This is a genomic window from Candidatus Chlorohelix sp. (genome assembly GCF_037138995.1).
In the GTDB taxonomy this organism is placed as follows: Bacteria; Chloroflexota; Chloroflexia; order Chloroheliales; family Chloroheliaceae; genus Chlorohelix.
In genome coordinates, this window is the sequence record NZ_JBAXHI010000012.1 from 57,672 (window position 1) to 102,283 (window position 44,612).

The following is a 44,612-nucleotide window of genomic DNA, read 5'->3' on the forward strand; positions in this document are numbered from 1 at the left end:
TGAAGCATATCGGCTATAACACTTTTCCTAAAATTACTCAATGAGAAAATAGAGCAATCCAATTATCTTATGCGATTATTTTCATGTCTTGACAAAATTCAGATTCATTCTAAAATAGGACTCATCAATAAAGCTCATTGGTGGGGTCGGCTCAGGGGATACTATGCTCTAACTGAGTAGAGTTTCTTTTGTCACGACTTTATTTTTCTTACAATTGGTACTCATTGATTGAATAATTAATAGGCTAACATTAATCAGGGAGTGTTTTGTGACAAAGCATAACCCTTATCAAAGAGGAGAAGAAATTTCAAAGATTAACCGAGGATTAAAACGAACCCGCGTTTAAACGGGTGTTTGTCTGGAAATGACCGATTAGAAGGTTTATAAAATTAAAAAATCCCCGCGGCCCGCTAAACCATTGGGGATCTTTACTAGATACGATAGCCCTCATCAGGGAGGACTTCTTTTGTTTTCTGTCGTTTACAGAATAACATAAGAGATTCTCCATGTCAAGGGTTATGGAGGATTTTTTATGCCCAAAAATACGCTTGCACATAATTATAGCCCGAATTTGACTGTTCCAAAAAGAGCAGGACAGTTTGTACAGATACCACTCGAACTGATTAGGGAAACCGAAATCAGCCCTGCTGCCCTGAAACTGTATATGATAATCCTCTCCTACTCCGGTGTGGATAACAACAGTGCCTTCCCTTCCCAATCACGGCTTGCTTCCGATATGAAGCTTACCGAACGACGGGTGAGAACACTTTTAGTCGAGCTTCTGGAAGCCAATCTGGTAGAAATAATTCATCGTGCAGGAACTTCCAATTTGTATATACCACTTTGGAAAGCAGGGAGAGAAGCGGAAGAAAACTTCCGAGGAGAGCGGAAGAATAGTTCCGCCAATCTACATGAACATGATTTAAAACATGTGTGTGAGAAAAATTCCATTTCTGAAACAATTTCAGATACCGATATAGAAGCAGTTTCTACAGATACACCATGTGAAAACACTGAAAATGACAAACAAATATCAACCCTTCTGGTTTCTGCTGGTATCAGTTTTGTAATGGCACAAGAATTAACCCCGATAATTCGCCAGAACAATCGTGATATAAGTTATGTCAAATCGCTAATAGAAACCAGTCAAGAGAAATATATTCACAATCCGATAGGGTTTATCCGCTTTATGATTTTGAGAAATGCTGAGCCAGTCAGCAAGAAGATCAATGCACGCTCAAAACAACCTAAAAACCCAACGGCAGCGACCCAAACTCCTCTCGATTTCTCCAAATATTTGACCGGCAAATATGCTTATTTGACCGCAACAACTTCAGGTGATGACACCATCCCTAAAGAGACGAACGAAGAACAATCGCAAATCTTCTGGCAGAATCTTCGTCGCACTCTTGCTCTTAGTGGTCAATTTCCGCTTTCTATTCTGGATAGTGGAAGGTTAAGATACTGCTCCGAAACTGGGAAATACCTGCCAATCTTTGTAGGTCGGGAAGATTTAAATAAAGCTCAGGTTCAAATTCTCGATAAAGCTCTGGAAAATCTGTTTCTAACAGGTTCTGGATATAACGCAGCAACAAAAAATACTGCATCTGTGTAATGCTAACATTTAGAGAGGTATAGTTAAAAAAAGCTTTTTCAAGCGGCTTTGAGGAGGTTTTTAATTGTAAAAAGTTACCCTAGTTCGATATGCACAAAGGATAATTATAGAGTAAAATAAGCCAATACTAGAATTATTCCGCCATTATGGCGGATATCTTGGCAGAAAGACGGGCTTCGACTATGTTGGATATAGAATCTATTCTGAAGGAAGGCGAAAGCGACATGGTGGAGTTCAAGATAGCTCCTCCCCGCGCGAATGAAATGGCTGACCGCATTTGCGGCTTTGCCAATTCGACTTCAGGAGGTTATCTAATTATAGGAGTACAGGATAAAAGCTGGGAAGTAGTTGGAGTCAAGAATGTCTCCGATACCATTGACCAAATCCTTTATGCTACTCGTCTATGCCATCCTCAAGTACATCTAAATCCATCGCTACCCCAGACTGTACTCATAAATGATAGTCAATTGGTGGTAGCTCACATACCACCTAATGATGGCACATTGTATCAATCTGGAGGTGTTTGTTGGATTAGAAAAGGCACGCATACTACCCCTATGGTGGTATCAGAGATTCAGCGCTATCTTTACCATAGAGGAGTTCTTGACTGGGAAACTCAACCGGTGCGCCGTGCAACTCTTTCTAACCTGAACAGGGATCTTATCGAGCTATATCTGAAACAACGTCCTAGCAGAAGTAGGGGAGTCTTTCGCCCTTCTACTATGGAAGAGATATTGGTTAATCTTGAATGTCTTATGGCAACTAGTGATGAGACTGGAAAAGAAGCGCTACGTCCTACTAACGCTGGACTGTTGCTCTTCGCTGATAATCCGCAGGAATTTCTGTTGCAATCAGAGGTAGTATGCGCTCTTTTTAGAGATAATTCGGGTCTCAAACGCTTTTCTGACAGACGTGTTTTTCAGGGTCCTATCAGCGATCTGATTGACCAAGTTGGGAATTGGTTTGACCGGAATATTGCTGTACCGGCTCGTGTGCAGGGCTTCAACCGTATAGATGAACCGGAATATCCTCTGGAAGTTCTACGAGAGGCAACAGTAAATGCGTTAGTACACCGGGATTACAGCCTCAAAGGTGAGAATGTCCGCATATTTTTCTATTCTGACCGGATAGAGTTTCGTAATCCTGGCTTGCTTATGCCGGGTCTTAACATTGAGGATTTGAGAGAAGGTCGGGCAGGCTCTAAACTGCGAAATCCTGTTATAACTGGTATACTCAGGAATTTACCGGGTAGTTACATGGATCGTATGGGCAGCGGTATCCCATTTATGCTGGAAGAAATGCGAAGGTTGGGGCGCAGACCACCGGAATTTCGAGAGCAGGGTGAGTTTATAGTGACTTTCTATAGGGAAACTAGCGCTCAAACTGAGGAAATCAGAACTTCTTTGAAACAAAAAGAAACCGCTGCTGAAGGTGATTCTATTGTCAGAGGGCTTCAAAGGCAGCGACAAGAATTGGCGCTGAAATATATCCATAAAAACGGTTATATAACCAACGGTCAATATCGGGAACTTGTGGCAGTCTCAGATAGAACAGCCTACCGGGATTTGGAGGCATTAGTAGCGCAGGGTACTCTCAGGACTACTGGTCAGAAAAGATCCAGACGCTACATGGTTTGAGTAGTAAGCGTAAGCGCAGAAGTAAATTGGTTCGTAAAACATGGTTTCTTTGCAGGGTATAGCCCGAATTATGGGTACAGGTAGAAAATAGTCTCCACTTAATAAAAGGAGTTTTATGATTAAGATAGCTTTTGGGTTACAGAAAGGAGGGGTTGGTAAGACTACCAGCACCATTTCTACCGGCTACGCATTGGCGAAACTGGGTAAGCGGGTGCTTCTGGTTGATTCCGACCCACAGGCTAACCTAACCTCTTCCTGTTTGCTTGACCCTCGATCTTTCAAACTTAATATTTATGATCTGTTTAAAAAAGGCTCATTGAAAACGTCAAATGCCATCGTCAAAACCCAATGGGACTTTGATCTAATTCCTTCCAGTATAGTGCTTGCTTCTACTGAGGTTGAACTGGTGTCTGCTTTTCAGAGGGAGCAAGTGCTGGCAGAAAAGTTTCAGGAACTGGAAGGGCTTGGCTATGATTACGTTCTTACTGATAGCCCACCCTCATTGGGTTTGCTTACTGTAAATGTGCTGGCTGCTTCTGACAGGGTTGTAATGCCCGTTCAGTGCCAGTTGCTCTCAATTATGGGTCTGCAAGCTTTTATAGATGTTGTGGAGTTAGTACAGAAAATTAACCGTACTTTGCGGATTAGCGGGGTTTTGCTAACTATGTATGATCCGCGCACCGGTGTTTCACGTGAAGTGGAAAATAATGTACGTGAGATATTGGGAGATCTAGTATTTGATACTCGGATAGGAAATTTCACAGCTCTTTCCAATATACCTAGGCGTGGTCCAATCCAAGTTTGGGAACCAAAACACCCGGCTAGTCAGCAGTATAATGCATTTGCCGAAGAGCTTATAAATCGTTTGGAGCAGGAGAATCATTGAAGTGTCAAAGAAAAATACTACTGGTACAGATTTTTTTGCCAATCTCAGAGCACGCGCTGGAGATATACAGAAACTCACTGATAGCTCTGACTTGAAAGAAACTGAAGAACTTGAAATGCTTCGGCTGGAATTAATCTTGCCAAACCCTGATCAACCTCGTAAGATTCCTGCGCCTCTCGAAGATGAACAACTGGTGGCTGATGTAAGGGAGCGTGGAATCCTGCAACCCATAATAGTAAGACCTTCGCCAGAGCAACCCGGCAAATATTTGCTAGTAGCGGGCAATCGGCGGGTTGGCGCTGCCGGACAAGCCGGTTTGTCTCACATTCCGGCAATAGTCAGAGATTATACTGAAAAAGAGGCTCGTACTGTTGCAGCTATCGAAAATTTGCAACGACAAGATCTCGATCCATTGGATGAAGCCCGCTATTTCAGGTTTTTGGGAGTAGAATATAATCTTTCAAACCGAGATATTGCCAAGCTCGTTAATAAGAGTCCCAGCTATGTCGATCAACGTATGCGAATGCTAGAAACGCGCGTAAAAAATACGCATTTGTTACAGAAAGCACAAACCGAAGTAGAAGAGAAAACCATTTGGAAATATCGCCCTCGTGATTGGCAGAAATTTTATCAAACTTTGGAGGCTCTCGGAAAAGGTTATAGCGTTGCTCCTATCGAGGAAAAAAAGAAGTTGCGTCAGGAAATTAAGGCTCTAAGGGAGCATCTGGACGCTCTGGAAAAAGAAATGAAGGATTAACACTCCAGACTATAATGCTATTTCACTTTCGCTAACGGAATAGCCAGCCTTTCGCACAGATACCGCTGGCTAATTACCTATACCGGGCATAAGATTTGAGGTAATTGTTCATCCCCATTGTTACCAGAGCTTATTTAAATTGCTTATGCTTAGCATGACAAACTTCGTGAGTGGTTACGGTTTAGGAAAATGTCGGTATGGATAGACCCATTTATGCCACCGCTGTACTTTTTCGACCATTATCTGGTGAAAGCCCTTTATTCCAACATTCTTTTTAAAGCTTCAATATCATTTATGTGTACGGATTCTTTATGGAAGTCGATAATACCATCATCGCGTAGCTTGCAGAATTCCCTAGATAAAGTTGGACGTGAAACATTCAAAAAGTCAGCCAGTTCTCCGCGTTTCAGAGGCATAAATGTGTAATTGCCGCTTTTCCTATATAGCTCAAGCAGATACTTACTAATTTTCCCTTTGATGCTTTTAACCACAAAATAATCCACTTTTCGATTTGTAACTGGGTACGATCTGCACGACTTAAAGCAACTGCTTGAGGATACCCAAGGAAAAGGCATCAATAATATATACCCACAGTGAGATGCTACCCTGAACTGAAGAAGTACAGCCATCTGAAGGGCAACTTTGCCACTGGTTGGCAAAACCCACAGAAAGAATTTGTCAGGATACTATCTCCCATTCTTTACACCCAAACTGCATAATGCCGCCCCAAACCTCCTACAGTGACAGGCTATTTACTACTTCAGTAGTTACATATCCCAATATAAACCATTGACGTTCTAAACGTACTGGTAGAAAAGTTTGATCTAAAACCGACTAGTACCCCCCAAGCTGACCTTGCTGCTATATTGGGCTAAGCGCATAGTTGACACCTATGCAACTAACAGCCTGCTAGTCTCTCAGAATATCTAGTTTGATTTCCATTGACATCATCTAAAATTAGGGCTAATATGAAGTTGAGAGAAAGTAATTTTATCTCACCTGTAATGGGGAGTAACCGCCCGCCGGTACGGGCTAGATAGTCGTCAAGACGGAGTATATCTCCCGGCTATCTGGAAGCACCTTTCGTAAGGTACTAACGGTGAGACCATCACGGCTTATTAGCATGTGATGGTTTTTTCTTTTTCAGGTAGTATAACCTGAATTAGAAAGGAGTATAAGTAAATGCCAACTCAAGTAATAACCTCACCTTCAACCTCTTCTGGCAATTCAATTCCTTGGCACACTCTTGAGCAGAAAGATTTACTTGCTCATTTCGAAGTGAATCCTGAAATCGGTTTTTCTCAGGTAAGGGTTGACCAACTTCTGATTGACTATGGCGCTAATGAATTGCTGGATAAGGGGGTTAAACCCCCACTAAAAATTTTCTGGGAACAACTTACGGCTGTAATGGTATTAATCCTGCTGGCAGCCGCCGCGCTTTCCTTATTTCTAAGCAAATTTCTTGAAGCCGGTTCTATCTTAGCAATAGTTATTTTGTTTACCATTTTAGGTTTTGTACAGGAGTATCGTGCTGCAAAAGCTATTGCGGCTCTTAAAAAGCTGGCTGTTCCGGCAGTAAGGGTTTTTCGTGATGGAAAGTTAGTTGAAATAAGCGCAAGGTTTCTTGTGCCGGGCGATATTATTCTTCTTGAAACTGGCAATATTCTTCCTGCCGATTGCAGAATTATAGAAAGCTTTAACCTAAGAATTCAGGAATCCGCCCTTACCGGAGAATCAGAACCGGTAGAAAAAAAAGTCCAGCAGCTTGCAAATGCCGATTTGCCTCTGGCTGATCGCTTCAATATGGGGTACATGGGAACGTTGGTAACTTATGGTCGCGGCAAGGCGCTGGTAGTTGAGACCGGGATGCGTACCGAGCTTGGCAAGATTGCTTCGCTTATCCAGAGCGTCAAAGATGAGTTAACACCCCTTCAACAAAAACTGGATAAAGTTGGTAAACAATTGGCGCTTGGTGGGGTTGTGGTGGCGCTGCTAATTATGGTATTGGGCTTGTTGACCGGAGAAGAGCTTACCAAAATGTTGCTTACTGCAATCGGCGTAGCGGTGGCGGTGATTCCAGAAGGTTTACCGGCGGTTGTAACCATAACACTAGCGCTGGGGGCGCAGCGTATGCTCAAACGTAATGCCCTGATTCGCAAGTTACCTGCCGTTGAGACGCTAGGTTCTGTGACGGTTATTTGCTCGGATAAGACCGGCACACTTACCGAGAACCGGATGGTAGTACAGGTAATTGATGTTGCCGGGCATCGTCTTGAAGCAACAAAGCAAGCTGTCGCTTTACAGCAACCCATTGGGGTAACAATGTTGCTGGAGGCTGTAACCCTGTGTAATGATGCGTATCTCCAGACCGATGAAAATTCGGGAAATCCTGAGATTATCGGCGACCCTACCGAAGGGGCGCTATTATTGGTGGCTTTACATGGGGGGATTTCCAGCGATACATTGCTGGATTCTATGCCTCGAATCGGTGAATTACCCTTTGATTCTAGTCGCAAGCGTATGACTACCGTTCATCATTGTCCCGACAAGCTTTTGCCGGAAGAAGTGTTAAAGGTTTGGAAAAGTAGCCCTCAAAATCGCTACCTTGCTTTTACCAAAGGCGCGTTGGATTATCTGCTGGAGATATCCAGCTATGTATGGCTTGATGCTACGGTCAAGCCGATGGATTTCGATATACGTAGGCGAATACAAATTGCCGGTGATGGGCTATCTGCCAGCGGTATGAGGGTTCTGGGCGTAGCTTACCGTCATATTAATCATACTGATATTAAGGAAGAAGACGAATCCGGGTTAATATTTATCGGGTTAGTTGGAATGATTGACCCTCCACGTGCGGAAGTTCGCGAAGCCGTTACACGCTGTAAAACTGCCGGAATCCTTCCGGTTATGATTACCGGCGACCACCCGCTTACTGCCAGTTATATTGCGCGAGATTTGGGTATTACTACTGAAACCACCGTACTGACAGGCGATGAATTATCCAGAATGAGCGAGCAGCAATTGAATGAGGCAGTTGAGAATGTATCGGTTTTTGCGCGGGTTGCGCCTGAACATAAGCTTAGAATTGTGCAAGCGTTGCGAAATAAAGGGCATATCGTAGCCATGACCGGAGATGGGGTAAATGATGCTCCTGCTTTGAAAAAAGCTGATATTGGCGTAGCAATGGGTATTACCGGAACCGATGTCGCTAAAGAAGCCTCTGATATGGTACTCCGGGATGATAATTTTGCCACAATCGTTGCGGCGGTGGAAGAAGGACGGGTTATCTATGATAATCTGCGCCGCTTTGTAATGTTTTCGGTGGCGGGTAATATCGGCAAAGTGGCAGTAATGATGCTCTGGCCCCTACCGTTTGCGTTATCCGGTTTGAAAGTAGAGACAACGGTGGCATTATTACCTTTGCAACTGCTCTGGCTAAATTTGATGACGGATGGCTTGCTGGGACTGAGCATGGGCATGGAAAAAGCGGAAAAAAATGTTATGAACCGACCCCCTAATTCACCGGATAGCGGTATTTTCAGTGGGGGTATGGGTTTACGGGTGAGTTGGATTGGCGTGGTGATTGGGCTAATCGCTTTGATAGTGGGTGTGGTTTATAATATGCTAGGGCTAAAACAATGGCAGAGTATGATTTTTACTACGCTTGCTTTCTTGCAAATATTTCAGGCTTTGGCTACCCGTTCAAATTACGATTCACTTTTCAGAATCGGAATTTTCAGCAACCGGGTAATGTGCTATATCATTGGTATTATGGCGGTTTTGCAGGTTGCGGCAATTTATACCCCCATATCGCTTTTTCTAGGGCTTAAAGAACTTTCGCCGCTCGATTTCCTGCTTAGTGTTGTATTGAGCGCAATATTACTCATAATAATTGAGTTTGTTAAACTATTCAAACGACGACGCGCTGGAGTAATTCCCGGCTAATAGTCGTCATCGTCATAGTAGGACTGTGCCGGGTTGATTTCACTGATTGCCCCTTCGCGGCGGCATAGGAAAGTTAGCCCGGCATTTTCTTTTCGGTCAACTATAATCTGGTCGTTTTCAATAAATTGACCGTCCAGCATCATCAATGCCAATGGGTCTAGCAATAACCGCTGAATTGCGCGTTTCAATGGACGCGCCCCATATACCGGAGCATAGCCTTGCTCTACCAAATATTCTTTCGCCAGAATGGTTAATTCTATTTCGATATGCTTATCGAGTAACCGCTTGCGTACTGTTATTAACTGCAATTCTACAATCTGACCAATTTGGCGGCGTGTAAGCGATTTGAAGATAATGGTTTCATCTACCCGATTCAGAAATTCGGGGCGGAACTGTCCCTGCAAAGCCTGTGTTACCAGTGAGCGCATTTCCTCAGCCTGCCCCGGTTGCAAATCAATAATATATTGGCTACCGATGTTTGAAGTCATAATAATAACGGTATTCTTGAAATCTACCGTGCGACCTTGCCCATCGGTGAGTCGCCCGTCATCAAGAATCTGGAGTAGCACGTTAAAAACATCAGGGTGCGCCTTTTCAATTTCATCGAGTAACACCACGCTATAGGGTCTGCGTCGTACCGCTTCGGTAATCTGTCCCCCTTCATCGTAACCGACATATCCGGGAGGTGCGCCGATTAGCCGCGAGACGCTGTGCTTTTCCATATACTCGCTCATATCAATGCGTATCATTGCCTTTTCATCATCGAAAAGATATTCGGCAAGGGCGCGGGCGAGTTCGGTTTTACCCACTCCGGTAGGTCCAAGGAAAATAAAGCTGCCTAACGGACGATTGGGGTCTTGCAACCCGGCGCGGGCGCGACGAATTGAATTTGAGATAGCCCGTACTGCTTCGCGCTGTCCTATTACTCGGTCATGCAAGCGTTCTTCCATGTGTACCAGCTTTTGCATCTCGCTTTCCATCAAGCGGCTTACCGGTACTCCCGTCCAACGCGAAACCACTTCGGCAATATCTTCTTCATCCACCTCTTCTTTTAGGAGCATGCCTTGTTTTTGCAATTCTTCCAGCTTTTCTTCCTTGCCTTTAAGCTCATTTTCCAACTGTACTAATTGCCCGTATCTAAGTTGCGCCGCTCGTTCATAATCCGCCCCGCGCTCAGCTTTTTCCGCTTCAAGACGCACGGTTTCCAACTGTTCTTTAAGGCTGCTTACCGCTACAATTTGCCCTTTTTCTTGTTGCCAACGCGCCCGCATGCCTCCGGCGGTTTCTTTCTGATCGGCAAGCTCTCTTTCAATGTTATCGAGACGTTCTTTGCTGGCTGCATCCTTTTCTTTACGCAGAGCTTCCCGCTCGATTTCAAGTTGCGTGATACGGCGTTCTATTTCATCAAGTTCCACCGGCATACTATCAATCTCGATGCGTATTTTAGAGGCGGCTTCGTCCACCAAATCAATTGCCTTGTCGGGCAGGAAACGATCGGTTATGTAGCGATTGCTTAACATAGCTGCCGCCACCAGCGCCGAATCCTTTATTCGTACCTTATGATGAACCTCGTAACGTTCTTTCAAGCCCCGCAAGATGCTTATCGTATCCTCTACGCCCGGTTCGCCTACCAACACTGGCTGAAAGCGCCTTTCCAAAGCAGCATCTTTCTCAATATGCTTACGGTATTCATCCAGCGTAGTTGCCCCAATGCAATGCAATTCACCTCTTGCCAGCATCGGTTTGAGCATATTTCCGGCATCCATTGCGCCTTCGGCTTTTCCTGCGCCTACCACTGTATGCAGTTCATCAATGAACGCAATGATGCGTCCAGCTGCCTCCTGAATTTCTTTTAGCACTGCCTTTAGTCGCTCTTCAAATTCGCCCCGGTATTTTGCACCCGCCAGCATTGAGCTTAAATCAAGGGAAACAATACGTTTGTTTTTCAATCCTTCCGGCACATCACCTCGCACAATTCGCAAAGCCATACCTTCTACAATCGCGGTTTTACCGACTCCCGGTTCTCCGATTAACACCGGATTATTTTTGCTTCGGCGAGATAGCACCTGTATTACACGCCTAATCTCAACATCACGTCCGATAACCGGGTCGAGTTTTCCACGCCGCGCCAATTCGGTAAGATCGCGCCCGTATTTTTCAAGCGATTGGTATTTTCCTTCAGGATTGGCATCTGTCACTCTTTGATTCCCCCTTATCGCTGCCAGCGTTTCATAGATACGCTCACTCGTTACATTAAAAGATTTTAGAATCTGATAGGCGGTGCGCCCTGAATTATAGAAGCCCTTGTCAGATTGTTGATTAACCAAAGCTAAAAGCAAATGTTCGGTGCTGGTGTAGTCATCTTTCATTCTTCTGGCTTCATCAGCCGCTATCTCAAGAACTTTTCTAAGGTGTGCAGATGCGAGAATCTGGCTGTTAGCATTATAAACCTTTGGTAATTGCTCTAAAAGGGCGTTTATTTCATTTGTTAAAGCATTAATATCAACCGCAAGTTGGCGCATTATTTCTGGTACCACTCCCGCCGGTTGTTGCAAAAGCGCCAGCAAAAGATGTTCAGGTTGGATTTCGCTATTGTGGTAGTTTTGCGCTATGCCCTGCGCTTCTATAACCGCATCTTTAGATTTCTGGGTAAATTTATCTGTATCCATTCATAATCTCTTTCTGCATTGCCTTGAATTCAGGTACATTGTAGATGATACTACGGCTGTTTTACCATTGCCAATCCAATAGTAAGGCGGAAGCCAAAATTCGTAGCAATCGCTCTTTGTCAATGTACTGCTCTAGCCAGAAGTTAAAGCAAATTTGTTATAACATATTTATCTGATAAAATATTCCTGCACTAAAGTAACAAATTAAGTTATCGATTATTTGGAGAAAGGATATTTTGATGGAAAGTTGGAATTATGCGCCACCGCTAGATAAGCTGTTGGACATAAGCCTTGACATAGATCAAAAATTTGAAGACTGGGCTGATTACGTTGGTATGCTCAACCTTACTCAAGAACATATCCCAGAACTAATTAGGATGGCAACTGACAAGAAATTACGTTTCAGTGATGCGGAAGATGAAAGCTATGCTGGTCCAGTTCACGCTTGGCGGGCGTTGGGACAGTTAAGAGCGCAGGAAGCGGCACAGCCCTTGACCGCTAATTTTAGCTGGAATAATGACGATTGGGTAACAGAAGAACTCTTCTAAGTTTATGGCTTGCTTGGTGAAGAAGCGCTTCCTGTATTAGTTTCTTATATAAAGGATACTACTCAGGATGCTTTGTATAAAGGTTTGGCTGTTGAAGGGTTGCTTGAAATTACTCGCCAGCACCCTGACGTTGTCTCCACCATTACTGAAAATCTGATTGAGTTGCTGCAACCCTATAAAAATAATGACTCTCTCGTCAACGCCTATCTGATATCTGCTTTGGCTGAGTTAAAAGCGGAAACCTCCTTGTCGCTAATAGAAGCAGCTTTCGATGCTAAATTGGTGGATTTGAGCTATATAGGCAGAGATTATATACAATACAAATTCGGTCTTATATCCGAAGAAGAATATAATGAACGTATAAAGCTGGACAATCCATTTATTCGTGCGCTATTTGGGGAGCAAGCTTTATCTACCGGGCAAATTCAGGCTTCAACCATGCTAAGTGAGAAACCAAAGCAACATAAGGATAAAGCCAAAGTTAAAGCTAAGCGTAAGATTGCTAAGGAGTCGCGTAAAAAGAACCGCCGCAAGTAACTACAGCTTATTTTTAAGCAATGTTTATCAAGGATGTTTCTAAATCTTGAAATAAGCTCGCATTGAAGGTGCGGTTATATTACATTATTTGTAACTACTCAGCTTGTCCGAAAAGGGGTGCAGGGAAAACTTCTAGCCAGAGGTAGGGGTGAGTAGTTACCATTATTTTGATTGACATGACATAGGCATACATATATGATGAGAAAATCAAAGGGTTATGACTCATCAATAATAATTTTTCAATTTCGTTTCACTTGGAGTTTGTAGTAAATGTTAAAAAAATTAACAATGTACGCAAAGGCATTTCGGTATTGCGTACACTTACGATATAGTCTGGCTAACTTTATTTGCTTCTTTTTACCTAAATTCTTTAGTGGCTTAATCAGAGCAAAAACTTATCGAATTGCCGGTTTTGATATTGGAAAAGGTTCTTTTATTATGGGCAACGTTGAATTGCTAAGTGGAAGCCCTGATTTCTACAGGAATCTTAAAGTTGGCTCCAATACTCTGATTAGCACCAATGTAACCATCAATCTGGATGCTAAGGTAGTTATAGAAGATTTCGTTACTTTGAGTCCGTTTGTTCGCATTTACACCGGGAGTCATAATGTAGGTAACTCGGAACATCGTTGCAACAAGCCAGTCAATAAACCGGTTATTATTGGGCGAGGTAGCTGGATTGCCCTAGGAGCAACTATATTGCCCGGTGTTACTATCGGACGAGGTAGCGTTGTTGCTGCCGGTTCTGTGGTTACTAAAGATGTTCCCCCTAATAGCTTTGTAACCGGAGTACCCGCCGAAGTAAAAAGGATTCTTCCAAGTGGTTTACCTGTCCAAATTTAAGCGTTGCTGTGCCAAACTTAGTAATCACTTTGAACATTTCTTCAAATTTTAGCCCGATTCTCCGCCCGGAATTTGACCTTCTAGGCTTAAATATCTTGCAAAAATCTCATCATAAAAGTGAGCTTATTGCCAAGACGACATCAGGCTGCTTTTCGGTAAGCATCCAGTGCAATTTGATAGATTTCGCCTTCGCATTCGTAACTTAATAAACGAGGCGAGGGCAAATCCTGAAAGAGTTTTACTTCCATTATTTCATAAAAATCATGATGGGAGTTCAAATGAATCACTTCAGCATAAAATAAGGCAATTTTCAAAGAACGGTAAATATTCCGCTCTAACCATAACACTTGTACAAATTCAAGGCTGGTGAATTCTGCTCCGGTTTCTTCCACCAGTTCGCGCCCAGCAGCGCTATAAACCGATTCGCCCCATTCTACTCCACCACCGGGAAATTCCCATCCACGCCAGCGGTTGCGGCACAGAACTATTTTATCTCCGAGAAAAGGTACTATTATTACTGCCTGTATATGCTCTCCGGCTTGTTGCGCTTCTTCAGGAGAAGCATAGGGCAAAACTTTTTTAATCTTCATCATTCTTTTTAATTTATTCTCTCGTTTTGCTACCGTATAGAAAAGAAGTTTAGAAAAGAGAGGTGATTGCCAATGCTGGACAAGCACTTTCAATATAGTGCCATAAAAGCCGGAATGCTGCAATTCTTTGAGAAAGCCTCCATAAAGTGTTAATAGAGATGATTAGTGGGGGCTAGTAATTTCTTGATTGCTCCGCTATTGACAATTTTATACTCACACACTATTATATGACTTATCAGTCATAAATTATTCAACGAGATTTATCTCGCCTTGTTGGTTTCAAATCGTTTTGAAGGTCAAGGATGGCAGAAATAAGCACACAAAAAATCGGTACAGGTTCACTTTCTTTGAAGGAACGCCAACGTCAGGAAAGGCTTGAGCTTATTTTGCAAGCCACCGAAACAGCCTTGCTCGAAAAGGGCTATCACGAGATGTCCCTCGATGAAATTGCAGCGCAGGTTGGCATTGCTAAAGCTACCATTTACCTTCATTTTCCTAGCAAAGAAGAACTGGTTATTTCTCTCTTGAAGCGTAAATTAGAAGATTCCTTGCGTGATTTGGAGCAGGTAGCTGCTCAACCGCTATCTGCTAGAGCGCGTATGGAACAAATATTAATTCTCTTTTATAAGGGCAAGAAAAAAGAGCATGGGCAGTTGGTTTTTGCGCTTTTCACGGGAACTAATCTTCGCAAAGAAGTTGTCGAAAAACAACTCTCTTTATGCGATCACATGAATCAAGTTATAAGCCTTATCGGTAAGTTGCTAGATGACGGTAAAAGCTCAGGGGAAATAAACCCGACCATCCCGACCGGGTTGCTTCAATTTGCTTTTATGGCGTTTATAGCACGTCCCGGTATGGAACTTCCTTTCGAGCAGCAATTCCAATCACCGGAAGAATATGCCACTCAGGTATTAGATATATTGTTCAAAGGCATTGGTAATCCCGACCAAATTTTAAACAGAAATTAAATCTGGCGACATCGCCTAATATTGGAGGAAAAATTGACAGCCCTAACAAATTGGGTACTCAAACGAAAATCTGCCACAATTCTAATCACCCTTATAGTTTTACTATTTGGGATTTTCTCTCTCACTCAGCTAAAAAGTGAGCTATTACCTAATATTGATTTACCATATCTAACTATTACTACTGTTTACGCCGGAGCAGCCCCGGCTGATGTGTTAGAGCAGGTCTCCAAACCCATTGAACAGGTAGTAGGTTCGACCCAACATATTAAATCGGTGCGTTCTACTTCTACCGAGAGTTTTTCCATTGTTATTGCCGAATTTGAGTTTGGCACTAATCTAAAGGATATACAGCAGACTTTAAATACCCAGTTCCGTACCCTATCACTACCCACCGACTTGCGCGGGCAAACTCTCCAACCTACTGTCAGTGAATTAAGTTTTGCCAGCCAACCGGTAGTTTATATGGGGGTAGAAGCCTTGAAAGGGCAGACTACCGAGGAACTAGGGTTGATTGCTAGAGGACAGCTTAAACCGGCAATTTCTGGTCTAACTGGCGTGTCGAGCGTACAAATTACCGGAGATGTACTTAAAGAAGTGCGTCTTACGGTAAAAGCTGATCAGCTCAAGCAGCGCGGGCTAACCCAGACCGATATTACTAACGCCCTAAAAGGGTTTAACGTTAGCTTTCCCGCCGGAACCGTAAGCCTAGAGCAGAAGGATGTCTCGATACGCACTACCTTCACCTTTGGCAGTTTAGATGATTTGAAGAATTTGGTTATTGCGCCCGCTGCTACCGCTACAACTGCAACATCTGCGAAGTTAAGTGATGTGGCGGACGTGGCTCTAGTAGATGCACCCAGCAGCAGTATCAGCCGCACCAATGGTAATCCGGGTCTATTGGTTCAGGTTTATAAGACCCAGAACGGCAATACGGTTGATGTGGTAGATGCAGTACAAAAAAAGGTGGATGAGCTTAATCAGAGCTTGAGTGGTAGTGTCAAAGTCAGTACCATTTATGAACAAGCCAGCGCTATTAAACAATCCATTGATGGTCTTGTGCGGGAAGGTTTACTGGGAGCTTTCTTTGCTATCCTTGTAATTTTTCTATTCCTTCGCAATGTGCGAAGCACTTTGGTCACAGCCATTTCTATTCCTACCTCAATCGTGGTGGCTTTGTTACTCTTGTGGACTCAAGCAATCACGCTTAACATTATGACCCTCGGCGCTCTTGCCATTGCGGTCGGTCGTGTGGTGGATGATGCGATTGTGGTGCTGGAAAATATCTTCCGCCATGTACAAGAGCGACCAAACGAACCTATCTCGGTAGCGGTTAAAACTGGTACGCGGGAAGTAACCAACGCTATCACCAGTTCCACCCTCACTACAGTAGCGGTTTTCTTGCCGTTAGGCTTTGTGGGTGGTATTACCGGGCAGTTCTTCCTGCCATTTGCCCTTACCGTGACCTTTGCTCTATTGGCTTCGCTGGTAGTGGCGTTGACAGTTGTCCCCGTTTTTGCCAGTTACTTCATTAATCATAAAGCAGTTGGCACGCATGACGAAAAGCAAGATACTTGGATTCAGAAAATTTATACCCCCGTTTTGCGTTGGTCACTCAAAAACCGCTGGAAAACTTTGTTAATCGCTTTCTTGCTGTTTATCACCGGTAACGTGCTGGTTACTCAGGTTCCGGTAGCGTTTATCGGCAGCAGCGGGGATAAACTGCTTAATGTTACGCTTTCAATGCCGCCCGGTTCTGACCAAGTTTCAACGCTTGCTAAGGTTGAGGAGTTGGAAAAGACGCTAAAAGCGGATAGTCGGGTAGAACTCACTGAATCCATCATTAGCGGCAAAAGTAGCTTTACTCGCGCCCAATCTGCTTTCTCAGGCGGCGGGGGAGATGCCACTTTCTTGTTAAGATTAAACAAGGATGCGAATCTAGATGCCGCTATTAAAGACATCCAGAATAAAATGAATCCCTTGAAACCCCAGAGTGGTAATATTAAAGTGGCTTCTTTGACCAGTTTCAGTAGCGGTTTCTCAATGGTAGTGCAAGGTCCTGACGAGGAGAGTGTTCGCAAAGGCAGCGATCTTGTGCTGAATAAAATCAAGGATATAAGCGAACTCACCAACCTTTCCAGCGATGTTTCGGCAGTAGTTCCCCAGATAGTGGTTAAGCCAAATGTTGCGGCAACATCAGGGCGGGTTAGCACCCAAACGCTGGGATACCTTCTCAGTAGTGCGCTTCAGCCTACCACCGTCACTTCTATCCGTTTTGATAACGGTACCGCAAATAATGTGGTGATATACCCGCCTGACCTAAATGGTCAGACTATTGACCAATGGCTTGAGAGTCTGAAAGCTATTCCGGCAGCCGGTAACTCAACCTTCGGGCAGATTGCTACGTTCACTCGTGTGGAAGCTCCCGTTAAAGCTACTCGTCTGGGTCAAAAACCGACTGCCAGCATTTCAGCCGCGTTAGTGGGCGATAATACTGGTGGTGTAACAAAGGAAGTGCAAAAACGGCTTAGTGACGTGACTTTACCTGCTGGTGTAACCTACACCCTAACCGGGGTGAGCCAGCAACAAGGCGATGCTTTTATCGGTTTGCTTGCTGCGATGGGCGTTGCGATTGCAACGGTTTACATTATTATGGTTATTGCTTTCGGTAGTCTGCTTGAACCTTTCGTTATTTTGTTCAGTTTGCCACTGGCTACCATTGGGGCTTTTACTGCGCTATTTATCACTCACCGCGCTTTGGGTCTCCCTGCAATGATTGGTCTCTTGATGCTAATCGGCATCGTGGTTACAAATGCCATTGTGTTGATTGACAAAGTAAACCAACTTCACCGAGACGGCAAGGAGAAAAATGAGGCACTAATCGAAGCAGGGCGCAATCGAGTACGCCCAATCCTAATGACTGCGGTTGCCACAATTTTAGCTCTTTTGCCACTGGCGTTGGGAATGAGCGAGGGTTCGATTATCGCCGCCGAATTAGGTACTGTAGTAATCGGTGGTCTTGTCACCTCAACCGCATTAACATTAGTGGTAGTCCCGGTAATCTACAGCTTGCTGATAGGTTTGAAAGACCGTCTGACAGGGCGTGGCAAAAAGGGTGAAAATATTGAGGAGGAACAAGAGCAGGTCTGGACAGTTTCTTCGACAATTTAAAGCGGCAAGCGCGAAAGTCTGATTGTTCTTAATTTCTTATAAGGAGTGGGTTTGCTAAAAATTAAGCCCACTCTTTATCTTTGATGGAAACCCTAGGCGTGGTTTTCTCAAGGGGACACTATTACAGGCTTTTGGTAATAAAACAAAGGTCTGGCGAACTCAAATAGCCCAAATTATATTATTTTTAAGTCTTGCTACGGGTAATGTAATTAGCGTTTGGTTGGTGAAGGCAACGGTGTAGAGGTTGGTTTGATATTAGGGGTAATATTATCATCCAGACCGGGTGGTACGGTTGGCTGTATAGGAACAGTGGGGGTTGGTACTAGGAAAGGGGCTTCGGTTGCAGGGGGTTGGACTATCACGTTAAGCGTCGGAAACAAGCTTACAGTAGTAACATTTGCTTTATTCCCAGAACCCACTTGATTAGCCGGATTAGTTAGCAAGATTGTGATAGTTGCGACTATAAGAATTAGAATCACTGCACCGACAGCCAGCACCCATGTGCGAGGGCGATCCACCCATGATATTTTTGTGGGTTGGTGCGAGGGTTCTTTCGGTAAGCTTTCATCCCAATTTAATTCGGACGAATCAAAAGCGTTATGGAGGGCATGTTCAAATGCCTCCAATCCCGGATAATATGGTTCTTGTTCTCTTACAATTTGCGCCAAAGCCTTTGCTTGTGGAAAGAAACCCTGCGAAAATGCTTTTCTTGCCAGTTCATAGAAATAGGCTGCCCCAAAGTTTTTATCCGATTCATCTTCCTGAATTTCTTCTCCGGTCTGCTCTTCACTTTTTAGGCGCAATAAATTATCCAGTTCTTGCTGCCATTTGCTCAGGAAACGCTCGTAATCCGAAATTTTTTGTCGTAATATAGCCCGCTCATCGGTATTAGAGGTTATTACTAATTTTCTCTCCGCTTCACTCACAAGCGTGTAGGTTTCTTCCATGAAACCTTTTAACTTATGAATTTCCCCCAGTATGGATTCACTTGACATAATATTAATTGAAATTCAAATTAACTTGTAAATTCCGTTTTTTGAAACAACTACCCTAAAAGTTAGTCCCCCCTTTATTTCCAAAAGGAGGGATTAGTCAGCGGGCTATTTATCTTTCTAATACGTAGGTGCCGGGTGCCGCACATATGGGCGGGTTACTCTTGCTGCCCATTGGCGGAGGAGATACCTGCTCTCCGGCGCGAGCTTTTAGCCATTCTGCCCAGTCAAACCACCAACTGCCCTGTTGTGGCTGCGCTTTATTGAACCAATCATCTGCTGTTTCTGCGCTTTCTTCGTTAGTCCAATAGCCTCGCATTTTGGAAGGAGTGTTTATGATACCGGCTATATGACCACTTGAACCAACTATAAAACGCTTTTTACCGCCAGCCAGCTTGGTAATACGCCATGCAGATTTCCAAGGCACAATGTGATCTTGTTGCGTACCTACCGCATAAACGTCCTGAGTGATTTTACTCAGGTCAATAGGCACACCTTTAAGCTTGATTCTGCCGGGCTTAACCAGGTTATTCTCAAGGTAGGTATTGTGCAGATAGTAAGAGTGTGCGGCGCGAGCCATGCGGGTTCCATCGGCATTCCAGTACAGCAAATCAAAAGCTGGAGGCTCTTTTCCTAGCATGTAGTTATTGATTACGTTGCTCCAAATCAGGTCGTTAGCCCGCAAAACATTGAACATTGATGCCATCTCTTTGCTGTCCAGATAACCACGTGCCATCATCTGCCCTTCAATGAATGTGACATACTGCTCGTCAATGTAAACCGAAGTATCGCCCACTTCTTCAAAGTCCTGTAGCGTAACAAAGAAGGTGGTGCAATTAACAGTATCATCGCCGATAGCATTTAGATACGGCACGGTCATGGAAAGTAAAGTACCGCCGATACAATAGCCAACAGTATTGATTTTATCTGTTCCGGTTATCTCTTTGATAACATTAATAGCCGTCAATGGTCCCATTTCAAGGTAGCCCTCAAGCCCTATATCTTCCATTTGGGCATCCGGGTTTTTCCAACTGATTACAAATACGGTGAAACCTTTATCTACTAGGAACTTAATCAGGCTGTTTTCGGGCTGCATATCAAGGCAATAATACTTGTTAATCCAAGGCGGTAAAAACAAGACGGGGATGGAATAGACTTTTTCGGTAGTAGGCTTGTACTGAATAATTTCCACCAATCTGCTACGATGGATTACCTGACCGGGGGTAATAGCTAGGTTAACACCCGGTTTGAAGGCATCGGTATCGGTCATTTTAATTTGACCAGTTTTGACATCTCTAAGCAGGTTATTCAAACCATCTACTAGGTTTTTGCCGCCGCTTTTAATCGTTTCATGAATAACTTGGGGATTGGTGAAAAAGAAATTGGTAGGGCTAATTGAATCCAGAAACTGGCGCAAATAAAAGGTAATTCGCCGCTTTTGCTTATCGTCAAGACCCTTCAAGCTTCCTGCGGATTTCAAAAGGGTGGTTGCGCCAAGCAAATAGGTTTGCTTCAAAGCGTCATAAGCGATATTTTGCTGCCAATCCGGTGAGTTAAAACGCTTGTCGCCTTTCTCCGGTTCAACCGCCGGTCCTGTGGGTTGTCCCCACATTTTCATCAATGTTGCTACCATAAGTTGGTTATATTGCTGTAAATAATCGGTATAATTTGCCCATACTTTGGTTGGGTCGCTAAACATACTTGTCCAGAGTTGCTGCATCGAATGCATGATTTCAGCAGGGTCGAGCGGTAATAGCTTACTATAGGGGTTTGCCTCCCATAGCTGATCAATCATTAGCATCCAAGGATCAGGTTGGTTACTTTGTCCATTAAGGTTAGGTATTTTAAAGGTCTGTTCGACCAATTTAGTCCAATCTTGAGGTTGCATTTTTTATGTGTTGCTCCTATAAATATTAGGCGAAAGCGTCCATTCCGGTTATCGCCTGTCCGATAATAAGGGTGTGTATATCGTCAGTACCTTCATAAGTGAAAACAGATTCAAGGTTGTTCATATGTCTGCTAATCGGATACTCCAGCGTTACGCCATTAGCACCCAAAATTGAGCGGGCTTCGCGAGCAGCTTTGATTGCTTCGCGCACGTTATTGCGTTTAGCAATGGAGATTTGCACAGGATGTAAAATGCCTTCATCCTTAAGCCGTCCCAGTTGCAGCGAAAGTAATTGTGCTTTGGTCAGTTCCGTTGCCATAATCGCCAGTTTTTGTTGTACCAATTGGAATCCGGCGATAGGCTTTCCAAACTGAACCCTGGTTTTGGCGTACTCCAATGCGGTTTCGTAACAGGCACGCATCGCCCCCATTGCGCCCCATGCGATACCAAAACGGGCTTCATTCAAGCACGAAAGCGGTCCTTTCATGCCTTTAACGTTGGGTAAAACATTTTCTGCCGGTATGCGGCACTCATCGAAATGCAATTCGGAGGTAACAGAGGCACGTAGCGAGAGCTTATGCTTTATGTCGTTAGCGGTAAAACCGGGAGTGCCTTTTTCCACTATAAAGCCGCGAATCCCTTCAGCGGTTTTAGCCCACACCACCGCTACATCGGCGACACTACCGTTAGTAATCCACATTTTGCTGCCGTTCAAAACATATTGATTTCCATCTAAACGGGCGTTGGTGTGCATACCGGAAGGGTCACTACCGAAATCCGGTTCGGTCAGACCAAAACAGCCGATATATTCGCCGCTTGCCATTTTTGGGAGGTATTTTTGCTTTTGTTCCTCCGAGCCATAGCTGTAAATGGGGAACATCGCCAGCGAACCTTGCACCGATACGAAAGAGCGTATCCCGCTATCGCCCGCTTCTAGTTCTTGACAGGCGATGCCATAGCTCACCGCGTTTAACCCGGCGCAACCGTAACCATCCAAGTGCATTCCTAGCAACCCTAATTCGGCGATTTCAGGTATTAGCTCACGCGGAAATGTGCCGGCTTCGAAATGTTCACCGATTATCGGGTTTACTTTTTGCTGTACAAAGTGCCGCACTGTATCGCGTACCATGCGCTCTTCTTCGCTAAGAAGATGGTCGATATTATATAAATCGGTGGCAGCGGGCATTGGGGTTTTAGGGGTAGTGACTTTGGCAGCCATTTCTATTTTTACTCCTCCTGATACCCGGACAATTTAAGGTTAAATTTTCCTACTTCCTGCAAGAGCTTGCTAAAGAGTTAGCTCGTTAGCTTGCTCATTTCCACAATTATAAGCGCTTCAAGTAACTTTAACAAGTATAGACCCGGAAATATTGCGTTATGGCAATTTGCTGGTCGCCGACCACCCACCATCTATCATCAGAGTGTGTCCGTTTACCATCTGTGCGCCTTCTGATACCAAAAACAGTAATGCTTTGGCTAAGTCAATTGGTTGCCCAACCCTTCCGGTAGGGATTACGCCCTCCCAATGGGCTTCGTAATCAGGGTTATCTTGCAAGTTCCGTTCGTTAAGTGTCGCGCCGATACCCAAAGCGTTTACCGTTATTCCGTAATTCCCAAGCTCAATTCCCAGAGTTTTTGCCATATGAATGAGTCCGGCTTTGGTTATGCCATATGCTGAGAAATTCTGAACTGCTTGTACTCCGGTAACTGAGGTTGAGAAGATTATGCGACCCCCCTTACCTTGTGCAATCATCTGACGGGCGGCAGCCTGCGCCCCAAAATATGAACCTTTCAGATTTAACGCCAGCAGGTTATCCCACATCGTTTCGTTAGTTTCAAGAAAGGGCGCATTGATGGTAATTCCGGCGTTGGCGGCTAGTATATCAAGCTGACCCCATAGCTTAACCGCTCTGGATACCAATTCATAGTTAGCGTTAACGTTAGTTAAGTCTGTCTCAAAGGATTCAATTTGACCGCCTGTTGCTCGAACCTTTTTAATTAATGACTCTACCCGTTTTGCCTCACCGTAATGAGCGGCTAAAATAAAAGCTCCTGCTCCGGCAAGAGCCTCTACCATAGCTGCCCCGATTTCACGATTTGTGCCAGTCACAATCGCGACTTTATTTTCTAACTCTAGGAATGCCATCGGTTCTTTCCTCTACTTGAACAATCAGGTTTTGCCTTCGTTGGCTCATAACGTTTAGTTAGTTGCTGTAGCCTGATTTCTTGCATTTATAAAAGGCTGTATTGCATAATGGGAAATTATTACGGTAGAAAAAAGCAGATTGTGTTGACTTTTACACAAAATGTAGCTCACTTCCAGATTATAAACATTTATTATTAATTTCGGATTAATAATAATGGCTTGGCAATAGCTATAACTAACAAGCTCATTAGGTACATTCTAATTATTTATCTCTAAGGGAGATATATGTTAAGAGGGTAAAACTATGCAGAATTTTGCAGGCAAAGTGGCAGTTATTACCGGGGCAGCCAGCGGTATTGGAAAAGGTTTGGCAGAGAAATGTGTTAGAGAAGGTATGAAGGTAGCGCTGGCTGATTTTGAAGAACAAGCTTTGCAGCAGACTGTCACAGAATTGCGCGTTTATGGAAATCAAGCCATTTTGCCTGTAATTGTAAATGTTGCAAAAGAGGATGAAGTTTTAAACCTCGCCCGACAAACTATAGACGAATTTGGTGCAGTAGATTTGCTTTTTAATAATGCCGGAGTAGGGGTTAACAAACCGGTCTGGGAATTTACCCATGCGGATTGGGAGTGGGTACTAAGCGTTAACTTGTGGGGTGTTATTAATGGTATCCATGCCTTTCTTCCATTGATGCTCAAACAAGAACAAGAAGGCTACATTATAAATACCAGTTCGGTTTCCGGTTTGACCTCCGCGCCTTATATGGCTCCTTACAATGTCACCAAACACGGAATTGTAACTCTATCTGAAACGCTGTATATAGATTTGCAGGTAGCGGGTTATAAGCATATCAAAGTATCAGTGCTTTGTCCCGGTTTTGTAAACACCCGCGCTTATGATGCCGAGCGCAACCGCCCACCTGAATGGCAAAATCCTTCCCGTGAAATTGCGCCTGAAGAAGTACAGCGCTACGAGATGGGGCGCAAAGCCCTTGAAAAGGGGATGGCTCCTTCTGAAGTTGCAGAGAAAACCTTTGCTGCGATTAAGGAAGAGAAATTCTATATTCTCACTCATCCGCACTTTAATCCGGTAATCCAAATGCGTATGGAAGACATTTTACTGGGGCGTAATCCGATGTCTGCTAGACCTCAAGGCATATAAAATCAAACAACCGATACAAGCGCAAAACTGCCTTTTGTATCGGTTGTATTTTATTGGTTTAGCTTGAACAAAAGTCGATATGCCAGTTGTAGCCCTAAACTTGCACTCGTTTCCGAATGACCCGCTCTTCGATAATTTCGAGTGAGCCATCTTCGCGTTTCCCTTCGCGCTTGGTTACAACCACTTCTTCATCATGTGCAATATTGCTGCTGACGGCTACGAGTTTGTTTTCCTTGAGGGTGCTGGTTTCCTCTTTGAACTCGCGGATGCCTTTACCGAGCGACTTTCCGATATCGGTCAGACGATTTGCGCCGAACAATAATATAATTATAAGAAGGATAATTACCCATACTATTGGTTTATCAAAAGCGAACATTTCATACCTCCGAATATATTATGTGAAATAATTGCTGAATATTGATGAAACTCAGGGAGGGATTTCTCCCCCCTGAATTGCATAGGCGTGATTACAACGCTGAGACCGCGATTGAGGCGCTAGGCTTCGAGTCGAATGAAGTGTTTGCATACCCAACCGTAGTTGTACCGACGGCAGGATATGTTTTGGTATAACCTACCACGTTGTTGGCGATTACCCGATAGAAGTAGGTAGTCCCCGCGGTAACAGTGGTATCAGTAATGGTATAAGTTGTTGCTCCTACAGTTCCCACAGTTGTCTTCGTAGCGAAATCCCACGAAGTAGATCTCTCAACGGTAAAACCAGTAACGTTTTTAGCAAGACTTGTCCAGTTCACTACCACTCTTCGACCCGGCGCTGGGGACGCTGGATAAGCGGTAGCAGTAGCAATGGGAGCGTCTGGAGCTACCCCAAAGATGATAGGGCGCATCATATCGTTCTCTTCGTGACCCAACAGGTGACAGTGCCACGTGTACTCCCATCCAAAGTTAATCTTATCGTTAGTAACCGGCGCCGGCAGGTTATTAGGATCTACACCGGTAAATCCCATAGTTCCGCCAACTTTTTGGGTAGGATCCAATGTACGAACGCTGTTGGGAAGCCCACCCCAACTAGCGGGTAGTGTTTGTGCATAAGGTCGCAAAGCCACAATACAGTCTTCCAATGGGTTCATCCTCACGGTATCCTTCCAGCCCAGTTCATTGTCTTCCGGCGGCCTCATCGCACCGTCCCAGCCTACTCGGTTGAGCAACTGTACTGTCATCAGGTGGAAGTGGATCGCGTGTGTATCTACGCCATTATGCGTGATCTTCCAGATTTGGGTCCCATCTTCCGCTGAACCAATCGGTTGGGTGAAATTAGGGTTTTTGATGATTTCATTAGGCGGATCAATGAAAGCATTCGGGAGCGTCGTCTGGTTCACTCCGGTGGTGTTCGGAATTTCAGACCCCAAGATTGCATTCATCCGACCGTATTCTGTCTCGAACAGTTCCTGAATAGCTTTTGGCTCCAGATTCATAGTCAGGTTGTTTTGAGCTATCACCGCAATATTGTTAACCGCTGTCGCAGTGACACCTCCAGTCGGTGCTGGATCGAAGGTAACCGTCGGTTCACTTAAGAACCCACCACCTCCATTAGTAATGGTAACAGATGCTACCGTGCGGTCGTGCGCCCACACTGCCACAGCCGCCGCGCCACCACCGGTGGTTGTACCAACAGCACGGGTGAAAGTTACAGTCGGAACTGAGGTATAACCACTACCGCCGGTAGTAACATTTATTCCCGCAACCGAGGTCGGTGCAAGTTGAACAGTAGGGGCTACTGTGCCGGTACCACCGCCACCGGTGAAGGTTACAGTTGGAACTGAGGTATAGCCACTACCGCCACTTGTTACAGTGATGCTGGCAACCCCACTAGCCATTACAGCTGTTGCAGCCGCGCCGCTTCCACCGGTACCGCCATTATTAAAAGTTACCGTTGGAGTAGTAGTATAACCCCTACCTGCATTAGTAAGCGTAATAGTAGCAACCGCACTTGCAACAGTAGCCGTTGCAGCCGCGCCCGTTCCGCCGCCACCGGTGAAGCCGACTGTTGGAGTTCCAGTATAGCCCGTGCCACCGTTTGTAACCGTAAGACTGACTACTGCATTAGCGATAGTTGCCGTTGCAGCCGCGCCTGTTCCACCGCCACCGGTGAAGCCGACTATTGGAGCGCTTGTATAACCTGTACCTGGGTTAGTAATAGTGATCGCGGTTATTCTACGACCAGTTACTGTAGCCGTTGCAGTTGCACCGGTGCCACCACCGCCGCTGATAGTTACAGTGGGAGTCCTGTTATAATTATTACCACCGTTTCCAACAGCTATACTGGCTACAACACCAGAGACAGCAGCCGTTGCGGTTGCGCCTGTTCCACCACCACCGGTAATGTTTATAGTTGGAGCGGAAGTATAACCAGTACCGCCATTGGTTAAATTAAGTGTAGTGACTCTACGAGCTGTTGTTGCAGTAGCCGTTGCTGTAGTCCCACCACGTGGAGGAGCAGATACGGTTATAGTTGGCGCCCTGTTATAACCACTGCCACCGTTCGTAATAGTAATTCCGCTTAATGAACCACCAGATGAGAGTGTTGCAGTAGCCACAGCACCGCTTCCACCGCCACCGGTGAAGCCTACTGTTGGAGCCGAAGTGTAGCCGGTACCGCCATTGGTTACTGTGTAAGTTTGCACTTTTACCGAGGTCGGAGAAAGATACGCAGTTGCCGCTGCACCGCTTCCGCCCCCGCCGCTGAAGCCGACTGTTGGAGGTTGGGTATAACCTGCGCCACCGCTCAGCAGTTTGAAGGAACCAATCGCCGTAGTCCAGTTCATATTGGCAACCGCCGTTGCGCCTAAACCATTGCCTCCGCTAATTTTGATATTTGGAATATCAATATAGCCTGAGCCACCATTAGAAACCGGAATAGCAGAAACCACATTGTTATAGACGCTATGTTTAGTGTCTTGGATTCGGACACCAGCATCTGCCGGGATATTCAAGCCATAAGCATTACTATATTTATTGTTCAGGACAATGATTTTATCCTGTGACTTGGCGAATGCATCAGCCAACCTTGTTGTGAAGGTAGGGAGCTTTGTCGTCGCATATGCCGCCGCGGGAGTAGTATTATTAACCCGAATTTGCATAATGGTGCGAGTATTGGGACCAAAACCGGGCTTTGTCGTAGGCGCACCACCAGTACCATCACCAGCCAACGAGTGATCTGGCGCGCCGGTGTAATAGTCATTGCGTGGGTCGAAAGCCGGAACCGGAGCAGGTGCATCATTATAAAGAATCAGGGTTTGTCCGGCAAATTGGGAAAAGTCAATAATAGTATCGGCGCGTTCGGCAGATCCCATAAACAGAGCTTTTTCAAGCACGTTTAGCACCACGATACTCCGGCGGTTGTAGTCATAACCAATCGGTCTATTCTGGATTGTTACAGGTGCAGGCAATAAACCGCCTTCAGTACCGAATTGGATAAAAGAAGGACCCACATTAGCCGGATCAGGAAAGCCCCCCTCGCGTCCATCGGGTGTAGGCCAGCCTGCGGGCCACGAACCAGGCGTAGCTGGAACCATACCAACTTCAGTCGGATTCGTGTACACAGTAACGGTGGCAACAGCATTTACGCCTCCACTAGCCTGAGGAGCGGAAATCTTTACTTGTGGGTTGTCGAGCGTGGTATATCCACTGCCCGAGCTTACCAAAGTGATGCTGACAACAGGTCCGCCAGTAACAGTATCCAGCGTAGCGGTTGCGGTTGCGCTTTTGGTAGCTCCATTAGGATTAGCAGATATAGTAACAAACGGTGCCACTGTATAGCCTGCACCCGGATTAGTAATATTGAAGCCGGTAACAGCTCCAGTTGCATCTATGGTAGCCGTTGCGGTAGCTGTGACACCGCCAGCAGTTAAAGGAATAGAAGGATCGGAAATGGTTACAGTTGGGGCTGTAGGATAACTTTTACCTGCAAAGCCCACGTTGATAGCGCCAACCCCAAAGGACACTACAGCTTTAGCTGTTGCGGCACTACCACCAGCAATAGGAGCATCTATAGTAACGGTAGGAGCAGCTTGATAGCCACTTCCAGCAGTTGTAAGAGTAATGCTACCCACAATCCCGGTGGCTTTGTAAAGCTGAAGGTTGAGGAAGCGATCATTACAAGCGTTCAAAATCAAGAAGCGATAAGCCTTCGGATCAACAGTTATATAAGGGTAAGCCTGACCGTTGACTATCGGAGTGTCCATAAAGCCTTCTGGCACTATCGAAGGGGATTGCTTCGTCTTAGTCGCATCAAGGGGAAATCCCGGAATTTCCGGTGATGAACCGACTACAGCGGCATTATAATAAGGATTTGCAATTGGCTTATTTGCAAGACCGGTAAATGGAGGCCAGAACCACGGCCCGTAATCCCAGCGTCCCATTGCGTTCGCCCCGCTAGGGTCATAGGGATTCTGGTTCGGCATATATACATGGGGGAACCACAAGTCATTTCGAGTTGCATCAACCGTCAGGGTTTGTCCGGTCGCATCAGTAGTAAAGGGCCAAGTAGGGTCAAGTTTAGCAATAGTAGTTGGATCAATAAAGGTTTTGTCCTGAATTACCAGCGGCACTACATCGGTAATAGCAGGAATCAACCCATCTTTCACCATTCCACTTATATATGGATCTTGTAGCAAGTAGCCTGCTGCTTCACCGGAATACACGTTCAGACGGGTAATGCCATAAGCGTGGTCGTGATAGAACATCAAGCGTCCACTTTGCTGGTTGGTCCAGTAGAAGGTAAGCTCGCCGTCACCGATGGGTGGCAAGCCGGCGGCTGGCATATCGGGAACATACTGTACGCTGACACCCTTGGTCAAGGTTGTAGAAGTTTCACCAACCGGAACCGTCCACTGATGGGCAGTACCATCGCTGATCCATGGAGTATTACCGCCGTGCAGGTGAAGTGTAGCGCGGTTCTGGGTATAAATGCCGGCGGTGGTACCGGCATTGTCGTAACCGCTTCCGGCACCCATCACAGTAGTATCAACCGGGATAAAAAGATTGCCGCCTGAGCCGGTAGGCAATTTATTTACAAATTTGATGCGAACTGGTTTCCCATTCGTTTGACCATTCAACGGATTATTTGGGTCAAGCGGGTCATTAATTACAGCACCTGCAGGGTATTCCGGAAAGTAACGATTGGCAAGAATCACCGGACCAAGGTAATGAGGGGTGGTTGTAACCGGATTGCCTAAGAGGTCTGTGAGGGGAACATTATTTTTATCTACGGTATTTAGCTGCACATAGCCGCGCAACTTGGTTTTACCCAACGAGGAATGGAATTGACCTTCATATTCAACCAAACCGATTTCATAATAATCGGAATCGGCATATGTGGTGGTATCAGGAGCTGCAATCGGGAGATAGTTTCCGATACTATTAGCGCCGAAACCGGGACCAACGCCTTTAAGCGAGGTCAAGCCGGGCAGCGAGTCGACAAATTTAGGAATTATTGGACTCAAGGCATAGTTAGGGGTATCACCGAAGTAATCAGGGATACCGCCGGGGATGGGAGAGGCTACGGTGGCGGTGGCAGCCTGTATAGTCATCCCATTCGCGTTAACACCTGACAAACCTGAGCGGTAGCTAGATTTCTTTGGTTTATAGGAAGCCGATAACTTCCTATCTGCATGCGTAACTCTACGCTTCAGTAAATACGGCAGGTGACTAGTATCATACATACCCATAGTAGAAGAGGTCTGTGCATATGCTGTCTTTGCAGGAATTGTAAAGTTCCCCAACCTCGTAACAGCTAATGCGGCGCCTGTTGCCCCCAATCCTATTACAAACTTTCTCCGCTTCATACAATACTCCTTACATGTCACTTTTTTGCCTAACAACTTGAGAGGCAAGAGCGGGAAATACGAGCTAACTAAGAATAAATTGGTAATTTGCTACATTAATTAAGTTTTATTTTTTAACTACCTGAGAATAGGCAACAAAAAGTCCAGAGTACATCAAGCTGGATGAACCCGATAAGGCGTTACCTATTCTTTGAGCAAATGAATACTCTGCGACTATGCCAACTTCTGCAATAGTCAAATGCAGTATTACTATTAGATTGGAATGATAATCAGGGGAATTAGTTCTTAAGTGTCATACTATCTAGCTACCAGTGCGAGCAGATTAGTTCCACTAAAATAACAATTCTTTTTGCCTCCAGCCTTTTTAAGGCTCTAACAGGAGACAAAGCCCTATAACATACGTTCGGTAAAGATTTCTCTCTACAGGTAAATAATTTTGTTAATCCTAGATAATATTATATAAATATATTTTTCCTAGTCAATTTAAGATTAGTAATCTTAGAATTAAATGAGAAAAATAACAAAGCCTTTAATTTTAACTATTCTTTTACCATTTTTAACTATTTATTTACTTGCCTAACCGTTTTATACTTAGTTTGTGCTAAACTAACTAGTTGCGATTGGGTAGATAAGCAAGCATGAAAAAGAACTAGCTTCCGGTAGGCGGAAAATAGCTCAATTAAGTTCAAATATAGGCATTTAATAGGGCGTAGCAACAGATTATCAGGTTCAAAGTGCGTCCGTTTTGCCAGATTCGGACCAAAATATAACTGGGCTGTGCGCTATTACCGCCAGCCGAAGAACTAGATTGGAGGGTTATTTTATCAATAATACAGGCAAACTTCTTTAGATAAAAATGGGTGCAAAGCTTTGCTCTTTAGCTTCAGCAGGTGAAATTTATTACTATGGTAAAAATACTGGTGTATATTTGCTTATTTTATATGAATAAAAATTAATTTTTCCAATTACTATATAGAAACTTGACTAAAGCGTTTGCTTTTATATAATGATTCTAGCAGTAGGCAGGGTTTTGTAGGGTAAATCCTTACAGAAATGTGGGGGATTTAATTACCTAGCAGAAAATTAAAACTAAAAGCATCACCGTTTAATAATATTTAATTAACTCTTATAGTTTGCCCAGAGCTTCACATCTGTAAGTAAATTTCCGGTACTATAAGCTATCTAGCCTAATAATCCGCTTGATTTTGCCTGTTGGCATACTTTGCTGAAAAGGATTATTTGTGGTTTTTGCTCACAATATAGAGCGTATAATCTAAAATCAAAGCTCGTCAAAGCTTTGCCGATAACGAAACAAGTGAGTTTATCAATGGCAACAGAATTTAAAACAAAAATTATAGAACAGACCGCTATTCAAACACACTCTCCAGAATTATCAATAAAAGCCAAAACTAATACACCCCTTCAATTGGGCAAGAATACCAACAGAAATGCAAGCATAATAATAATGGTACTACTCGGTGTGGGATGTTTGGCTATTCTTGCTTTACCTTTGATTTTTAAGGTTGATAGTATTGCTTCATTTTCAGATGTGGGCAGCTTATTGTTGGTCTTTTTAACGGGACTAACAATGGGAGGTCTATCTTGCTTGGCAGTCCAGAGCGGTTTGCTGGCAACTTCAATAGCGCAGCGCGAGCAAAACCGCCAAAAGCTTGCTAAGAAAGATGGCGGGCATGCCGTGAATATTCTAGTGTTTCTTATAGGTAAGCTGACTGCCTATACCTTGCTAGGCGGAGTATTGGGTTGGGTTGGCTCTTTGCTTACTATGACAAATACAATTCAGGGTATAATAAACCTACTGGCGGGTTTATTTATGCTGGCAACTGCTTTAAATTTACTCGAAGTACACCCTATTTTCCGGTATGTGATGATACAGCCGCCGCGCCCGGTAATGCGCTATCTGCGCCGTTTTAGTAAGAACGATGATTTCTACACAACCGCTATACTTGGTACCTTAACCGTATTGATTCCCTGCGGCACTACCGTAGCTATGGAAGCGTTGGCGATAAGCTCTGGCAATGCGATTAACGGCGCACTGATTATGGGCGCATTTATTCTAGGCACTACTCCAGTATTCTTTACATTAGGCTATTTCGCTTCACGGTTGGGGGCGGCATTGCAATCCAAATTTATGAAAATAGCAGCGATTGCTATTATCCTACTATCCCTTTTCTCAGTTAATAGCGCATTGAACCTGCTAGAATCGCCGATAAGTATCAACACTATTACCGCTTCAATCTTTCCGAACAACAAAAGCGTAAATGCAGTTGGTACAGCCTCCGCCGCTATTCAAGAAGGCGATTATCAATTAGTAGTTATCAAAGTGGAAGATGAAGCCTATGTCCCCAATATAGAACGGGTTAGCAGCGGCAAACCGATTCGCCTTAGATTGGTAACAAATAACACAACTGGCTGCACGCGCTCGTTCACTATTGGAAGTTTTGGCATCAGGAAAGTTTTACCTATTACTGGTCAGGTAGATATTGACCTTCCGGCACAAGCGCCCGGAGTTATTCGCTACATATGCAGCATGGGCATGTATTCGGGTAAATTAACTGTAGTTTAACAAATTGGTAGGTGTTGTAAATGAAGAAATTGAAGCTTCAAATAGAAGGAATGCATTGCACTAGCTGCGCTTTGCTAATAGATGAAGAATTGGAAGAATTACAAGGTATTTTCCAATCGAAAACCAACTATGCGCGGCAGCTATCCGAAATCCAGTTTGACGAACAGAAAATGGATGAGGCTACAATTATTAGCGCAATATCCCAAGTTGGTTACAAAGCCAAAGTTCTATAATATAATTGGGTTAGCAAGTCTGAATCAAAGCTGAGTGTTAAACAGCCACTGACAAACTTGGAAAAGGTCAGTGGCTGTTGCAGTTATATATATAATAAATTTACATATAAAAATTTTCAAGGACCAAAAATGAATTTGCATGGTCAGCCCTTTTCTCTGAAAGTGAGGTTATAAAATGTCTGAGCTTCTTAACAGGCACTCGGATGTATCCAATTCAGACGAAAATAATTTAGATAACACAAAATCTACTATAACAATGACCCTAGAAGGGATGACTTGCGCCAGTTGTGTGATACGCATTGAAAAGAAATTGAAGAAAGTACCCGGAGTGCTGGAAGCAACCGTCAACCTAGCCACTGAAAAAGGTACTGTCTCTTTTGATTCGCAACAGGTAGGCATTACCGAATTGGTTAAAGCGGTGGAAAATGCCGGTTACAAAGCTACTCCTTTGGAAGAAGAGAAACCTACACCAATTACAACCGCTGTAAAGATAAATGATAAGCCCTTAGAAACATTAGCACAGCATAATTCTGTCGAGTTGGAAATTGAGGGGATGACCTGTGCTAGTTGTGTGGCACGTATTGAGAAGAAGCTGAAAAAAGTTGAAGGAGTCGAGAGCGCGGCGGTTAATCTTGCTACTGAACGTGGAACTATTCTTTTCGACACAAATAAAGTAAATGTACCGCAACTAATCAATGCCATAGAAGCAGCTGGCTACCGGGCGCGTTCGGCTGAGCAAGAAGTTGCGGTACAGCCAACTTCGATTGCTGCCCCGATAGTGAAAAAGACATCTGCTACTACCGATGAAGCTCCGTTAGAGCAAGACAAAGATACCCAACGCCGCCAAAAGGAATTATTACGCCGCAGAAATCAGCTTATTTATGCTTTCGCAGTGACAATCCCGATTTTTGCCATCAATATGTTCGGGATGAACTGGATTAGCAACGCCTTTTTACGAGACGTGTTTCTATTTATTTTAACTACCTTGGTATGGGGCGATATTGGTTGGGAATTCCATAAGGTTGCTTTGAAAACTGCTCGCCATTTCTCCGCCAATATGGATACCCTAATATCATTGGGTTCAAGCGCCGCTTATTTTTATAGTGTATGGTTGCTTTTCTTCGGAAACAAATATGCCAGCGATGGTGGAATGTCGATAGGACCGAACGGCGGAGAAGCCGTAACCTATTTTGAGACTACTGCACTTATCATAACTCTGATATATTTGGGCAAATACCTTGAGTTGATGGCGCGGAGTCGTACTAGCGATGCCATCCACAAACTCATGGGCTTGCAACCCCGAACCGCAAGAGTAATCCGAAATGGTCAGGAATATGAGTTACCGCTGGCTGAGGTGGTAGTTGGTGACTTATTGCTGGTACGTCCCGGCGAAAAGATTCCGGCGGATGGTATCGTTGAAAAGGGCAACAGCAGTGTTGATGAGAGTATGCTCACTGGCGAAAGTATTCCGGTTGAAAAAGAACCGGGCGATATAGCTATCGGGGCTACAGTTAATCAGAACGGCTTATTATGGGTTAGAGCCAATAAAATAGGACGGAATACCGTACTTTCCCAGATTATCAGGTTGGTAGAACAGGCTCAAGGCAGTAAAGCGCCTGTACAACGACTTGCCGACACCATCAGCGGTATATTTGTACCTGTGATTATTATTATTGCGCTGCTCAGTTTTGCAGGTTGGATGCTGACAGGACACAATTTTCAGGCGGCTTTACTTCCGGCAGTCGCCGTGCTGGTAGTGGCTTGCCCCTGTGCTTTGGGCTTGGCAACTCCTACGGCTATTATGGTTGGAACTGGCGCTGGGGCAGATCAAGGTATTCTTATAAAAGGGGGCGAAAGCTTAGAACGCGCCCGCAATATCAAAGCGATTATTTTTGACAAAACAGGCACTCTTACCAGAGGTAAGCCGGAAGTAACCGGAATTGTAAAACTTGGCGCTCTGGATGAAAACGCCATTCTAAAGTTTGCGGCGCAAGTCGAAAAAGGTAGTGAGCATCCGCTGGGTGAAGCGATTGTACGAGAAGCAAAAGCCAGAGGTTTTGAACTTAATACACCTGGCGCAGAACTGCAAAATTTCCAGAGCTTCACCGGCGCAGGTGTAAGCGCAAATGTTTCCGGGCGCACCGTATTGGTGGGTACTCGCCTCCTTCTGGCACAGCACGAAATAGCTCTTATATCCTCAATCGAGGAAAAAATGAGTCGCCTTGAAAGCGAAGGGCGCACGGTTATGCTTGTAGCCGTTGATGGCAAACCGGAAGGACTTGTAGCGGTAGCAGATACAATCAAATCCACCAGCGCTGAAGCCATCACCGAACTCAAAAAAATGGGCATAGAGTCGGTTATGATGACTGGCGATAATCAACGTACCGCCGAAACCATTGCTAAACAGGCTGGTATTGAAAGAATTTTCGCAGAGGTACGCCCGGCAGAAAAAGCCTTAATGGTGCAAAAACTGCAAGCCGAAGGTAAAACCGTGGCGATGGTCGGAGATGGTATTAACGATGCTCCGGCTTTAGCGCAAGCTGATATAGGGATTGCAATTGGAACCGGAACCGATATTGCGATGGAAGTCGCCGATATTACCCTGATACAGGGAGATGTACGCGCCGTGGCAACCAGTATTGCTTTATCCAAAGCCACTATGCGTAAAATCAAGCAAAATTTGTTCTGGGCTTTCTTTTATAACTTATTGCTTATACCGCTGGCAATCTTCGGAATTATTAACCCGATACTGGCGGCAGGCGCTATGGCAATCAGCAGTGTTACGGTGGTAACAAATTCACTGTTGCTCGGTCGTTTCCGTAGCAAATTTGCCTTGCCCTTGAACAATAAGGAGAAAAAGGCACGCCGGATTCTACTGGCATGGCAAGCAGGGTTAGTAGCGGCAATGCTTGGGTTGGTGGCATTAATTTCATGGCAAGCTTATACCACCTATTTTCAATCCTCAACTCCGGTATCGGGTATGGCTAAACCATCAGCTGGCATGGGTATGGGTGGCACCAATGCTCATTATTCGGCAAATTTCCAATTGGGTGACACTTTTATCCAAGTGGATACCTTCCCGGAGAAACCGCAACCGCTACAGCCTGCGCTAATTATTATGCGCTTGACCAATGTAAAGACAGGAAGAGCCATAACAACCGACCAAATTGAGCCGGTTAACAGCAAGCTGATGAACTTAATTTTGTTAGACAAAGACTTGAGTTTCTATCAACACTTGAGTCCAGAAGGAGCCAACCAAGGACTTTACACCTTTACGGTTAATTTTCCACTATCAGGGCAATATGCCTTGTTCGATCAGATTCAATTGAAGAACGGGCAACAGATATTCATTCGTCATGATATTACGGTTGGGGATGGGCAGGAAAATGCAGAAAATGCACAATCCCAACAGCTTATCCAGCAATTTGGCGATTTGAAGGCTACTCTTATGTTGTCAGATATGCTGAAAGCCGGAGAGGCTAATCAAATTGCCTTCACCTTTGATAAGGGCGGTATGCCGTTAAATGACCTCACATCTTATCTTGGTGAAACGGCAACTATGGTGGTTATACCCCAAGACGGTAAAAGCTTCCAGCTAGTCAATGGGCAGATTTCCAAATTGGAAGATATGTCCAGTATGGGTATGCAAGGGCATACGATGTCTGGTTCTGCCTTACTCTATAATCTCAAGTTTGATAAACCCGGCAATTACAAATTCTGGATGGAATTTCAATACGGAGGCAAAGTGCAAGTATTCAGCTTCATGCTGGAGGTAGAGTAAATATTTCCCCAACTATGGAAGTTGGGTAGAAATAAGAAAGGAACTGATTTGCTTTATCAGTTCCTTTTTTTGCTTATTAAGCAGTCAAGCGGATTAAACCAATACCGCTAATTTCTCTGCCAATTCTTTATTGGAAGGCTCAACCATTATCGAACCATCGGGGAAAATAATGGTTGGTACGGATTGCATACCGTTGTTATGAGCCAGCACAAATTCTACTGCGTCCGGGTCATTAGCAAGGTCAACCCATTTGTAAGAAACCTTGTTAGCCTCAAAAAACTGTTTGGCACGTCGGCAATCACTGCACATAGTTGTACCATACATTACGATCTGATTATTTTCTGAATTATTTGCCAACTTGAACCTCTTTCTGATTTTAATAACCGTGTAATAATAATAATTTATAAATAAAAAGCCGAATTATTTTAGCATGACTAATGCTATTTTTGCACCGGAAGCCCTGCCCAAGCCCAATTGCTCATTCCACCTTTAAGGTCGGCTACTTTGTTAAAACCGGCAGCAGCCAGTATATTGGCAGCGTGGTTGCTTCGTGCGCCACTTTGGCAAACCACGATAATTTCCTGATCCTTTTCACCTAAAGTATCTAACTTGCTGCTCAATTGACCAAGTGGGATAAGTTTCGAGCCTGCGATATGCCCCATCGCATATTCGTAAGATTCACGAACATCAATCACAAGCGGGTTGTTCTCACGGATGCGCTGCTCTCCCTGCTGTGGGGTAATAGCTTCGAATGTTAATTTTTTTGTACCAAACATTAGTATTATTCGCTCCAATATTAGATAAGTGTGATTAATCAGACTTACTTATCTTAGCAGGTAGATTTTAAGAAACTTTGAGGCAAGTATGAAGAAACCTTAAAGATATTGCCGATATTAGATAAAAATCGCCTTTTGCAGCTCTTATTTCGCAAGATTCGATAGGTTTTATGGATAGAAAAGGGCTTATAAATAGTAAGACGAAATCGGGTGGAGGTTTAGGTAAAACATCTTTTCTCTCTACAAACTGCCTTAGAGATTAAGGTGAGCAAGTCTTTGCTATCCAACAATTACAAGTTTGTAGCCAGTTCCCCTAATGGTCTGAATCTGGGCAGAACTTCCCTCAAGTTTGTCCCGCACATGGGCTACATGCACATCAACCGTGCGAGTATCGCCAAAATACTCGTAGCCCCACACAAGGTTCAATAAGCGGTCGCGATCTAACACTATTCCTGTGTTTTGTGACAGAACTTTAAGCAAGTCAAATTCTTTAGCGCGTAATTCGATTAATTTACCATTGACAGTTACTTCATGTCTGGCTAGGTCTATTCGGGTATTACCCAATTCGATAACAATATTTTTTTCATTCAACGGATCGGTGGTATGGTCGGAACGCCTTAAAACTGCTTTGACTCTGGCAATTACCTCGCGAGGGTTGAAAGGTTTTGCCATGTAGTCATCTGCGCCCAACTCAAGCCCAACGATAGTATCTACATCATCGCCTTTGGCAGTTAGCATGATAATGGGGGTATTGCTCTCTCGCCTGATTTGGCGGCAAACCTCGTAACCATCCAGTTCTGGCAACATCAAGTCGAGCAGTATCAAAGCCGGATTTAGCTGTTTGTGTAAACGCAACGCTTCCCGCCCATTAAAAGCCACCTCAACATTATATCCTTCGTTACCCAGATAAATTTTAAGCAATTCGATAATGTTGCGTTCATCGTCCACCACAAGAATTGTCTTGTCTGCCATAATTTACAAACTCCTATCCTAGCAACTCTAGCGCGGTTCGCTCCAATACATCGGTTGCGGTATGAAGTTGGCTGATTTCGACTTTTTCATCGGTAGTATGCGCGTCTCTCAAAGCGCCGGGTCCAAAGACGGTGGAATGTTGGTTTCCGGTAATAATTGCCAGCATCGCTGCATCGGTATATGCCAGAAAGCCCTGCTTTTCGGGCGCATTTCCGGTTACAGTAGTGTACGCCCTTTCAAACGCTTTAAGCAACGGAGAATCAGGGCGACATTCGACAGGGTGGCGCAATTCGGTGGGAGTGGTCAGTTCAAAACTCACTCCGTATTTCTCCGCCGCTTTGTGCCCTATTTCTTCAAGATAGCTGATTATTTCATCGCTGCTGATAATAGGGGGGACGCGCATATCAATTTCAGCGTTGCAAATTTCTGAAACAATATTGGTTTTTACTCCCCCCTGCAATTTGGAGACAATTAGTGAGGGCAAGCCCAACAGGGGATGTGCTTTTAGTTTTGCTGGGAAGATTTTTTCTGCCAGTTCATACCATCCAAGCATCGCTTCCGCCATTGCTCGGTTTGCATCCGCGCCGAATTGGGGGTTGGCAGCATGCGCCCCTCGTCCCTTCATTTTGATGGTAAACCAGTAAACCCCTTTATGTGCCACGTTTAGGGTGCAATTGGTAGGTTCCATCGCCAGCAAATAAGCGTTCTCATCAAGCGCGTGTATTCTTCCAATGTGGCTGATGCCTTTCATAGTAGTTTCTTCGTCCACTGTGCAAGCCAATACCAAATCGCCCCGCAATTTTGCGCCTGAATCCTTTATGCGCTGGATGGCTATCATTGCTGCTGCTGTGCCGCCCTTCATATCGCAAGAACCGCGCCCATAAAGATAGCCGTTTTTAATTTCAGCACCGAATGGGTCATAATTCCATTTATCGCGCTCCCCAATTGGTACGGTATCCATATGTGCCATATATACCAACGGCATGGATTCTCCTGCACCCCGTAAGCGTCCTATAACGTTTGCGCGTTTGTTTTCCACCGGCAAGATTTGAACTTCCATGCCGACTTTTTCCATCCATCCCACCATATATTCGCTCATCGCTGCTTCGTTGCCGGTTGGATTCTCGCTGGGGGTACGCACCAACTCACTGGTTAATTCCACTACATCGTCAGGAAAAGTGCGGGTCATAACTACTCCAACTCTTTATTTTAAGGCGTAAATTGTTACACCTTGTTGTTCATAAACAGGTTTCATAAATTGGCGGAATTTAGCAAGTCCTTGTGGACTATATTGGTTATAGACAGATGAGTAAAGCGATGCGCTGGATGTTCCTGTCTCTATTAATCCCACATACACATATTTTACATTGTACTTTGCCAGCAATTGTTTTGCCAATGCTAAATCGCCGGTATCATATATGGTATTAATATCCTTGAAGCGTTGATTTACCTCAGCCGTAGTAGCGGCATTGCCTCCGCGCCATTGCGCTTCATGGGAGAGCCATCCCAGTACGGTAGAATAACCGCTAAAAGTAGCTATGCGTGAATAATTATTCCAATCACCGCCCTCAGCCTCAAGCAGCACGCCCTCAAAATTGGGGTTGCTCGATTTTTGCTGCCTAAGCCAGTCAATAGCATTATAATCGGCGTTGTAGTATTGCGATACCCACGTTTCTCCATCCAGTCCCTTGCGGGCGGCGTACTTGCCGCTCTTTTCGTAGGGACCTAGTATGGGATAAACCAAGCCACAAAGTATCAATGCCAGCAGCCCAAATGCCCATATCCAACGCCATGCTAGGTATTTGCGTTCTTCAAGGCGGGATACCGCTATTAACTCATCCTCAGAGTAATCGAGTTTGCCGGATGTCCCGCCTGTGCTTACACTTGCCAAAGCATGTTCTGGCTGAAGTATATAGCCGATTTCTTCTTCTTCGACTTCAAACGGTGCAAGTCGCCAGAGCCATTCAATAACTCGCCAACTTGCGTATGCCCCTGCTAACCCATACAAAAGCCATGTTTGGTAATAGAATTTGAAGATAGTATTAAAACGCGACTCGAATATATCGCGAAGGTATATTACTTCGATTACCCAGTTTATAACCACTGTCAGCAAGATTAACGCCAGCGCAAAAATATCCGCGCTCCTATGCCGCGCGTAGGGCTTACGGGTTTCGAACCATAGCAGTAATCCGGCAAAACTACCCACTATTACTAGCGGACCGTATAGTTCAAAATGTACCATCCAGCCCAGCAATACCAGCAGAACGGTAGCGATAAGCAGCGCGATTCTCAATTCAAAAGCCGGGCGCATAGGACGAACGGTAACGAGAATTTGCTTTACCAAATTGCCCGCTCCTAACGCTAATATAGGCGCAGAAGCCAAACCAACCGTCAGCGCTACTTCGCGGCTAATTTTTGTGATAAAAAGTAGTTCTGACAGAATAAATAAGCCTACTCCTACCAGCAAAGGCATAAAACTAGCAGGTGAGAGCTTGCTTGACATAATATTATTATCGGTATCATTTTCGTCAAGATAGCGATAGGGTTCTTTCAGGTAAGGATATACTTTGACCAGCAAGAAACTAAGCAAAGGAAAGATGAAGATTCCAAAGACCAAAATATAACCCCATAGCGGTGTGCGATCCCATGCCACTGCGCCGAATAGCTTACCGATGTTGCTGAGAATGGGGATACGATTTACCGGGTCGGGTAATTCTTTCTCACCTACCAGCGAGGTAAAAGTGAGGTGAAATGGAGTGTAAAGCAGCAGCGAAGCCACGCCTAGCCTGAGAGAAAAGCCCAACCAACGCGTTCCCCTTAGCCGAAACTCGTTGCGCGGGATTGTGCCTCCTAACAGCGCCGTGTTCACCAACCCGCCTTTACCCTGTGCATCTATTTCTTCAGCCCCTCGCCATATTTCACGTAGTAACGCCACGCCTACTATCAATAACGTAAAGGTGGGGAAATCCCACGTATTAATGAAATATAGTGCGCCACAGGAAATGGACAATAGCAGGAAATTCAGGATTCCTTCTGGTGTGCGTAAGGTTAGCGCTCCGCCGTCTGTCGGAGATAGTAGCAAATTCAGGGCGCTGGCTACCAGTAGCAGCACAAAGGGTAGCGCCATTACATGCGGGTGCATATCTGCCAGCAAAAAGCTGAACATCGGAAATTCGTTAATGGTCTGTCGCCACTCGTAAGCTCCACCCGTAGAGGGCATATAGTCGTAAATGACTCGCGAGGGACTCCACCACGAAAAAAAGAAAGAACCTGAATTGGGGTCGCGTTCCCCTTCACCCGGTCTCGGCGCAACCAACTGACGAATGACCGAGAGGTTTCCAAGCCAGCATAAGAACAAGCTAGATGTCAGCCCTGCTATAATTGCCGCAAAGCCCCCCTTGTTTCTGATAACCGCTACCAAATTATAAACCAGTCCAAATGCTCCGCTTGCCAGCATTGCCATTACCATTGGGGTACTCAGGTTGAAGGTAATCGAGGGAGCAATGCCGCTCATTTTGGTGAGCAGGGCTATCATGAAGTGGCTGAAATAGTAATAATTGATGTTGTAGCCGCTCATCCAAGGGTCGGCGGGAGGCAACTTATCGTGCAGCGCCATCGAATTGAGGAAAGCAAAATCCCCAAATTTTTCCTGATCGCGGATTTCGGGCATAAACGAGCGCAAATTTACCAGATAGTAATAGGCAAAGATAAAGAACAGTTCGATTATCACCACCAACCAACGGTTGTGGCTGAACCATTCGCCCATTTCGGAGAGCAGTTTGCGCCTATCCTTGAGCAAAAGCCAAATGCTCAGTCCCCCCGGTAAAGCCAGCGTAACCACCCACCCGGTGAGAGAGGTGAACGGTAAGCCTAGCATACCCGCAAACCAGACCACGAAAGAAATTAGCAGCAGTCCCAGCGCCTTGCTAAAAGCGTAACCGCGCTCCGGCAAGTAATGAAAGAAAGTGAAGGCTAGAGGTAGTGTTACCAATCCGATAATTTCAAGCAATAGCAACCAGATGATGGATTCAAGCATATGTATTCAAGTATTCCCGTGATAAAATTTTGGATTTTGGCTACAGGCAAAGGGCTTAACGCCCCTTGTTTCAGTGTTTAACTTAAATCGCCTTCAGTATTCCAAAGTTCCGCTACTTTTCCCATTAATAGCGGATAGTGTGACATATTCGGGTCGAGTTGAAAAAGAGTATTGGCTTCCTCACGGGCTAATTCTAGCAAATCGGTATCGCCCAAGCCTGCCACCCGCAAATCCGGCACACCGCTCTGGCGCGTCCCGAAAAACTCGCCCGGTCCCCGAATTTTCAGGTCTTGTTCTGCCAGAAAAAAGCCGTCATTGCTTTGCTCAATGATTCGCAAACGCTGTGTGCCTGTTTCAGTCAGGTCGTTGCTACCCAGCAACAGGCAGGTGCTTTGCGCCTCGCCGCGCCCCACCCTACCCCGGAACTGGTGCAGTTGCGCCAGCCCAAAGCGATCCGCTCCTTCTATCAATATAACGGTGGCGTTGGGAATATCAATACCCACCTCGATAACCGAAGTAGCCACCAGAATATGCTGCTGTTTCTCACGGAACTCTAGCATTATACGGTCTTTCTCGGCAGGGCGCATCCGTCCATGCAAAAGAGCAAGCTCAAATTCCGGGAAAATCTCGCGCTTTAGTCGCGCATGCTCCTCTATTGCGGCTTTTGCTTCCAAATTGTCCGATTCTTCTACCAACGGGCAGATGATAAATGCCTGATGTCCGGCATTAATTTGCTTGCGAATGAAATCATAGGCGCGTTGTCGTTCGTCCGGCATCACCCACTTGGTTTTTATATCCTTGCGACCGGGCGGCTTCTCCTTGATAACCGATATATCAAGGTCGCCGTATATTGTGAGTGAAAGGCTGCGCGGAATGGGAGTTGCGGTCATCGTCAGTATATGGGGGTTGGTAACATCGGCTTTATCGCGTAGGGTGCTGCGTTGTATTACTCCAAAGCGGTGCTGCTCATCCGTAATCGCCAGCCCAAGCTTGTTAAAAGTAACCCCTTCCTGAATAATCGCGGTTGTGCCAATAACAATATCTACGCTACCTTCGGAGATTTCAACGTAGGTAGTTTCTTTATCTTTTTTCTTGACAGCCCCGCTCAACAGCGCAATACGAGGCGTTAAGCCTCGCGCTTTTGCGGCATCGCTCTCGGCAAACTTGTTAAACAGAGCGGTCAAACCCTTAAAGTGTTGCTCTGCCAATATCTGAGTGGGCGCCATCAACACGCCCTGATAGCCGTTAGCAATGGTTTCCAGCAGAGCGGTTGCCGCTACTACTGTTTTGCCGCTTCCTACATCGCCTTGCACTAACCGCCGCATGGGTTTATCTTTATTCAAATCCGTCAGAATGCTCTGAATCGCTTTTTTCTGGTCATCGGTAAGAGCAAAGGGTAGGCTGTTATACCAACTATCCAACAAATCGTGGTCAGGACGCATTGCTATGGCGGGGCGTTCCTCCTGCCACTCACGCCGTTTGGTCAACACGCCCATCTGAATCAGGAAAAATTCGTCAAATGCCAGCCTACGCCGCGCTTTCTCTCTTGCCTCCAAATCTGCCGGATAATGATAATTCTGAATAGATGCGCTCAGGTCGGGCAACTGCTGGCGGCTTTTTATATCGGAGGGCAAATGATCCGGCACGCTAGGGGCGTATTGATCCACCACATTTTTGATAATGCGGCGGATAGTCGGTTGCTTGAGGTTTCCGGTAAGGCTGTAAACGGGAACAAGTCGCCCGGTATTCAATAATTCCTGCTTGTCGGCAAGCTCAAATTGAGGCGATTTGAAACAGATAGTATTCTCTCGCCGCTCCACCCGTCCACTCAATACCACCCGCACTCCCGGTTTTAGCTGGTAAACCATTTTTTGATTAAAGAAAACACAACGCAGCATGCCGGTTTCGTCAGACACCAACACTTCGACAATTTCCTTGCCGTTGCGGGTGCGCGTAACGGTTTTATCTACGACTTGCACTAACACGCTCTCAACCTGATTGACAATCAATTCGCTGATTTTTCGGAAACTGCTGAAATCTTCGTGGCGAAAAGGGAAATAATACAAGGCTTTCCC

Annotated in this window: 28 protein-coding genes; 14 read left to right on the top strand and 14 right to left on the bottom strand. The window is 45.0% G+C overall.

Annotation, left to right across the window (positions count from 1 at the left end):
• The first annotated feature begins 532 nt into the window (after positions 1 to 532).
• The 5 genes from WCK19_RS07840 to WCK19_RS07860 all read left to right on the top strand — a co-directional run bounded on the left by WCK19_RS07840 (position 533) and on the right by WCK19_RS07860 (position 8,840).
• The gene (locus WCK19_RS07840) at positions 533 to 1,615 is read left to right on the top strand and encodes a helix-turn-helix domain-containing protein (protein WP_342396820.1); all 1,083 of its coding nucleotides are present in this window, start codon (positions 533 to 535) and stop codon (positions 1,613 to 1,615) included.
• 146 nt (positions 1,616 to 1,761) lie between these two features.
• Positions 1,762 to 3,252, top strand: coding sequence for an ATP-binding protein (locus WCK19_RS07845; RefSeq protein ID WP_342396821.1), 1,491 nt, complete (start codon positions 1,762 to 1,764; stop codon positions 3,250 to 3,252).
• Between the two features lie 115 nt (positions 3,253 to 3,367).
• Positions 3,368 to 4,138, top strand: a complete 771-nt coding sequence (locus WCK19_RS07850; RefSeq protein WP_342396822.1) for a ParA family protein — start codon at positions 3,368 to 3,370, stop codon at positions 4,136 to 4,138.
• Between the two features lies 1 nt (position 4,139).
• Complete coding sequence (locus tag WCK19_RS07855) at positions 4,140 to 4,895, top strand: ParB/RepB/Spo0J family partition protein (RefSeq protein ID WP_342396823.1); 756 nt, start codon at positions 4,140 to 4,142, stop codon at positions 4,893 to 4,895.
• 1,182 nt (positions 4,896 to 6,077) lie between these two features.
• Entirely contained in the window at positions 6,078 to 8,840 is a 2,763-nt protein-coding gene (locus WCK19_RS07860; RefSeq protein WP_342396824.1) for a cation-translocating P-type ATPase, read from the top strand.
• Here WCK19_RS07860 and clpB read toward each other — a convergent pair.
• Positions 8,837 to 11,509 carry an ATP-dependent chaperone ClpB gene (clpB, locus tag WCK19_RS07865; protein WP_342396825.1) on the bottom strand — a complete coding sequence of 891 codons (2,673 nt, stop codon included), beginning with the start codon at positions 11,507 to 11,509 and terminating at the stop codon, positions 8,837 to 8,839. The genes WCK19_RS07860 and clpB overlap by 4 nt on opposite strands.
• Before the next feature lie 239 nt (positions 11,510 to 11,748).
• On the opposite strand from clpB, the gene WCK19_RS07870 reads away from it, so the two are divergent.
• The 3 genes from WCK19_RS07870 (at position 11,749) to WCK19_RS07880 (ending at position 13,437) form a co-directional block, all read left to right on the top strand.
• On the top strand, positions 11,749 to 12,057 hold the full coding sequence (locus WCK19_RS07870) for a hypothetical protein (protein WP_342396826.1): 309 nt from the start codon (positions 11,749 to 11,751) through the stop codon (positions 12,055 to 12,057).
• 72 nt (positions 12,058 to 12,129) lie between these two features.
• On the top strand, positions 12,130 to 12,594 hold the full coding sequence (locus tag WCK19_RS07875; protein WP_342396827.1) for a DUF1186 domain-containing protein: 465 nt from the start codon (positions 12,130 to 12,132) through the stop codon (positions 12,592 to 12,594).
• A gap of 438 nt (positions 12,595 to 13,032) precedes the next feature.
• The gene (locus tag WCK19_RS07880) at positions 13,033 to 13,437 is read left to right on the top strand and encodes an acyltransferase (RefSeq protein WP_342396828.1); all 405 of its coding nucleotides are present in this window, start codon (positions 13,033 to 13,035) and stop codon (positions 13,435 to 13,437) included.
• 140 nt (positions 13,438 to 13,577) lie between these two features.
• Here WCK19_RS07880 and WCK19_RS07885 read toward each other — a convergent pair whose 3' ends face one another.
• Positions 13,578 to 14,030 carry an NUDIX domain-containing protein gene (locus tag WCK19_RS07885; protein WP_342396829.1) on the bottom strand — a complete coding sequence of 151 codons (453 nt, stop codon included), beginning with the start codon at positions 14,028 to 14,030 and terminating at the stop codon, positions 13,578 to 13,580.
• Between the two features lie 299 nt (positions 14,031 to 14,329).
• Here WCK19_RS07885 and WCK19_RS07890 point away from each other — a divergent pair, with 299 nt between their 5' ends.
• Positions 14,330 to 14,995, top strand: coding sequence for a TetR/AcrR family transcriptional regulator (locus tag WCK19_RS07890; protein ID WP_342396830.1), 666 nt, complete (start codon positions 14,330 to 14,332; stop codon positions 14,993 to 14,995).
• A 33-nt stretch (positions 14,996 to 15,028) separates the two neighbouring features.
• Positions 15,029 to 18,163 (top strand): efflux RND transporter permease subunit, encoded by a 3,135-nt coding sequence (locus WCK19_RS07895; RefSeq protein WP_342396831.1) that lies wholly within the window; start codon positions 15,029 to 15,031, stop codon positions 18,161 to 18,163.
• 209 nt (positions 18,164 to 18,372) lie between these two features.
• Here WCK19_RS07895 and WCK19_RS07900 read toward each other — a convergent pair whose 3' ends face one another.
• The 4 genes from WCK19_RS07900 to WCK19_RS07915 form a co-directional block, all read right to left on the bottom strand.
• Positions 18,373 to 19,110 (bottom strand): hypothetical protein, encoded by a 738-nt coding sequence (locus WCK19_RS07900; protein ID WP_342396832.1) that lies wholly within the window; start codon positions 19,108 to 19,110, stop codon positions 18,373 to 18,375.
• 157 nt (positions 19,111 to 19,267) lie between these two features.
• Positions 19,268 to 21,043, bottom strand: coding sequence for a class I poly(R)-hydroxyalkanoic acid synthase (gene phaC / locus WCK19_RS07905; protein WP_342396833.1), 1,776 nt, complete (start codon positions 21,041 to 21,043; stop codon positions 19,268 to 19,270).
• 25 nt (positions 21,044 to 21,068) lie between these two features.
• Positions 21,069 to 22,262: an acyl-CoA dehydrogenase gene (locus WCK19_RS07910; RefSeq protein WP_342396834.1), complete on the bottom strand. Its 1,194-nt coding sequence runs from the start codon at positions 22,260 to 22,262 to the stop codon at positions 21,069 to 21,071.
• Between the two features lie 156 nt (positions 22,263 to 22,418).
• On the bottom strand, positions 22,419 to 23,189 hold the full coding sequence (locus WCK19_RS07915; protein ID WP_342396835.1) for an SDR family oxidoreductase: 771 nt from the start codon (positions 23,187 to 23,189) through the stop codon (positions 22,419 to 22,421).
• A 304-nt stretch (positions 23,190 to 23,493) separates the two neighbouring features.
• On the opposite strand from WCK19_RS07915, the gene WCK19_RS07920 reads away from it, so the two are divergent.
• A complete protein-coding gene (locus WCK19_RS07920) occupies positions 23,494 to 24,351 on the top strand; it encodes an SDR family NAD(P)-dependent oxidoreductase (protein WP_342396836.1) in 858 nt (285 codons plus the stop codon).
• A 94-nt stretch (positions 24,352 to 24,445) separates the two neighbouring features.
• On the opposite strand, the gene tatA is transcribed toward WCK19_RS07920, so the two are convergent.
• Together tatA and WCK19_RS07930 are read right to left on the bottom strand one after the other, a co-directional pair.
• Complete coding sequence (tatA, locus tag WCK19_RS07925) at positions 24,446 to 24,727, bottom strand: twin-arginine translocase TatA/TatE family subunit (RefSeq protein WP_342396837.1); 282 nt, start codon at positions 24,725 to 24,727, stop codon at positions 24,446 to 24,448.
• Between the two features lie 91 nt (positions 24,728 to 24,818).
• Complete coding sequence (locus WCK19_RS07930; protein WP_342396838.1) at positions 24,819 to 30,155, bottom strand: hypothetical protein; 5,337 nt, start codon at positions 30,153 to 30,155, stop codon at positions 24,819 to 24,821.
• Between the two features lie 1,327 nt (positions 30,156 to 31,482).
• Between WCK19_RS07930 and WCK19_RS07935 the strand changes: the two genes are divergently transcribed.
• From WCK19_RS07935 to WCK19_RS07945, 3 genes are all read left to right on the top strand, one after another.
• Positions 31,483 to 32,739, top strand: coding sequence for a sulfite exporter TauE/SafE family protein (locus tag WCK19_RS07935; RefSeq protein WP_342396839.1), 1,257 nt, complete (start codon positions 31,483 to 31,485; stop codon positions 32,737 to 32,739).
• 20 nt (positions 32,740 to 32,759) lie between these two features.
• Positions 32,760 to 32,972 carry a heavy-metal-associated domain-containing protein gene (locus WCK19_RS07940; protein WP_342396840.1) on the top strand — a complete coding sequence of 71 codons (213 nt, stop codon included), beginning with the start codon at positions 32,760 to 32,762 and terminating at the stop codon, positions 32,970 to 32,972.
• Positions 32,973 to 33,147: 175 nt separating this feature from the next.
• A complete protein-coding gene (locus tag WCK19_RS07945) occupies positions 33,148 to 36,753 on the top strand; it encodes a heavy metal translocating P-type ATPase (protein WP_342396841.1) in 3,606 nt (1,201 codons plus the stop codon).
• A 93-nt stretch (positions 36,754 to 36,846) separates the two neighbouring features.
• Here the strand turns inward: WCK19_RS07945 and WCK19_RS07950 are convergent, their stop codons facing one another.
• The 6 genes from WCK19_RS07950 to recG all read right to left on the bottom strand — a co-directional run.
• Positions 36,847 to 37,110: a glutaredoxin domain-containing protein gene (locus WCK19_RS07950; RefSeq protein WP_342396842.1), complete on the bottom strand. Its 264-nt coding sequence runs from the start codon at positions 37,108 to 37,110 to the stop codon at positions 36,847 to 36,849.
• An 83-nt stretch (positions 37,111 to 37,193) separates the two neighbouring features.
• On the bottom strand, positions 37,194 to 37,529 hold the full coding sequence (locus WCK19_RS07955; protein WP_342396843.1) for a rhodanese-like domain-containing protein: 336 nt from the start codon (positions 37,527 to 37,529) through the stop codon (positions 37,194 to 37,196).
• 279 nt (positions 37,530 to 37,808) lie between these two features.
• On the bottom strand, positions 37,809 to 38,501 hold the full coding sequence (locus WCK19_RS07960; protein WP_342396844.1) for a response regulator transcription factor: 693 nt from the start codon (positions 38,499 to 38,501) through the stop codon (positions 37,809 to 37,811).
• A 13-nt stretch (positions 38,502 to 38,514) separates the two neighbouring features.
• On the bottom strand, positions 38,515 to 39,690 hold the full coding sequence (locus WCK19_RS07965) for a M20 family metallopeptidase (RefSeq protein ID WP_342396845.1): 1,176 nt from the start codon (positions 39,688 to 39,690) through the stop codon (positions 38,515 to 38,517).
• A 15-nt stretch (positions 39,691 to 39,705) separates the two neighbouring features.
• Positions 39,706 to 42,537 carry a DUF2298 domain-containing protein gene (locus WCK19_RS07970; RefSeq protein ID WP_342396846.1) on the bottom strand — a complete coding sequence of 944 codons (2,832 nt, stop codon included), beginning with the start codon at positions 42,535 to 42,537 and terminating at the stop codon, positions 39,706 to 39,708.
• A 77-nt stretch (positions 42,538 to 42,614) separates the two neighbouring features.
• A partial coding sequence (recG, locus tag WCK19_RS07975; RefSeq protein WP_342396847.1) for an ATP-dependent DNA helicase RecG occupies positions 42,615 to 44,612 on the bottom strand: 1,998 nt, incomplete at its 5' end.

Excerpts from the sequence above, each read along its gene's own strand:
- WCK19_RS07935 (WP_342396839.1), top strand. The coding sequence starts at position 31,483 with ATGGCAACAGAATTTAAAACAAAAATTATAGAACAGACCGCTATTCAA.
- WCK19_RS07940 (WP_342396840.1), top strand. The coding sequence starts at position 32,760 with ATGAAGAAATTGAAGCTTCAAATAGAAGGAATGCATTGCACTAGCTGC.
- WCK19_RS07955 (WP_342396843.1), bottom strand. The coding sequence starts at position 37,529 with ATGTTTGGTACAAAAAAATTAACATTCGAAGCTATTACCCCACAGCAG.
- WCK19_RS07890 (WP_342396830.1), top strand. The coding sequence starts at position 14,330 with ATGGCAGAAATAAGCACACAAAAAATCGGTACAGGTTCACTTTCTTTG.
- WCK19_RS07845 (WP_342396821.1), top strand. The coding sequence starts at position 1,762 with ATGGCGGATATCTTGGCAGAAAGACGGGCTTCGACTATGTTGGATATA.
- WCK19_RS07860 (WP_342396824.1), top strand. The coding sequence starts at position 6,078 with ATGCCAACTCAAGTAATAACCTCACCTTCAACCTCTTCTGGCAATTCA.
- WCK19_RS07910 (WP_342396834.1), bottom strand. The coding sequence starts at position 22,262 with ATGGCTGCCAAAGTCACTACCCCTAAAACCCCAATGCCCGCTGCCACC.
- WCK19_RS07880 (WP_342396828.1), top strand. The coding sequence starts at position 13,033 with ATGGGCAACGTTGAATTGCTAAGTGGAAGCCCTGATTTCTACAGGAAT.
- WCK19_RS07885 (WP_342396829.1), bottom strand. The coding sequence starts at position 14,030 with ATGATGAAGATTAAAAAAGTTTTGCCCTATGCTTCTCCTGAAGAAGCG.
- tatA (WP_342396837.1), bottom strand. The coding sequence starts at position 24,727 with ATGTTCGCTTTTGATAAACCAATAGTATGGGTAATTATCCTTCTTATA.
- WCK19_RS07945 (WP_342396841.1), top strand. The coding sequence starts at position 33,148 with ATGTCTGAGCTTCTTAACAGGCACTCGGATGTATCCAATTCAGACGAA.
- WCK19_RS07970 (WP_342396846.1), bottom strand. The coding sequence starts at position 42,537 with ATGCTTGAATCCATCATCTGGTTGCTATTGCTTGAAATTATCGGATTG.
- WCK19_RS07930 (WP_342396838.1), bottom strand. The coding sequence starts at position 30,155 with ATGAAGCGGAGAAAGTTTGTAATAGGATTGGGGGCAACAGGCGCCGCA.
- WCK19_RS07900 (WP_342396832.1), bottom strand. The coding sequence starts at position 19,110 with ATGGAAGAAACCTACACGCTTGTGAGTGAAGCGGAGAGAAAATTAGTA.
- WCK19_RS07960 (WP_342396844.1), bottom strand. The coding sequence starts at position 38,501 with ATGGCAGACAAGACAATTCTTGTGGTGGACGATGAACGCAACATTATC.
- WCK19_RS07965 (WP_342396845.1), bottom strand. The coding sequence starts at position 39,690 with ATGACCCGCACTTTTCCTGACGATGTAGTGGAATTAACCAGTGAGTTG.
- clpB (WP_342396825.1), bottom strand. The coding sequence starts at position 11,509 with ATGGATACAGATAAATTTACCCAGAAATCTAAAGATGCGGTTATAGAA.
- phaC (WP_342396833.1), bottom strand. The coding sequence starts at position 21,043 with ATGCAACCTCAAGATTGGACTAAATTGGTCGAACAGACCTTTAAAATA.
- WCK19_RS07915 (WP_342396835.1), bottom strand. The coding sequence starts at position 23,189 with ATGGCATTCCTAGAGTTAGAAAATAAAGTCGCGATTGTGACTGGCACA.
- WCK19_RS07870 (WP_342396826.1), top strand. The coding sequence starts at position 11,749 with ATGGAAAGTTGGAATTATGCGCCACCGCTAGATAAGCTGTTGGACATA.
- WCK19_RS07920 (WP_342396836.1), top strand. The coding sequence starts at position 23,494 with ATGCAGAATTTTGCAGGCAAAGTGGCAGTTATTACCGGGGCAGCCAGC.
- WCK19_RS07840 (WP_342396820.1), top strand. The coding sequence starts at position 533 with ATGCCCAAAAATACGCTTGCACATAATTATAGCCCGAATTTGACTGTT.
- WCK19_RS07850 (WP_342396822.1), top strand. The coding sequence starts at position 3,368 with ATGATTAAGATAGCTTTTGGGTTACAGAAAGGAGGGGTTGGTAAGACT.